We start from the raw sequence: 57,034 nt of genomic DNA, 5'->3' as shown, positions 1-57,034 counted from the left end.
ACCAACCTGAATGTCATCGATGCCTGCAGGCGATCCCGCCTGTCGAGGAGTAGCTGTTCATGAGCGAGCACCGTCGCAAGCCGCCGCAGTCGCCGTCCGGCGGCCGTGCAGCCGCCCGGCGCGGGGCACAGCAGCCGACGCCCCCTCCGTCCGGCGGCCGCCCCTCCGGCGGGCCACCGGCCGGTTCCCGTAGCGGAAACCCGAGCGGTGGACTGCCGACGGGTGGGTCCACGGGAGGGGCTCCGGGTGGTCCCCCGGCCGGCGCCTCCCGCGACGAGCAGCCGTACCAGGGCCGTGCGGCGGCTCGCCGGGCGGCCCAGGGCCGGGGGGGCGGCAACGGCGGCGGACGGCGCAGGAACGGCGGCGGTGGCGCGGGCGGTCCCGGCGGACCGGAAGGACCCGGCGGGCGCGGACCCGCGGGCCGCGGCGGCGGTGGCCGCCGACCGGGCAAGAAGCGCTTCATCGACTACCCGCGCTTCGGCAAGGAGGGCTGGCGCCGCTGGATGCCGTCATGGCGGCAGGTGACGGCCATGTGCGTCGGCTTCCTCGGCACGCTGGTCGGGGCCGTCGGCATCGCGTACGCCATGGTGAGCGTGCCGGACGTCAACCTCGCGGCCAAGGCGCAGAACAACGTCTACTACTGGGCCGACGGCAGCCAGATGATCGCCACCGGTGGTGAGGTCAACCGCCAGATCATCAAGATCGACGAGATCCCGAAGGGCATGCAGAACGCCGTCATCTCGGCGGAGAACAAGACCTTCGAGACCGACAAGGGCGTCGACCCGATGGGTATCGCCCGCGCCTTCTACAACATGGCCAAGGGCGGCGAGACGCAGGGCGGCTCGACCATCACCCAGCAGTACGTGAAGAACACCCGCCTCGACCAGCAGCAGACGTTCACCCGCAAGTTCAAGGAACTCTTCATCTCCATAAAGGTCGGCGCGACCATGAAGAAGTCCGACATCATGGCGGGTTACCTGAACACCTCGTACTACGGCCGCGGCGCGTACGGCATCCAGGCGGCGGCCCGTACGTACTACGGCGTCGACGCGATCAAGCTCAACCCGAGCCAGTGCGCCTTCCTGGCGGCGCTGCTGAAGGGCCCCACGTACTTCGACCCGGCGGGCGCGCAGGACATCGACAAGACGGCCACGCCGGAGAGCAACACCAAGAGGTCCACGGAGCGCTGGGGCTGGATCCTCGACCAGGAGGTCAAGGACGGCAGGCTGTCGGCGACCGAGCGCGCGAAGTACGCCAAGTACCCCATGCCGCTGCCGGTCAAGAAGAACGCGCAGATGGCGGGCCAGATCGGCTACATGGTCGACCTCGCCAAGAGCTATCTGATCAACAACAACATCCTCACCAAGGACCAGCTCACCCAGGGCGGCTACCAGATCCACACCACCTTCAAGAAGGACAAGGTGACGGATATGGAGAACGCGATCAAGAAGGTGCGGTCGGCGAACATCAAGCCGGGCGGCACCCACAAGAACTCCAAGGGTGAGGACGCGGACAAGTTCGTCCAGTTCGGCGGGGCCTCGGTGAACCCGTCGGACGGCGCGATCGTGGCCATCTACGGCGGCACGGACGCCACCCGGCACTTCACCAACAACGCCGACGAGACCGGCGCGCAGATCGGATCGACCTTCAAGCCGTTCGTGCTGGCGGCGGCGATGACCGTCGGTGCGCGCGATCCCCACGGGCCCGAGGAGCAGGGGCCCGACCAGCGCAAGATCGTCTCGCCGGACAGCGTGTTCAGCGGCAAGGACAACCAGATCATCACGAACTACGACGGGACGGTCTGGAAGGACAACAAGGGCGACCCCTGGAAGCAGCCCAACGACGACGGCGACAACTTCCCGCGGGTCACCCTCAGGGATGCCCTCGACAGGTCGCTCAACTCCCCCTACGTCCAGCTCGGCATGGACGTGGGCAACGACAAGGTGCGGGCCGCGGCGATCTCCGCCGGTCTGGTCCCCAGCCTCGTCAACGGTCTGAACAACATCGGCAACAGCCCGACATACTCGATCGGTACCTCGTCACCCAGCGCGATCCGGATGGCCTCCGCGTACTCGACCTTCGACAACAACGGGCGGCAGAACGACCCGTACTCGGTCGACAGCGTCGTGCACGAGGGCGGCGTGATGTGGAAGCACAAGGTCAAGACGAAGGTCGCCTTCGACCCCAACGTCGCCAACACCATCACCGGCATGCTGACTGACGTGGTCAAGAAGGGAACCGGTACCCCGGCTCAGCTCGACGACGGGCGGATCGCGGCGGGCAAGACCGGTACCACCGACAACAACGTCTCGGCCTGGTTCGACGGCTTCACCCCGCAGCTGTCGACCTCGATCGTCATGTTCCGGCGTGACGACGTGGTGCACCTCGACAAGTCGGGCAAGCAGATCGTCAACCAGTTCCTGCCGATGTACGGGACCGGCGGCAAGCCGACGATCCACGGTAATTCCTTCCCCGCGCAGATCTGGCACGACTACATGACGGCCGCGCTGGCGGGTACGCCGAAGCTGGACTTCCAGGAGCCGACGCAGAAGGTCGGCGACACGGTCTACGGCAACGTGCCGAGCCCGACGCCCACGCCGAGCATGACCACGCCGCCGCCGACCACGCCGCCGGCCACCTCGCCGCCGCCGTCGACGCCGACGAACAGCCCCACCTCCACGCCGACCCCGACGGACACCCCGACCAAGCACTGCTTCCCGTGGGACCCGACCTGCAACACGCAGTCGCCCACCCCGACGGACACCCCGACGACGGGTCCGCCGGGCGGCGGGAAGCCGACGAAGAATCCCAACGGCAACTGAGCGTCCCAGCGACGCTCCACCGAGGACGCCCCGGACGTATAGGACACGTCCGGGGCGTCCTGCGTACACGGACTCTCGCGCGGACAGGGACGTACGGCAGGATGTCGCCATGACGAGCGTGCGCGACCGCGAAGAGGACGACAGCCGAGAGCTTCCCGTGCGACCCGCCGACGAGGATCCGGTGGCCGCGGCCGGTAGCGAGATCCTGGGCGGGCCCGCCGGCCGGCGCGTCCGGTCCGGCGGTTACCGCTGGTGGAACCCGGTGCGGGTGATGGTCCTGCTCGTCATCGGGATGTTCGCGCTCGGGATGGCGCAGAAGGCGCCCTGCTACTCCGGCGGCTGGTTCAAGCCCGGCTCCCCGCAGTACATCCACGCCTGCTACTCCGACATCCCGCATCTGTACTCGCAGCGCGGCTTCGCCACCGACCTCGTCCCGTACTTCGACCGCATCCCCGACTCGGTCTCCGGCGGCTTCCACTACCTGGAGTACCCGGTCCTCACCGGTCTGTTCATGGAGGTCGCCTCCTGGCTGACCCCGCACAGCGGTGACATGCAGCACCGGGCGCAGATCTACTGGATGGTCAACTCTGCGCTGCTGATGATCTGCGCGGTCGTCCTGGTGGTGTGTGTCTCGCGCACCACGCGGCGGCGCCCCTGGGACGGGCTGTTCATCGCGCTCTCCCCCGCGCTGGCGCTCACCGCGACCATCAACTGGGACCTGTTCGCCGTCGCCCTGACCGCCGTCGGCATGCTGCTGTGGTCCCGCAGCCGCCCGCTGGCCGCCGGTGTGCTCATCGGGCTGGCCACCGCCGCCAAGCTCTATCCGGTCCTGCTGCTGCTCGCGCTGTTCATCCTGTGCCTGCGGGCGGGCAGGCTACGGGCCTACGCGGCCACCCTGGGCGGCGCCGTGGGCGCCTGGCTGGTGGTGAACCTGCCGGTGATGCTGGGCGCCCCGCACGGCTGGGCGCAGTTCTACACCTTCAGCCGCACCCGGGGTGTCGACTACGGCTCGCTGTGGCTGATCATCATGCAGCGCTCCGGCAACCCGCTGACCGGGGTGAGCGCGTACGTGGCCGCCCTGATGCTGCTGCTGTGCGCGGCCGTCGCGGCGCTGGCCCTGTACGCACCGCGCCGCCCGCGCTTCGCCCAGATCGCCTTCCTGCTGGTGGCGGCGCTGGTGGTCAGCAACAAGGTGTACTCCCCGCAGTACGTGCTGTGGCTGCTGCCGCTGGCGGTGCTGGCCCGGCCGCGCTGGCGCGACCTGCTGATCTGGCAGAGCGCCGAGGTGCTGTACTTCGTGGGCATCTGGATGCAGCTCGCCTACGTCACCGGTGGCAACAAGCACCACGGCCTGTCCGCCGACGGCTACCACCTGGCCATCGCCGTGCACCTGCTCGGCACCCTCTACCTGTGCGGTGTGGTGGTCCGCGACATCCTGCTGCCCGAGCACGACGTGCTGCGCCGCGACGGCGCCGACGACCCGTCGGGCGGGGTGCTCGACGGCGCCGAGGACGTCTTCGTGCTCGGCGACGTCCACCACGAGCCGCGGCACGCGGCGCCCTTCACGGGGCAGCGGGTGGAGTGGGGCACGGCGCCGCTCGACGGCGCCGAGACCCAGGAGTAGCTACTGCGCGTGGCGGTCCACGACCCGGTCGAACTGGGTCGTGGTGTGCCGCAGATGGGCCACCAGCTCGTCACCGACCGCGGGCGGCGCCACATCGCCGGGCAGATACAGGATCGACACCTGCATGTGCGGCGGCTCGGCGAACCAGCGCTGCTTCCCGGCCCACACGAAAGGGGACAGGTTGCGGTTGACGGTGGCCAGTCCCGCGCGGGCGACGCCCTTGGCGCGCGGCATCAGGCCGTGCAGCGCCTTGGGGGCCTCCAGGCCGACGCCGTGCGAGGTGCCGCCCGCCACGACCACCAGATGGCCGTCGGCGGCCGCCTTCTCCTGCCGGTAGCCGTACCGCTCACCCTTGGCGATCCGGGTGACGTCCAGCACCGCGCCGCGGTACTCGGTGGCGTCGTGGTCGCCGAGCCACATCCGGGTGCCGATCCGCGCCCGGAACCGGGTCTGCGGGAACTGCTGCTGGAGCGCGGCCTGTTCGGTGGCCTTGAGGTGGCTGACGAACATGGTGTGCAGCGGCAGCCGGGCCGCCCGCAGCCGCTCCATCCACGCGAAGACCTCCTCCACCGCGTCGCTGCCGTCGGTGCGGTCCAGCGGCAGGTGGATGGCGAAGCCCTCCAGGCGGACGTCGTCTATCGCGGTGTGCAGCTTGACCAGGTCGTCCTCGGCGACGCCGTGCCGCCGCATGGTGCTCATCACCTCGATGACGACCCGCGCGCCGACCAGGCCGCGCACGCCCTCCACCGAGGACACCGAGCGGATCGCCCGGTCCGGCAGCGGCACAGGCTCCTCACCGAGCCGGTACGGGGTCAGCACCAGCAGGTCGCCGCTGAAGTAGTCCTTGATCCGGGCCGCTTCGTACGTCGTGCCGACGGCGAGCATGTCGGCGCCCAGCCGGGTCGCCTCGTCGGCGAGCCGCTCATGGCCGAAGCCGTAGCCGTTTCCCTTGCAGACGGGCACGATGCCCGGGAACTGGTCCACCACGGACTGCTGGTGGGCACGCCAGCGTGCCGTGTCGACGTACAGGGTGAGCGCCATGGCCGGGAGAGACCTTTCTCGTACCAGTCGGCCGTCAGCGGCGCGACATGTAGATGTCGAGTGCCTTGTGGAGCAGCTTGTTGAGCGGGAAGTCCCACTCGCCCAAGTATTCGGCAGCCTGGCCGCCCGTGCCCACCTTGAACTGGATAAGACCGAACAGGTGGTCGGTCTCGTCCAGCGAGTCGCTGATGCCGCGCAGGTCGTACACGCTGGCGCCCATCGCGTACGCGTCCCGGAGCATCCGCCACTGCATGGCGTTGGACGGCCGCACCTCGCGCTTGTGGTTGGCGGACGCGCCGTAGGAGTACCAGACGTGCCGTCCGACCGTCAGCATCGTGGCGGCGGCGACCGCCTCGCCCTCGTGCACGGCCAGGTAGAGCCGCATCCGGTTGGGGTCCTCGGCGTTGAGGGTGTTCCACATCCGCTGGAAGTACGACAGCGGGCGCGGCCGGAAGTGGTCGCGCTCGGCGGTGATCTCGTAGAGCTGCTGCCACAGGGGCAGGTCGTCGTAGCCGCCCTGGACCACCTCGACGCCGGCCTTCTCGGCCTTCTTGATGTTGCGCCGCCAGAGCTGGTTGAAGCCCTTGAGGATGTCGTCCAGCGAGCGGTTCTCCAGCGGGACCTGGTAGACGTACCGCGGCTGCACGTCACCGAAGCCCGCGCCGCCGTCCTCGCCCTGCTGCCAGCCCATGCGGCGCAGCTTGTCCGCGACCTCGAAGGCGCGCGGCTCGATGACGTCCGCCTCCACGTCGCGCAGCCGCTTGACGTCCGGGTCGGCGATGCCGGTCTTGATGGTGTTGGCTTCCCAGCGGCGGATGATCACCGGCGGGCCCATCTTCACGGTGAACGCGCCCTGCTGCTTGAGGTGGGCGAGCATCGGCTTGAGCCACTCGTCCAGGTTCGGCGCGTACCAGTTGATGACCGGGCCCTCGGGCAGGTACGCGAGGTACCGCTTGACCTTGGGGATCTGCCGGTACAGGACGAGTCCGGCGCCGACGAGCTGCCCGGTGGAGTCGTCGAACCAGCCGAGGTTCTCCGAACGCCATTCGTTCTTGACGTCTGCCCATGCCGGAACCTGGCAGTGGCTCGCCGCGGGCAGACTCCGGATGTAGGCCAGATGCTGCTCTCGGCTGATGGTCCTCAGGGTCAGGCTCATACGGGGCGCTCCCCATGCTCACGACTGCGGGCTTTTCTGGCCCGAAGCCTACTGCGCGAGGGGAGCCGCCCCGCCAGCCCTGTGGACAACCTGCGCAGACGCCCTACCAGAGCCCTCCGTACAGCCCACCGTGGGCCAGGCCGAGGTAGAAGCCGACCCCGGACATGCCGAGGCCGATGATGAGGGCGAAACGCTCCGCCGTGGTCACCGAGATGAACTGCCCGTACCCGCCGGTGAAGATCCCGACGAGGCCGGTCCAGGAGCTCAGCAGATGCAGGCTGTCGAACGCCGACGAGATGATCGCGATGAGCCCGAGTACGAAGGTCACCGTGGCCAGCGTGTTCTCCAGCGGATGGGGCTGGCCGTCGGTGTTGAAGGTGAGGTGGTGGGTTCGTTCCGCATGCTGTGCCATGTGGCACCTCCGTCACGGAGTAGTCGCGCACCGTAGTGCGCACGGCGGGGCCTACAACCCGATGTCTACAGATTGCGGGCATTACCGGGCGGATTTCAACCCGAGGGGCCTCGCCGGGTAGTCTGTACGGTCTGCACCGGTGTCTGCGCGTGGAAGAACCGGCAGGGTGGCCGATCCGGCCGGACTGTCAGTGGCCCGCGCTACCGTTGCGACGCAGATACAAACCCTCCTGCCACGGAAACGCCGTGGCCGCCTGAGTCCAAAGGAGGTGGGTTCCCCTATGCGTCACTACGAGCTCATGCTCATTCTCGACCCCGATCTTGAGGAGCGCGCTGTCTCCCCGCTGATCGAGTCCTTCCTGTCCGTCGTCCGCAACGGCGGCGGCAGTGTGGAGAAGGTCGACACCTGGGGCCGCCGTCGTCTCTCCTACGAGATCAACAAGAAGCCCGAGGGCATCTACTCGGTCGTCGACCTCAAGGCCACGCCCGAGGTCGTCAAGGAGCTCGACCGTCAGCTCAACCTGAACGAGTCGGTGCTCCGGACCAAGGTCCTCCGCCCGGAACTGCACTGAGCGCGTAAGCGCCCAGCGTCACCCGGGTTCCGAGTAGCAACAGCAGCCAGAAGCAGCCAGCAGCAGTCAGCACACCGCCGAGAGGTCATCCCATGGCAGGCGAGACCGTCATCACGGTTGTCGGCAATCTTGTCGACGACCCCGAGCTGCGCTTCACCCCGTCGGGTGCGGCGGTCGCGAAGTTCCGCGTCGCGTCCACTCCCCGCACCTTCGACCGGCAGACCAACGAGTGGAAGGACGGCGAGAGCCTGTTCCTCACCTGCTCGGTCTGGCGGCAGGCGGCCGAGAACGTCGCCGAGTCGCTCCAGCGCGGCATGCGCGTCATCGTGCAGGGCCGTCTGAAGCAGCGGTCGTACGAGGACCGTGAGGGCGTCAAGCGGACGGTCTACGAACTGGACGTCGAAGAAGTCGGCGCCAGCCTCAAGAGCGCGACGGCCAAGGTCACCAAGACCACTGGTGGCGGCCGTAGCGGTCAGCAGGGTGGTTACGGCGGCGGAGGCGGCCAGGCCGGCGGCGGCAACTGGGGCGGCGGCTCCGGTGGTGGCCAGGGCGGCGGCGGTGCTCCCGCTGACGACCCCTGGGCCACGAGCGCGCCTGCCGGCGGCCAGAGTGGTGGGGGCAACTGGGGCGGCGGCTCCGGTGGCTCCTCTTCCGGTGGCGGCTACTCGGACGAGCCGCCCTTCTAGGGCGGACTTCACACACTTCTTGATCGCATTAGGAGAATCACCATGGCGAAGCCGCCCCCGCGCAAGCCGAAGAAGAAGGTCTGCGCGTTCTGCAAGGACAAGACCGTGTACGTGGACTACAAGGACACGAACATGCTGCGGAAGTTCATTTCCGACCGTGGCAAGATCCGTGCCCGCCGCGTCACCGGCAACTGCACGCAGCACCAGCGTGACGTCGCCACGGCCGTGAAGAACAGCCGTGAGATGGCGCTGCTGCCCTACACGTCGACCGCTCGATAAGGAAGGGTGACCTAGCAATGTCGAAGATCATCCTTACCAACGAGGTCAGCGGCCTCGGTGCCGCCGGCGACGTCGTCGACGTCAAGCCGGGCTACGCCCGCAACTACCTCGTCCCCCGTGGCCTCGCGATCGCGTGGACCAAGGGCGGCGAGAAGGACGTCGAGCAGATCCGTCGTGCGCGTCGTATCCGCGAGATCCACTCGCTGGAAGACGCGAACGCGGTCAAGGCGCAGCTCCAGGGCGTCAAGGTCAAGCTGAGCACCCGCGCCGGTGACACCGGTCGTCTCTTCGGCTCGATCACCCCGGCGGACATCGCCGCGGCGATCAAGGCCGCGGGCGGCCCCGTCGTCGACAAGCGCCGTGTCGAGGTCGGTACGCCGATCAAGACGCTGGGCTCGCACAAGGTCTCGGTGCGCCTGCACTCCGAGGTCGAGGCTGTCCTCGACCTCGAGGTCGTGGCCGCGTAACGCGTTGTTCCACGTGGAACACCGCGGATCGCGCCGCACGCAGTACACGCAGTAAAGGAAGGGCCGGATTCCCCGCTACGGGGGTCCGGCCCTTCCTTCTGTTGGTGGTGCGGCCTGTTCCGTTGTGGAGCCTGGTCCCGCCGGGGATCTAGCGGGCCGCTCCCGTCACGACCCAGCGGCCCGAGCGGGCCCGGAGCCAGAGACCGGCGAGCCGGGCGAGCATCATCAGCGTCATCGCCCACCACAGCGCCGTCAGACCCCAGCCGAAGGCGGGCACGGCGAGCGCGGCCGGTGCGAAGACGGCCAGGGTCGCCAGCATCGACCAGGCGAGATACGGTCCGTCGCCCGCGCCCATCAGTACGCCGTCGAGCACGAAGACCACGCCGGAGATCGGCTGGGAGAGGGCCACGACGAGCAGTGCGGGCAGCAGCGCCCGGTGCACGGCCGGGTCGCTGCTGAACAGCCGCCCCACCAGGGGGGCGGCCAGCGCGAGCAGTATCCCCAGCCCGACGCCGCAGGCCACGCCCCACTCCACCATCCGCTGGCAGGCCGCCCGGGCGCCTTCCGGATCGTCGGCGCCCAGGTAGCGGCCGATGATGGCCTGCCCGGCGATGGCGATCGCGTCGAGCGCGAAGGCCAGCAGCGACCAGAGGGTCAGGGTGATCTGGTGGGCGGCGATCTCGGTGTCGCCGAGCCGGGCCGCGACCGCGGTGGCGATCAGCAGGATCGCCCGCAGGGTGAGGGTGCGCACCAGCAGTGGCGCTCCGGCCCGCGCGCAGGCCCGGATCCCGGCGGCGTCCGGTTTCAAGGCGGCCCACCAGTTGCCGCCCTGGTGCTTGCGGGCGCCGCGCACCACGACCCACAGATACACGGCGGCCATCGCGTTCTGCGCGATGACCGTGCCCCAGGCGGAGCCCGCGATACCGAGCCCGGCGCCGTAGACCAGCCCGGCGTTGAGCCCGGCGTTCGCCGTGAAGCCGCCGACGGCCACGTAGAGCGGTGTGCGGGTGTCCTGGAGGCCGCGCAGTACACCGGTCGCGGCCAGCACCATCAGCATCGCCGGGATGCCGAGCGCGCTGATCCGCAGATAGGTGGTGGCGTACGGGGCGGCCGTGTGGGAGGCGCCGAAGACGTCGACCAGGGCGGGCGCGCCGGGCAGCACCACGGCGATGACCAGTACGCCCAGCAGCAGGGCGAGCCAGATACCGTCCATGCCCTGGCGGATGGCGGCGGGCAGGTCCCCGGCGCCGACCCGGCGGGCCACGGCGGCGGTGGTCGCGTAGGCCAGGAAGACGAAGATGTTGACGGCGGTGGTGAGCAGCGCCGCCGCCACACCGAGCCCGGCGAGCTGCGCCGTGCCCAGGTGGCCGACGACAGCGCTGTCGGCCATCACGAAGAGCGGTTCGGCCACCAGGGCGCCGAACGCGGGCAGTGCGAGTGCGAGGATCTCCCGGTCGTGGCGTCTGCGGACGGACGCGCGCGGACCGGTGGTGCGCTGGCGCGCGGAGGGCTTCACGACCGGATTCACAGGCTTAGGGTAGCCGTCCACAAGTAAGAGTCATAGCCGTTAACTGCTCATTACTGGCAACTCCGCAGAGTGATCTCCTCCGCGTTGTTTGTGGCGATCTTGCGCCGACCGGGAAAGTTTTTCTCCTGCACAGGCTATGGATGGAGAAACGCCAGGTCAGATGGGTTGGGCTGGCGAGATTGGCTGCTTGTCCACAGAGCCGTCCCAAGGGTCGTACACAGGTTGGGGGCAGTTCTCCACAGGTATCCCGCCGCCGTCCACACCCCCTGTGGATAACAGGGTTGGTCCTGTCCGCCGGGGGCCATACCGTAGACCGTCCCCCGACCTACCGGAAGCGGTGTTGGGAGATTCATTGTCGGCGCCGTGCCGTAAGAAAGAGTGGCACGCAGCGGGGTCCGGTCGGACGGGAGGAGGTGGCGGGAATGAGCCAGCCCGAACCCGCGGACGACCACTGGGGGGAAGCACCTCCGGACGACCGTCCCGGCGACCGGCTGCCCGTCACCCGCTTCCGTAAGAAGAACGACCGCGACGGCGGTTCGGGCGACGGGGACGGCGCGGGACGCTGGTCCGAGGGCGGCGGCGGCTTCGAGCGCGTCCCCCCGCAGGACCTCGACGCCGAGCAGTCCGTACTCGGCGGCATGCTGCTCTCCAAGGACGCCATCGCCGACGTCGTGGAGGTGCTCAAGGGCGCCGACTTCTACCGCCCGGCGCACGAGACGATCTACGCGGCGATCCTCGACCTCTACGCCCGCGGCGAGCCTGCCGACCCCATCACCACCGCCGCCGAACTCACCAAGCGCGGCGAGATCGCCCGCGTCGGCGGCGCCCCCTACCTCCACACCCTCGTCAACGCCGTGCCCACCGCGGCCAACGCCGAGTACTACGCCGAGATCGTCCACGAACGCGCCGTCCTGCGCCGCCTCGTGGAGGCCGGCACCCGCATCACCCAGATGGGATACGCGGCCGACGGCGACGTCGACGAGATCGTCAACAACGCCCAGGCCGAGATCTACGCCGTCACCGAGCAGCGCACCTCGGAGGACTACCTCCCCCTCGGCGACATCATGGAGGGCGCCCTCGACGAGATCGAGGCCATCGGCTCCCGCAGCGGCCAGATGTCCGGCGTCCCCACCGGCTTCACCGACCTCGACTCCCTCACCAACGGCCTGCACCCCGGCCAGATGATCGTCATCGCGGCCCGTCCCGCCATGGGCAAGTCGACGCTCGCCCTGGACTTCGCCCGCGCCTGCTCGATCGCGCACCAGATGCCCAGCGTCATCTTCTCCCTCGAAATGGGGCGCAACGAGATCGCGATGCGCCTGCTGTCCGCGGAGGCGCGCGTCGCGCTGCACCACATGCGGTCCGGGACCATGACCGACGACGACTGGACGAAGGTCGCCCGGCGCATGTCGGACGTCACCGAGGCACCGCTCTACATCGACGACTCACCGAACCTGTCGATGATGGAGATCCGCGCCAAGTGCCGCCGCCTCAAACAGCGCAACGACCTGCGCCTGGTCGTCATCGACTACCTCCAGCTGATGCAGTCCGGCGGCTCCCGCCGCCCCGAGAGCCGCCAGCAGGAGGTCTCGGACATGTCCCGTAACCTCAAGCTCCTCGCCAAGGAGCTGGAAGTCCCCGTCATCGCCCTCTCCCAGCTCAACCGTGGCCCCGAGCAGCGCACCGACAAGAAGCCGATGGTCTCCGACCTCCGCGAGTCCGGCTCCATCGAGCAGGACGCCGACATGGTGATCCTGCTCCACCGCGAGGACGCCTACGAAAAGGAATCCCCCCGCGCGGGCGAGGCCGACCTCATCGTCGCCAAGCACCGCAACGGCCCCACCGCCACCATCACCGTCGCCTTCCAGGGCCACTACTCCCGCTTCGTGGACATGGCACAGACCTGAGCGGTGGGTGGCGGGAGCTGGGCCCTTCCTGATCAGCGGGGCTCCAGTGGGTCGGGTCGGCTGAGCAGCTCCGCGAGCGGGGTGCCCGTTCGGGCGGCGGCGATGCGGCGGGCGCGGAGCTGGGCGCGGGTTCGGGGGCGGAATTTGGGCTGTCGTGCGCAACCGCAGGGCTCGAAGCCGTCGTAGCGCAGCCCGGCGTTGAGCACGACTGTGACGACCGACCACGCCTTTCGATTGCTGCGGCGGGGCGGCGCGAAGTCGTGGCCGGCGCACAGCAGCGGTCCCGAGCAGCGCGGGCATGCGTGGCCGCCCTCGCGAGGATGCCGCTTGAAGCTGATCCGGCACGAGACGCACGCGTAGTGCAGCTTGTAGTGGACGAAGGCGTAGGTGCACACGGGCCGACCGTACCGACGGCGCCTGGTCACCGACCACCGGATTCCGCGTCAGGAGCCCGGCTTGTTCCCCTGTGGTGGGCCTTGTTCGGTCCGCCAGCGAGCCCGGACCACCCCGTCGCTGTCGGGCATGACAGCGGTGAACAGCGGCACGCGTTCGTCGGCGTATGCCGGAAGAAGCGCTGCCGCACCCGCGGCGGACATGCGGGCCGTCAGCTCCGGGAAGTCGTCCTCATCGGCTACGGCGCTGTGGATCCGGCCGTCCTGGTCCTGCCAGACCCCTTCGACGAGGCCCTCGGTCGGCAGAGCCCTGAGGACTCCATCGACGTCCGCCGACAGATCTGGCCATACGTACAGGCGTGCGCGGGGGCCGATCCCGGCGCGCACCGTGGCGACGGAATCGGGCGTGAGGCGGTGCCATCGTGAAGCGCCTTCGACGTATTGCTCCTCCAGGAGCCCGGCGCTGCCTGCGGCGACTGCCCGGTGGAGAGCGGCCCAGAAGTCCTCGTCGCCAGGTCGCTGGACACCTTCGTCGTCGGTCTCCATCTCGTAGGGAGAGGAGTCGACGCGCTCCGGGAACAGCCCGAGGGCGCGGGTTCGGGCCAGTGCCTCGTCGCAGGGCCGGTCGCTGCCGATGTAGAGGTACTGGTCCCACCCCACGTGGACGGCGAAGGTGACCTCCACCTCCACCTCCAGCCGGCACCAGGCCCCGTTGTCGCGCAGCATGGCGCGTACCAACTCCAGCCCGACGTCGAGCGGCACCTCCGCCCCGTCGTGGAATCCGGCTGGGCCACCGGGGAAGAGTCCGTCCAGCCCGAAGCCGTCCACTGGGGGCTCCAGGCCGAAGTGCGCGAGAGAGGGCAGCTGTGGTTCCCGTACGGTCAGGTGGCCGACGCCGGTGGCCCCGGCGAAGGCCGCCACCGACCGCAGGTAGGCCGCCTCGACCTCGCCATGGTCGCTGAGTGTGTCCGCGGTGCCCTGGTAGCGCCCGTATGCGTCACGGTCGGCGGGGTCGTATTTGGTGACGCGGTAGACGTAGGGGAGCTGCACGGCCCCATCATCCAGTGCGCTCCCGCCACCTCGCGAGGAAACGTCGCGCGAGGACGTACCCGACAGCGGGGAGCGGGCGCCGGACCGGCTCTGGGGTTGGCGGATTCGTACGGTGAGGGGTGCGGTGGGGGTGCCGGGCGGGGGGCTGTGGGGGGAATGGGGGACGATGGGGGGATGACTGACAACGTGTTCTTCGACATCAGCATCGACGGCAAGCCCGCTGGGCGGATCGTCTTCAAGCTTTACGACGCCGACGTGCCGCAGACGGCGCGGAACTTCCGGGAGCTGGCCACCGGGCAGAACGGCTATGGGTACGCGGGGTCGTCCTTCCACCGGGTGATCCCGGAGTTCATGCTGCAGGGCGGCGACTTCACCGCCGGTAACGGCACGGGCGGCAAGAGCATCTACGGCGCCACGTTCGCCGACGAGGCCTTCGTGGCCAAGCACGACCGGCCGTTCCTGCTCTCGATGGCGAACCGCGGCCCGAACACCAATGGCTCGCAGTTCTTCGTCACCACGGTGAAGACGCCCTGGCTGGACGGCAAGCACGTGGTCTTCGGCGAGGTCGTCGAGGGCTCGGAGCTGGTGAAGCAGATCGAGGGCCTCGGCACGTCGTCGGGCGCGCCCCGCGGTGAGATCACCATCGCCGCGTCCGGGACCGTCGCGTAGCGCCTCCCGTCAGGACGTCCCGTCCTCGGCCCCCTGCCTGCTGAACATCGAGCGGGCGGGGGGCCGCCGCCTTACCAGGCCGTCCGCTTTACCCGGCCGTCCGGCCGGCCCCACGCCGGGTGAACGCGCGGACGGTCTCGCCGAGGGTCGCCACCGCGGCGGTGATGTCGGTCGGGGTGCGCGCCGCGTAGCCGAGGACCAGGCCGGGCGGGGCGGGGCGCTGGGCGTGCCAGGACAGGGGGTGCGCCTTGACGCCCCGGGCGAGGGCCGCGGCGGCGAGGAGGGTGTCGGGGAAGGCCGCCGCGTCGAAGGTGATCGTCAGATGGAGGCCCGCGGCGGCGCCGTGCAGGGTGGCGCCCGGCAGGTGGTCCTTGATCGCGGCGGCCATGGCGTCGCGGCGCCGCCGGTGGCGGGTACGCAGCAGGCGCAACTGGCGTTCGAGGTCGCCCGACTCCATCAGATGGGCCAGGACGAGCTGGGGCAGTACGGCGTTGCCGAGGTCGGCGAGGCGCTTGGCGGCGACCAGGGCGTCGCGGTACGGCGGTGGGGCGAGTACCCAGCCGATCCGCAGGGCGGGGGCGAGGAGTTTGGAGACGCTGCCCGCGTAGCAGACGTGCCCGGGGAGCATCGCGCGCAGGGCGGGGACGGGCGGCCGGTCGTAGCGGTGCTCGGCGTCGTAGTCGTCCTCGATGACCAGCCCACCGCTCTCGGTGGCCCAGCGCATCAGCTCGCGGCGCCGCACACCGCCGAGCACCACGCCCATCGGGAACTGGTGCGCCGGGGTGAGCAGTACGGCGGCGGCGCCGGTGGCCCGGAGCGCGTCGACGCTGACGCCCTCCGCGTCGACCGGGACCGGCGGGGTGTCCAGTCCCTGCGCGGCCAGGTGCTGGCGGGCGCCGAGCGCCCCGGGGTCCTCCACCGCCACCCGGGGGATCCCCGCGTCGCGCAGCACCCGGCCGAGCAGGGTCAGCGTCTGGGCGGTGCCGGAGACGATCAGCACCTCGTCCGGGTCGGCCCTGACCCCGCGGTTACGGGCCAGCCAGTCGGCGATCGCGCGGCGCAGCACGGGTGCGCCCCGCGGGTCGCCGTAACCGAACTCCGCCGACGGCAGCGACCCGAGCACGGCGCGTTCGGCACGCAGCCAGGCCGCCCGCGGGAAGGCGGTGAGATCCGGCAGGCCGGGCGTCAGATCGAACCGGGCGGGCAGCGCCCGCAGCGCGTCAAAGAGGTTCGCCTCCGGCGGTGTGGCGAAGCGGTCCGCCCCGGGCGCGGGGACGGCGACCGGCGGTTGCGGGCTCCCGGACGAGTCCCCGGGCGCGGGGACGGAGCGACCGGCGTCGGCCGCGGGGACGCCGACCGGCGGGTACGGGCCCGCGCAAGAGTCCCCGGGCGGGACCCCGGACCTGTCCATGGGCCGGTCCACGGACGGGCTCCCGGGCGTGTCCACCCACGGGACCCCAGATTGGGGCGGCGGGGCTGCGACCACGGTTGTGCCGTTGCGGCGGTGGCCCGCCGTGTGGCCGTCTTCGGTCAGGCGCTGGTACGCCTCGGTGACCACGCCGCGGGAGACGCCGAGTTCGGCGGCCAGCACCCGGCTCGCGGGGAGTTTGCTGCCCACGGGCAGCCGTCCGTCGGCGATGGCCAGCCGCAGCTGGCGGGCGAGCCAGTCGGCGCGGCCGCCGTTCGGCGCCTGGCGGATGTCGAGTTGCAGGAAGTCGGACGACCCGGAGGCTGCCGCTGAGGGCGTATTGGACCTCTCCGATACACCCTCTTTGGATCTGTCCACCAGGCCATAGTGGCAGCACGCTGGTTCGCATGGACACCACCACGCAGGTCACCAGGAACGACCACCGCTACGTACACGGCTACTCAGCGCGCGAGGCCCGCCGCCTCGGCGACCAGGCGGACACGCTCGCGGCGCTGCTGCACGCGGGCACGGCCTACCCCGCGGGCAGCCGCGTCCTGGAGATCGGCTGTGGCGTCGGCGCCCAGACGGTGCACCTGGCCAGAGCGAGCCCGGGAGCGCGGATCGTCGCCGTCGACCGCTCGGCCGACTCGCTGGCCCAGGCCCGCGCCCGGGTCGCGGCCGAAGCGCCGACGGCGGACCAGGCGAACACGGCGGACACGGCCGTCGTCGTCGAGTGGCATGTCGCCGACCTGTTCGCTCTGCCGTTCGCCGAGGCGGAGTTCGACCATGTCTTCGTCTGCTTCGTGCTGGAGCACCTGCCCGATCCGGTGCGTGCCCTGGCCGTACTGCGGCGGGTGCTGCGGCCCGGCGGGACGATCACCGTCATCGAGGGCGACCACGGATCGGCGTTCTTCCACCCGGCGGGGGCGTACGCCCAGGCGGTGATCGACTGCCAGATCCGGCTGCAGGCCGCCGCGGGCGGCAACGCGCTGATCGGCAGGCAGCTCGCCCCGCTGCTGGCCGACGGCGGATACGAGGGCGTCGTGGTCCGCTCGCGTACGGTCTGGGCCGACAGCAGCAGGCCCGCGCTGGTGGAGGGGTTCACCCGCGACACCTTCATCGCCATGGTCGAGGCCGTCCGGGACGAGGCACTGGCCGCCGGTCTCGTCACCGCGGCCGACTGGGAGCGCGGGATCGCCGAACTGCGGCGCACCGCACGGGAGGACGGGGCCTTCCACTACACCTTCTTCAAGGCGGTCGCGGTGCGCGGGGAAGGACGGCCCGGCGGACGCCGGAAGGAGCCCGCCGGGTAGCCCCGAGGAGTACGCCCCCAGGCCAATACCCAGGTGAGGGCGGTCGGCCTACGATCAGTGGGTGGACACCACCCCGCGCCCGACGGACTCCGCGAAGGGACGCTCCGAGCGCCCCGGACCGCCGCCGCGGGAGCTGACGGTCGGCGCCCGGGTGGCCCCTTGGGTGTGCGGGGCCGCCGGGTTGGCGTTGCTCGCGCTGACGGGCAGATCACTGCTGGTGTTCCGGATGGGGCGCGGCATGGTCAGTCCACCGGCGTTGCTTCTGCTGGTGATCGTCATCGTGTGCGCCCTGCGAATGCTGCGCAGGCGGCCGCTGGCCGCTTTGGCGATGATGCTGGCCGCCGCGTTCGCCGCCGGGTGCGCGGCGCGGACCCCGGTGATCCCGCTGCTGGTGTTCCTGGCGATCGACATCGCCATCACCCGTATCGCGGCACGTGGTTCGCGCCGCACCTCGATTCTCGCCGTATCGATGGCACTCGGAGTGCTGGGCGCCTACGCGCTCGCGTGGGCGCTGTTCCAGCCGCAGCGGTACGACCTGCCGGTCGAGACGGCCATCGCGCTGACCGCGGTCATCGCCTGGCTGGTCGGCGACTCCATGGGGCAGCGGCGGGCACACGCGCAGGCGCTCAGCGCCCAGGCCACCGTGCAGGCGGTCACGGCGGAACGGCTGCGGATCGCCCGTGAGTTGCACGACATGGTCGCGCACAGCATCGGCATCATCGCGATCCAGGCGGGGGTGGGCAGCCGGGTGATCGACACCCAGCCCGCGGAGGCGCGCAACGCGCTGTCGGCCATCGAGGCCACCAGCAGGGAGACCCTCTCGGGGCTGCGGCGGATGCTGGGCGCGCTCCGGCAGGCGGACCCGGTGGCCGACGCGGACCCGGAAGCGGAAGCAACCGCCGAGCGGGGCGACGCCGCTCCGGGCCTCGCGGACGTCGAGCGGCTGGTGGCCAGGACCGGTGACGCGGGCGTACGGGTCGAGGTGCGGTGGCGGGGGGACCGCTCCCCGCTGCCACCGGACATCGACCTGTCCGCCTTCCGCATCATCCAGGAGGCCGTCACCAACGTGGTGCGGCACGCGGGCACCCCGTACTGCCAGGTGTCCGTCGACCGTGGGAAAGAGGAGCTGTCCATCGAGATCACCGACGACGGGAACGGACACGGCGAGAGCCGCCCCGTCCCGTCTCCCGGATACGGCATCTCCGGCATGCGTGAGCGCGTCGGGCTGCTGCACGGCGAGTTCAGCGCGGGTCCGCGGCCCGGCGGCGGCTTCCGTGTCGCGGCCCGGCTGCCGGTGCCGGAGGGGGTCCGATGACCGAGCCACTGGCCCCCGCGGCCGATCCGCCCGGCACTCCCACGACCGTCCGCGTCGCGCTCGCCGACGACCAGCCGCTGGTACGGGCCGGGCTGCGGGTGCTGATCGCCGACACCCCCGATCTGGAGGTCGTCGGCGAGGCCGGTACGGGCGCGCAGGCGGTCCAACTGGTCAGGGACCAACGGCCCGACGTCGTGGTGATGGACATCCGGATGCCGGGGATGGACGGCATCGAGGCCACCCGGATGATCACCGCGGGTCCCGAGGAGACCCGGGTCCTGGTGCTGACCACCTTTGACGACGACGACTACGTGTACGCGGCGCTGCGGGCGGGAGCGAGCGGGTTCCTGGTCAAGGACATGGCGCTGGAGGACATCCTGGCCGGGATACGGGTGGTCGCCGCCGGGGACGCGCTCATCGCGCCGAGCGTCACCCGCCGGCTGATCGAGGAGTTCGCCGGGCGGCCGGAACCCGAGCCCCCCACCACGCCACGCCGTACGGCCGACGGCGTCACCGAACGCGAGCGCGAGGTGCTGACCCTCGTGGGCCGCGGCCTGTCCAACACCGAGATCGCCGCGGAGCTGTCGATCAGCGTGGCCACCGCGAAGGCGCATGTGGCGCGGCTGTTCACCAAGCTCGACGCCCGCGACCGGGTGCATCTGGTGATCATCGCCTACGAGACGGGTCTGGTGCCGCCGCCCCGTTGAGGTCCGCGCCTCGCGCTATCGCTCCAGGGCGCGTTCGATACCGGTACGCACGAACGTCCGTGCCAGCCGGGCCCGTTCGACCCGCCAGAGCGGGTCGAACCGCCGTCGGGCGGCGCCGGGGCGGCCGTACCGGCGGTCGCGGATGTCGTGGACGACCGACGGCGGGGCGTCGAGTTCGGCCGTCAGCAGGTCGAGTGCCTCGCCTTTGGTGATGAGGCGTCCGTCCCGGAGGGTGACGGTGGCGCGGGCGACGGTGACCAGGCCGAGGTCCACCCAGACGTCGCGGAGCCAGTCGAGGCGCCGGGCGGCGGCCGGGTACCAGAAGCCGCGCAGTTCGGTGCGGATGAAGTCCGCGAGTTCCTCGTCGGTGACCGCGGGCAGCAGTTCGGCGGGCGGTGGACCGTACAGGCAGCGTCCGCCGAGGGCCAGTTCGCGGCGGCTGACCTCGGTCACGGTCCGGGCGAAGAGCTTCTGGTGGGCCCAGGTCACATGGCGGTGGCCGGTCTCCGGCAGGGTGGCGGTGGCGATGTAGGAGCAGTGCAGCTTGGCGGAGAGCGGATCGTCCCTGGTCAGCGCCCGGTGCAGGGTGCGCAGCCGGTCGCGCTGGGCGTCGGTGATGTCCTCGGCGACGACGGCGATCAGGTCCAGGTCGCTGCGGCCGGGCTGGAAGTCGCCGAGCGCCAGGGAGCCGTGCGCCCACAGGGCGACCAGCGGCAGCGCGTCGCGGACGTCGCCGACGAAGCGTTCCAGGAGGGCTTCGACGGCGGCGTCCTTCCCGGACTCGCCCTGGCGGTCGGGGTTTCCCGCGTCCTCGTCGTGAGCCATGACCGCGACTATCGCACGGCTGGTGGCGGGGCGGCAGGGCGTCTCAGGCCACGACGCGGCCGCGCAGGATGATGCGGGCGGGCCGGGACAGCACGGACGGGTCGAGGGTCGGGTCGCTGTCGTAGGCGACGAGGTCGGCGGGGCCGCCGTCGACCAGGCCGGGCAGGCCCAGCCAGGAGCGGGCCGACCAGGAGGCGGCGCCGAGCGCGGCCTCGGCGGGCAGTCCCGCCTTGAGCAGCCAGCCGATCTCGGACGCCACCGTGCCGGTGGGGAAGCTGTCGGTGCCCGCGAGGAGGGTGACGCCCGCTTCGTGCGCGGCGGCCACGTTGGGCAGCATGCCGTCCCACCCGGCCAGCCACCAGTCGCGGCGCGCGCTCGGCTCTTCCGCGCGCCTGCGGTCGGCGCCGGCCCCGAAGACGCTGAGGGTGGGGACGTACGCGGTGCCCTGGGCCGCCATCCGGTCGATGAGGCCGGGGTCGAGATGCATGCCGTGTTCCAGGCTGTCCGCCCCGGCCAGTACGGCGTTGCGGCAGCCGTCGCCGGTCTGGCAGTGCACGGCGACCCGTCCGCCGTCCGCGTGCACCGCCGCGACCACGGCGGTCAGCAACTCCAGGGGTACCGCGGGCTCGTCGGGCCGCCAGTCGCCGATCACCTTGCACCAGCCGGAGGACGCCCGTGCCTCCTCGACGGCCGCGGCCACCAGGTCCGCCTCGCTGACGTCCCGCCCGAAGCCGGGGAAGAAGCGGCCGGGGGTGGCCAGCCAGCGCCCGGCGGAACGGACCCGCGGCAGGTCCTCGGCCGCGTCCACCCAGTCGGGTATCCGGGCGGCGGAGCCGGGCGTGCGCACCAGCAGGACGCCCGCGTCCCGGTGGCCGAGCAGGTGCTTGCGCAGCATCTCGTCGCTGAAGGGCTGGTCCGTGCTCTCCGTGCCCGGGTGGGTGTGCGCGTCGACGAGGCCCGGCAGCAGCCAGCCGCCGTCCACCACGAGATCCGCTCCCGGCACCGGATCGGCCCGCAGCCTGTCCCCGTCGATCGCGAAGGTCCGCTCGACCCGCTCCGGCAGCACCACGCCCCGCACCTGGATCACCACAGGTGACCGCCTCCCTCGTCGCCGCGTCCCGCCACCGTATCGACCCGGTGGACCGTACGGATCAAGGCCGGGGAAAGGTCCGACGGGGAAAGGTCAGGCCGGGGAAAGGCCCAGCCGGAAGAGCGTCCGGCCCGGGAAAGCCGCGCGCCCCCGGCGGCCGTCGGACGGTTGCCGGGGGCGCTGGTGCGGGGACGGCCTACGTCGCGGTCCAGACGAAGGTCGCGGAACCGGTGTCGCCCACCGTGTTCCTGGCGGTGACCGTCACCGTGTAGGTGCCGGCCGAGGTGGCGGCGCCGGTGAACCGGCCCGCCCGGCTGAGGGAGATGCCCGGCGGCAGTCCCGTCGCGGTGTAGGTGGTGCCGGAGGCGGCGGCCGGGTCGAAGGCCCAGCCGACCGTGGCGTGCAGCGGGCTGCTCATGCCGTGCGGGTTCGGCACGTTGAGCGGTGCGGCCGTGGCGGCCGGTCCTGCGGCGGTCTCCTTGTCGGTGAGGGCGGCGGCGAGCGCGCCGTTGACCTGGGTCGGGACATTGAGGGTGCCGGTCAGCGGGAGGTTGCGCGAGGAGTCGCCGACCAGGATCTGGTAGTTGCCCGCCGCGGTCGTCCAGCCGTTGGAGGCAGTGTTCCAGTAGGCCAGGTCGTGCGTCGAGACCGTGAAGGTGACGGTCTGCGACTGACCCGGGTTGAGGGTGACGCGCTGGTAGCCGCGCAGTTGGTGCACCGGCTCGCCCGTGGACGCGGGGTCGCCGACATAGAGCTGCGCGACGTCGGTGCCCGCTCGTGACCCGGTGTTGGTCACCGTCGCGTGGACGGTGGCGTTACCGCCGGACAGCGCGCCGACCTGGAGGTTGCTGTAGCCGAAGCTCGTGTACGACAGCCCGTACCCGAAGGGGAAGAGCGGCGCGATGTTCTGTGCGTCGTACCAGCGGTAGCCGACCTTGAGGCCCTCGCTGTACTGCACCGTGCCGTTGGTGCCGGGCCACTGCGCCGGGGTGTTGGCGGGCACGTCGGCCAGGCTCTTCGGGAAGGTGACCGGCAGCTTGCCCGACGGGTTGACGTCGCCGAAGATCAGCGCCGCCATCGCCGTACCGATCTGCTGGCCGGAGTAGAAGCCCTCGAAGACGCCCGCGACCTGGTTCAGCCACGGCATGTTGATCGCCGAGTTGTTGTTGAGCACCACGATGGTGTGCGGGTTCGCCGCCGCCACCTGGGCGATCATGTCGTTCTGACTGGTCGTGCTGCCACCGTTGTTGGGCAGGTCGAGCGTGGTGGTGTCGTGCTCCTCGTTGCCGTAGTTGTCGCTGGCGAAGACGATCGCGACATCGGAGCTGCGGGCCAGTGAGACCGCCGACGGCAGATTGGTCGCGTCGTTGTACTGGACGGTGGTGCCGGTGCCCGCGACACGGTTCTGGATACCGGTGATCGGCCAGACCGTGCCGGAACTCGTCACCGTGGCGCTGCCGCCGCCGATGGACTGCACTCCCGCGCCGCCGTCCCAGCCGATCACCGCGATCGAGTGGGTGGTGGACGTGGACAGCGGCAGGATGCCGTTGTTCTTCAGCAGTACGGTGCCCTCCTCGGCGCCCTGGAGCGCCACGGCCACATGCGCCGGGGTGGTGACGACGGCGTCCCGTGAACCGGTGTGGGGCTTGTCGAACAGGCCGAAGGCGAACATCTGGGTGAGCAGCCTGCTCACCATGGTGTCCAGGGTGGCCTGCGAGACCGTGCCGTTGGCGACCGCCTGGGCGAGGAAGTCGGCGTAGAAATACCCGTTGGGCATCTCCACGGTCAGCCCCGCGTTGGCCGACTCGACCGTCGAGTGGGTACCGCCCCAGTCGCTGGTGACGAAGCCGCCGAAGTTGGCCTGCTGGTAGAGACCGACGTTGAGCAGCGCCGGGTTCTGGCAGGCGGGGATCGTGTTGACGATGCTGTAGGCGCACATCACGGCCGCCGGGGAGCTCTTCTGGATCGCCGTCTGGAACCCGGGCAGGTACATCTCCTGCAGCGTCCGGTTGTCGATGGTGACCGAGCCCGCCGGGTTCTCGATGTTGTAGACGGCCGCGTGCTTGGCCTCCGCCATCACGCCCTGGCTCTGGATGCCGGTGATGTCGGCGGCGGCCATCTGGCCGCTGAGATACGGATCCTCGCTGAAGGACTCGAACGACCGCCCCCAGCGCGGGTCGCGGACGATGTTCAGCGTCGGGCCGAGCGCCACCGCGACGCCCTTGCCCGCGAACTCCGCGCCGATCGCGGCGCCGTACTGCTGCTCCAGCGCGTTGTCGAAGGTCGCGGCGGACGCGTTGCCCGACGGCATCTGGGTCACACCGCCGAGCCCGTCACCGACGCCCGCCGGACCGTCGTGCAGCCCGACATCGGGGATGCACAGCGACGGGATGCCGGTGATGTTGCCGATGTACGGGGACGCGTTGTTGTTGCCGTGCAGGATGGAGACCTTCTGCGCCAGCGTCATCTGGGCCATGAGCTGCTGGACCCGGGTGGCGACCGGCGCGGTGGAACCGACCCACGGGCAGTCGCCGTTGCCGCCGCCGGGCGGCGGGGTGGTGGTGCCGCCGGGAGTCAGGACGGTGAACTCCCAGAGCGAGTAGCCCCATTGGGTGGCGCGCTGGGTGCCGTACAGCCGAACGTAGCGGCCGGTCGCGTTGAAGGTCAGATTCTCGGTGCCGCCGGTCCCGCTCGTCGTGGAGTACGCGTTGTTCCACGTGGAACCGTCGTCCGAGACCTGGATCTGGTACGCCTTGCCGTACGCGGCCTCCCAGATGAGCTGCGCGCCGCAGAGGGTCTGCGAGGAGCCGAGGTCGACCTGGAGCCACTGGGGGTCGGAGGCCGCGCTCGACCAGCGGGTGCCCGCGTTGCCGTCGAAGGCGGCCGAGGCGGGGGTGCCCGCGTTCTCGGTGGAGGACGCGGTGGCGGGCTTGTTGAGGGCGGCGGTGTTGGTGGCGCAGGTGGTGGGGGGTGGGGTGCCGGAGCCGCCGTAGACCTGGAACTCCCAGAGCGAGTAGCCCCATTGGGTGGCGCGCTGGGTGCCGTACATCCGTACATAACGGCCGGTGCCGGTGACGCTCAGCGTCTGGGTGCCGCCGGTGCCGGTGGTGGTCGAGTAGATGTCGTTCCAGGTGCTCGCGTTGTCCGAGACCTGGATCTTGAAGGCTTTGCCGTACGCCGTCTCCCAGTTGAGGACGACCTGGCTGATGGTCTGGCTGGAGCCCAGGTCGACCTGGAGCCACTGCGGATCGGCGGCCTGGCTGGACCAGCGGGTGCCGGTGTCGCCGTCGACGGCCGCGTTCGCGGTGAAGGCGTCCTGGACGGACGAGGCGGTCGCCGGTTTGCCCTGCGAGAGCAGCACCGGCGAGGCGGCGTGGGAGGAGGTCGGTACCAGCGACAGATACGCCGAGGCGATCAGTATCAGGGCCATGAGCAGCACCGCTTGCGGTGACCGCTCGATACGGAAACGTTTACGGCGTGCTGAGAGCCCTAGTGGGGTGAGGCTCATGTGTGCTCCTACGAGTCGGATGTGCGACTTGCGCCGACCCCGGTCTCTCTGCCGGGGCCGGCGCTGGTGCGTACGGAATTGGCTCGCTGTCTGAGAGCGCTCTCTGACCGACGTGATGTCTACGCCCGGGGAAAACGGCTGTCAAGATTTCGCGCAGCCGTGACCGAACGACACCGCTTTCTTCATCGCGGCCCCGCCCCGGGCGGCGTCTGACATGGCGCCAGGCGCGCGGAATCGGCATGACTTTCCGGTCGCATGGCCGCAGGATGACGTCAGGTCCGACGGACCGCCGGCGATACCGGCAATGCCCGTAATGTCAGTGACGTCAGAGAGGCGTACGACGAGTGACAGTTGAGGCCGTGACCGCGCAGGTGTCCGGAAACGCCCAGGGCGATGAGGGCGACGCACTCCTCCCCGCCACCCGCCGCGCGCTGCTGCACCGGGTCGCCGTGGAGCAGTCCAGGGGGCGCGCGCCCTCCACGGTGGGAGCGGTGGTGCGCGAGGGGCGGTTGGTGTGGAGCGGCGCCCGCAGCATGATCGAGGGGCACGCGCCGGACACCGACACGCAGTACCGGATCGGCTCGCTCACCAAGACCTTCGCCGCCGTGCTGGTGATGCGGCTGCGGGACGAGGGGCTGCTGGAGCTGGGCGACCGCCTGGACCAGCACCTGCCGGACGCGGACCTGGGCGCGGGTGCCGGGGCGGGCGCGGCGGACGGGGTGGGGGCCGTGACGATCCGCCAACTGCTCGCGCACACCTCCGGACTGGCCTCCGAGACGCCGGGCCCCTGGTGGGAGCGGACACCCGGCGGTCTCCGCCCCGAGCTGGCAGACGTGCTCGGCGACGCCCCGTACAAGCATCCGGGCGGGAGCCGCCACCACTACTCCAACCCCGGCTTCGCCCTGCTCGGCGCGCTGGTGGAGAAGGTGCGCGGGATGCCGTGGGGTGAGGCGCTGCGCGCCGAGGTGCTCGATCCGCTGGGGATGCCGCGGACGTCCCTGCACCCGCAGTCCCCGCACGCCGGGGGCTTCGCGGTGCACCCGTGGGCGGATGTGATGCAGCCGGAGGTCGTCCAGGACACCGGGCGGATGGCGCCCGCGGGCCAACTCTGGTCGACCGCCGGGGACCTGGCGCGCTGGGCGGCGTTCCTGGCGGCCGGGCACGAGCGGGTGCTCGGCGCGGCGAGCGTGGCGGAGATGCGCACCCCGGCCGCGCCGCCGGACGACACCGATCCGGAGGGCGGCTACGGCCTCGGCCTGCAGCTCCTGCGCCGCGGCGGCCGTTCGCTGGCCGGTCACACCGGCTCGATGCCCGGTTTCCTGGCCGCTATCTGGGTGAGCGTGGAGGACGGCGTCGGCGCGATCGCGCTGGCCAACTGCACCTCGGGGCCCGCGATCAGCACGCTGGCGGCCGATCTGCTGGCCCTCACCGCGGACTCCGAACCCGGACTTCCGGCGCCCTGGCGCCCGGCCGACCGGCTGGACCGCGACCTGCTCGCACTGGCCGGACCCTGGTACTGGGGCACCACCCCGTACGCCCTGCGGGTGCGCGACACCGGCGAGGTGTCGCTCGGCAGACTGACCGGCCCAGGTGGTCGCGCCTCGCGCTTCCGCGCCGAGCCGGACGGCACCTGGACCGGTCTTGAGGGGTACTACGCGGGCGAGACGCTGCGCGCGGTCCGCCGTGCGGACGGCAGCGTCAGCCATCTCGACCTGGGCTCCTTCGTCTTCACACGCGAGCCGTACGATCCCGCTGCCCCGGTACCCGGCGGCCTCGACCCGCAGGGATGGCCGGGGCGCTGACGCCGGGGCGCGGGGCGGCGGAGTCGCCCTGGGTGCCGTGGTCGGGGGCCGCCGTCGTGGGTGTGCCGCCGTCCGCGACCGCGGCGGTGGCCCTGCGCGTGTCTGGCCTGCCGCTGTCCTCGGTCGCGGTCGCGGTCGTGGGCACACCCGCCCCGTCCGCGACCTGCGTGCCGCCGTCCTTCGGCTGTCGCGGCCGCCGGTCGCGCAGCAGGACGGCGGCCAGCGCCGTGGCGGCGGCGAGCAGGGCCGCGGCGACCAGGAAGGCGAGGTGGTAACCGCTGGTCAGGGCGGCGGGCAGGCGTTGGCCCGCGGCGAGCCGGTGGTCGGTGCGGGCACTGGCCAGGGCGGCGAGTACGGCCAGGCCGAGTGCGCCGCCGATCTGCTGGGCGGTGTTGAAGACGCCGGAGATCAGCCCGGAGTCGGCCGGGGTGGCGTCGGACATGCCCAGCGTCATCAGCGACGGCATGGCCAGGCCGAAGGCGACACCGAAGACCAGGGTCGCGGGCAGCACGTCGACCGCGTAGGAGGCGTGCGCCGAGGGCGCCCTGGCCAGCAGCAGGAAGCCGCCCGCGAAGAGCGCGAGGCTGGGCAGCAGCACCGCCCGCTGTCCGAAGCGCGCGCCGAGCCGGGCGGACAGCACCAGCGACATCACGCCGATGACGACGCCGGTCGGCGCGATCGCCAGCCCGATCCGCAGCGGGTCGTAGCCGAGCACCCGCTGCAGGTAGAGCGTGGTGAGGAACTGGAAGCCGAAGCCGCCCGCGACCATCACCGCCAGCACCAGGTTGGCGCCGCTGACCATCCGGGAGCGGAACAGCCGCAGCGGCATCAGCGGCTGGGCCGCCCTGGTCTGCCGGAACAGGAAGGCGGCCAGCAGGACGGCGGACAGTGCCGCGAACCCGGCGGTGTGGGCGGACGCCCAGCCGTGGTCGGTGGTGCCGACGATGGCGTAGACGCCTAGCATCAGCGCGGCGGTGACCAGCACCGCGCCGGGGACGTCCGCGCTGCCGCCGCCTGACCGCGCCGAGGCCCCGGCGGCCCCAGCGGCCCCAGCGGCCCCGGCGGCCCTCGCGGGCCGGTCGTCGGGGAGCAGCCGCAGGCTGAGGACGGCCGCGGCGGCGCCGATGGGGAGGTTGACGAAGAAGATCCAGTGCCAGTTGAGGGCCTGGGTCAGGATGCCGCCCGCGACCAGGCCGAGCACACCGCCCGCGGACTGCACGAAGCTGTAGACGCCCAACGCCCGTGCCCGGCCCGAGGAGTCGGGGTAGAGCGCGATGACCATGCCGAGGCTGACGGCGGAGACCATCGCACCGGCCGCGCCCTGGACGAAGCGGGCGGCGATCAGCAGCCCCGCCGAGTCCGCGAAGCCGCACAGGAGCGAGGCGACGGTGAACGCGATCAGCCCGGTGACCAGGACGCGGCGGCGCCCGAGCAGATCGCCGAGCCGGCCGGAGAGCAGCAGCAGACCGGCGAAGGCGATCAGGTAGGCGTTGACCACCCAGGCCAGGGTGGACTGGGAGAAGCCCAGGTCACCCTGGATGGACGGCAGTGCGACGGTGACGATCGTGCCGTCCAGGATGATCATCAGGGTGCCCGCGCTGAGGACGGCGAGGGCCGCGCCGCGCGAGCCGGTGCGCCGGCCGGGGCGGCCCTGCGGGGAACGGGGTGCGAAGAGTGCGCGCAATGGCATGACAGTCGCCTCCTGGCGGATGGGGTGCCAAGAGAGACCGTAGCAGATGGTTTCGTTGCAGACTATCTTTTACGGTCCTACGCGTCTGAGCTGCGCCGAAGCGCGCGGCCCCGCCCGCTCACTTCCTCGACTGCCGCGGGCGGCGCACCCCCTGCGAGCCGTCGCTGACCTCGGCGGGGGTGGCGAGATGGCCGGTGGCCAGCCGGTTCAGGGCGGCGACGAACGCGTCGCGCTCCTGCTCGGGCAGTGCGCCGAGCACGTCGCCGTGCACGCGGTTGACGATGGCCTGCCCCGCGGCAACCACCTCCTTGCCCGCCGGTGTGACCTTGATGATCCGGGCCCGGCGGTCGGTCGCGGACGGCACGCGTTCGGCCAGCCCCGCTCGCTCCAGATGGTCCACGGTGACCACCATCGTGGTCTTGTCCAGGTCGGACAGCTCCGCGAGCTGCGCCTGTGTCCGCTCGGCCTGCAGCGCGTGCGCCAGCACGCAGTGGGCGCGCGGCGTCATGTCGATCTCCGCCAATGCGGCCGACATCTGGGTGGTCAGCACATGGGCGGTGTGCTGCAGCAGGAACGACACATCGGTGGTCATGGGTCGAGACTAACAAAAAGGTCTACTACGGGATTGTTCGGCGACGGACCTATCTGCCGAAAATCCGTGGTCACGGTGAGTGTTCCACGTGAAACACTCGCGCAGGTGGCCGAGGGGCGGCCGGTGACAACGGGTGAGGGAGCATCGCGGTGGGGCGTCTGCACATCTTCGACATGGACGGGACGCTGCTGCGCGGTTCGTCGGCAGGGATCCAGATCGCCCGTGAGATGGGGCTGGTGGCCGAGTTCCAGGAGCTGGAAGCGGCGCTGCTGCGCGGGGTGATCGACCCGGTCGGCTACGCGGAACGCGCGTACGCGATGTGGTCCACGCTCACCGAGCACCAGGTGACGGCCGCCTTCGACGGTTCGCCCTGGCTCACCGGCATCCGTGAGGTCTGGGCCGACATCACGGCCCGCGGGGAGCACTGCGCGGTCATCTCGCTCTCGCCCAGCTTCTTCGTGACCCGGCTGCGCGCCTGGGGCGTCCACCAGGCCCGCGCCTCGGTCTTCCCCGAGGTCCCCTTCACCTCCGAGGCCCGGCTCGACCCCGCCGGGATACTGGTCCCCGAGTCCAAGGTGAGCATCGCCGACGAGCTGTGCGCGCTCTACGGTGTCGGCCGGGCCGACTGCGTCGCGTACGGGGACTCGCTCTCCGACACCGCGCTGTTCGCAGCGGTCCCCGTCTCGGTCGCGGTGAACGGCGACTCCCACGTCAGCGGCCTGGCCACCCACGCGTACGCGGGCGGTGACCTGCGCGAGGCGTACGCCCTGGTCGCCGGGGACTGACCGCGCACGACCCGCGACACAATGTGAGCCGATCGATCCTACGCGCATCGGTTTCCCCGTTTACGGTGCTTCCGGCTATTCGTCCCGCCCGTCTTTCCCTCATGGCACGCTCACTCAGCACTACGCGCGAGCGCACAAGGGATCGACGGGAACGACGACCGGGAGTTCGGGGCCACGTGATCATGGATGCCAAGACCACCGCCTCTGCCAGCACTTCTGCGAGCGCCGCCTCGCCGCCCTCCGCCACACCCCCGCCCGAGGCGTCCAAACCCTCGCCTGAGGCGCCCCCCTCCGCGTCTCAGGCGTTCACTTCCCCGCTGGCCGCCGCTCCCACGGCGGCGCCGCCCTCCCCGGACGCGTATCTGATCAGCCGCACGCTGGAGGAGATCACCCCGGTCGCGGACCGGGCCACCTCGTACTTCTACGCGCTGCTCTTCATCCGCCACCCCGAACTGCGCGAGCTGTTCCCGGCGGCGATGGACGCCCAGCGCGACCGCATACTCAAGGCCCTGCTCACGGCCGCCGACCATATCGACGACCCGGCGGCGCTCACCACCTTCCTGTCGCATCTGGGCCGCGGGCACCGCAAGTACGGCACCCGCTCCGAGCACTACCCGGCCGTCGGCGAGGCACTGCTCGGCTCGCTCGCCCGGTACGCCTCCGCCGTGTGGACCCCGCAGACCGAGGCGGCCTGGGTGCGGGCGTACACCGCGATCTCGCAGATCATGATCGACGCCGCCGCGGCCGACGAGCAGCACGCGCCGCCCTGGTGGCAGGGCGAGATCGTCGGCCTCGACCACCGCACCTCGGACGTGGCGATCGTCACCGTACGGCCCGACCAGGCGTATCCCTTTCTCGCCGGGCAGTACGCGAGCGTCGAGACCCCGTGGTGGCCGCGGGTGTGGCGGCACTACTCTCTCGCCTCGGCGCCGCGCGACGACGGGCTGCTCACCTTCCATGTGCGGGCCGTCCCCGCGGGCTGGGTGAGCAACGCGCTGGTCAACCACGCCCGGCCCGGGGACGTGATCCGGCTCGGGCCGCCCGCCGGGTCCATGGTCGTGGACCACACCACCGACGACGGCCTGCTCTGCCTGGGCGGCGGCACCGGTATCGCCCCCATCAAGGCGCTGGTCGAGGACGTGGCCCGGTACGGCCGGCACCGCGCGGTCGAGGTCTTCTACGGCGCCCGGCACACCCATGACCTCTACGAGCTCGACACCATGCTGCGGATGCAGCGCGCCCACTCCTGGCTGTCGGTGCGCACGGTCGTCTCCGACACCCCCAGGGACGCGCTGACCGGGCCGCTGCCGGACGCCGTAAGGGAGTTCGGGCCGTGGGAGGCGTTCGACGCGTATCTGTCGGGGCCGCCCGGCATGGTCCGCAGCGGCGTGGACACCCTGGTGCGGATCGGGATGCCGACCCACCGGATCCGGCACGACCTGGCGCAGGAGCTCGCCCCGACGGATTAGGGCCGCCGAGGCCCCCTGGGAGCGCCGCGGCCGTCAGCCCAGGTCGGAGCCGAGCAGCCCGAGCACGCCCTCGATGTTCGCGTCCAGGTAGTGCCGCAGGGTCAGCGGCACGATGCCGACCGAGGCGATGCCCATCCTGCTGAACGGCACGCGCACCACCTCGTACTCGCCGCAGGGCTCGTCGATCTCGGGCCCGTGCCGCCGGTCCAGGTCGATCGACTCCAGCCGGCACACGAAGAAGTACTGGATCTTCACGCCGTGCGAGCCGTCGTCCGCGATGTGCTCGGTGGTGTCCACGAAGGCCGGGACCACGTCCGAGACCTTCGCGCCCAGCTCCTCGTCGACCTCGCGGTGCATCGCCGCGACGATGCTCGCGTCGTCGTCCTCGACACCGCCGCCGGGGGTGATCCAGTACGGGGCGAGGCCGGGCTTGGTGCGCTTGATCAGGATGAGACGGTCACCGTCGAGCACGAGGGCGCGAGCGGTGCGCTTGACCACCGGCCGGGTGGTGGGGCTGTCATGCGTGTCCGGGGGCATGCCAGAGATCTGCCGCACGGCGGGGGGCGGCAAACTTGCCCGCCCCCGCGAATCCGCCCCGACCGGCCAGGTCACACCGCCTCCGCCGCCTCGTCCAGCGCACTCAGCACATCGGCCACGATGTCCTCCGCGTCCTCGATGCCCACCGAGAAGCGGATGAAGCCGTCCGGCACGGCGTCGCCGCCCCAGCGGGCCCGGCGCTCCGCCGTGCACTGCACACTGCCGAAACTGGTGGCCTCCGACGTCAGGCGCAGCGCCGCCAGGAAGCGTTCGGCGTGCGCCTTGCCGGGCAGCGTGAAGGACACCACACTCCCGAAGCGGCGCATCTGCGCGGACGCCACCTCGTGCGCGGGGTCGCCCGGCAGCCCGGGGTGCCGTACGTCCGTCACCTCGGGGCGCTTGAGCAGTTCGCCCGCCAGCGCCAGGGCGTTGGCCGCCTGCCGGTCCACCCGCAGCGACAGGGTGGCCAGCGACCGGTGCGCCAGCCATGCCTCCATCGGGCCGGGGATGGCGCCCACCGTCTTGCGCCACTGCTTCACCCCGGCGGCCAGCGCGGCGTCGCGCGTGGTGACGTAGCCGAGCAGCAGATCGCCGTGGCCGCTGAGCGCCTTGGTGCCGCTGGCCAGCGAGAAGTCCGCGCCGAGCGCCAGCGGGCGCTGGCCCAGCGGGGTCGCCAGGGTGTTGTCGACCGCGACCAGCGCGCCCGCCGCGTGCGCGGCGTCGGCCAGCCGCCGGATGTCGCACACGTCGAGGCCCGGGTTGGACGGCGTCTCCAGCCACAGCAGCCGTACGCCCTCCAGCGCCGCGAGCTGCGCGTCGCCCGCGGTCGGTGCCAGCCGTACCGTCACGCCGTACGACTCCAGCCGCTCCTGGAGCGAGCGGGTCGCCTGGTAGCTGTCGGACGGCAGCAGCACGGTGTCACCGGCCCGCACCTGCGACAGCAGCACCGCCGAGACGGCGGCCATGCCAGAGGCGAAGGCGAGCGTGGTGGCCGCCGGGTCGCCGGGGCACTCCAGCTCGGAGATCGCCTCCTCCAGCCGGTGCCAGGTCGGGTTCTCGTCCCGCCCGTAGGTGTAGGGCCCGGTGGCCTCACCGGGCAGGTGGTAGTGCGAGACGAAGACCGGCCCCGGCAGCGACGGCTCGTACGCCGTCGCCGGGGGCCGCCCGGCGTGCACGCTGCGGGTGCTGTCGCCGGTGGAGCGGGTGGAACCCGTGGAGCCTGTGGTGCCGGTGGAGCCTGCCGTGCTGTTGGAGCCGTGCGCGCTGCCGGGGGAGCCGCCCGTCACTTGTCGTCCGGGAGGATGACGTGCAGCGCCCAGGACACGATGCTGATGATCAGGCCGCCGACGACCGCCGTCCAGAAGCCGTGGACATGGAAGTTGAGGCTGAGTTTGTCGGCCAGCCACGAGGTGAGGAGCAGCATCAGGGCGTTCACGACGAGCGTGATCAGCCCGAGGGTGAGGATGAACAGCGGGAAGGACAGGACCTTCACGATCGGCTTGACGAGCCAGTTCACGACGCCGAAGACGAGCGCGACGAGGATCAGGGTGAGCGTCTTGTGCCAGGTGCTGTCCCCGGTGAGCGTGATGTCCTTTATGAGCCAGATGGCCACACCGAGGGCACCGGCGTTGGCCAGGGTCTTGACGATGAAGTTCTTCATGGTGTGATCGTCGCAGAACTCATCCACCAGGCAAGAGACCGGACAAGGGAGAACTGATGAAGGTGTTCCGGCTGGACGACCTCGACGCGGAACGGGCCGCCAACGAGGGTGCCTATCTGCGTTTCCTGCGCGAAAGCACCATGTCGGCCGGCCTCTACGCGCTCAAGGCCGGGGAGACGGACCCGCAGCAGCCGCACGCCCAGGACGAGATCTACCTCGTGGTGAGTGGCCGCGCCTCGATCACCGTGGGGGAGGAGACGACCACGGTCGCCCGCGGCAGCGTCGTCTGGGTACCGGCCGGGACCCCGCACCGCTTCCACCACATCACCGAGGACCTCAGGGTCATGGTGGTCTTCTCACCCCCGGAACCCTAAGGGTGCGTTCAGGGTCGCATCCGGTGCCCGGGGCCTCCGCACGGCGCACCTGTGGCCCTACAGTCGAAGTATCGACGGAACGCCGTACACGGGAACGAAGGAGAGTTCGGACGCCATGGAGAATCTGCTGAAGGGCCTGCCCTGGTGGGTCAAGTGGATCGGTATCCCGGTCATCGCGCTGGTCGTCTTCAGCAGCCTGATCGGCATGATCGTGGGCCTGCTGTTCAAGGCGCTGGTGTTCGTCGCGCTGGTCGGCGGACTGATCTACGTCGTGAAGCGCGTCACATCCTCGTCCGACTCGGGTTCGCGGCGCGACTGGTGACGCGGGCGGGCCGCGCGCCCGCCGCCTCCCACGTCCGACCGCCGGCTACCTGCCGTGGCGGCGACGCCCCCGGGTGCCGCCGCCGGCCGCCGCCCCGACCGCGTTCCCGGGGTGGCGGTCGGCGCTCACCACGAGCGCCGCCAGCGCCGTCGTCAGCGGCACCGACGCCACCAGGCCGATGCTGCCGACCAGGGTCCGTACGATCTCCTCCGCCACCAGCTCGCTGCTCGCCACCCGCAGCACACCGCTGTGCGCGATCGAGAAGAGCAGCAGCAGCGGCAGCGCGGCGCCCGCGTACGCCATCACCAAGGTGTTGACCACCGACGCGATGTGGTCGCGGCCGATCCGCATGCCCGCTCCGTACAGCTTGCGCCAACTGGCGCCCGGGTCGGCGTCCTTGAGCTCCCACACCGCCGAGGTCTGGGTGACCGTCACGTCGTCGAGCACGCCGAGCGAGCCGATGATGACGCCCGCCAGCAGCACGCCCTTGATCTGGATGTCCGGGTAGAGGGTGTGGATCAGCCCGGTCTCGTCCGAGGTGTTGCCGGTCAGATGCGCCCAGGAGATGAAGACCGAGCCCAGCAGGCCGATCAGGAACAGCGAGCACAGGGTGCCGATCACGGCCACCGACGTACGGGCGTTGACCCCGTGGCACATGTAGAGCGCGATCAGCATGATCGCGCTGCCGCCGACCACCGCCACCAGCAGCGGATCGTCGCCGTGCAGGATCGCCGGGAGGATGAACAGCGTCAGGATCGCGAACGACACCGCCAGCGCGATCAGTGCCATCAGCCCGCGCATCCGCCCCACCACGATCACCGCGAGCGCGAAGATCCCGGCGAGCAGCGCCAGCGGGAACCCGCGGTCCACATCGGTCACCGAATACCGCAGGCCCTGGGGCGCGTCGGGCGCGTACGCCAGCACCACGCCCTCGCCGACGGTGTAGCGGCGGGTCTGGTCCGGCTGCACGATCTCGGTGAACGTCTTGCCCTTGTCGGGCCCCGACGCGATCTCGATGGTGGCCTTCTGGCAGTCGTCGCGGGTCCGGCCGCCGGCCGCCGAAGTGGACGGCGCCGCGCCCGCCGCCTTGCACGACACCTCCACGAGCCGGGTGACCTTGCCCTGCCGGGTCTGCTGGTCGAAGCCCACCCCGGACCGCGCGTGGCCGGGCGCACCGCCCGGCCACAGCAGCACGAGACCCGCAAGCACCGCGACCGCGAACGGCACCAGCACCGCGGCGATCACCTTGCGCAGATGCTTCGAGACCGGTGGCACCGGGCCGTGGGCATGGCTGTGCCCGTGGGTGTGCCCATGCGACTGTCCGTGCCCAGGCACGGGGGCGGGCGCGGGCCCGGTCGCCTGCGCGTGGGTCGGCGGCCGGTACGGCGCCTGGCCGGGGACGGGGTGCTGACCATGAGGTTCGGGTGCCACCGGCCGATCATCGCAAGGGCCACTGGTGTGTGTCGCGGGTCAACCGCTACCGTGGGGCCACCTTTGCAAACGCGGGAGCTCGGAGCACCGGGCTGAGAGGGCGCTGGATCGCTGACGCGACAGCTGCGCCGACCGCTGAACCTGTTACCGGGTAATGCCGGCGTAGGGAGTGGGTCTCATGACCATGCAGGATGCACGCACGCCTGGAATCGGCGACGGCGACAGTGACGCCGCCGCCGTCCGCGACATCGGCTGGCACAAGTCGTACGTCATCGGGTCACGGCCGGACCTGCGGGTCCCGGTCCGGCAGGTGCACCTCACCAACGGCCGCGACGTGACGCTGTACGACACCTCCGGCCCGTACACCGATCCGTCCGTGGACACCGACGTCCGGCGCGGGCTCGCCCCCGTCCGGGAGAACTGGATCATCGCCCGCGGCGACACCGAGGAGTACCCCGGCCGCCCGGTCCGCCCCGAGGACGACGGCCTCAAGCACACCTCGCCGCGCGGCGGGCTGCGCAACCTCGACGCCGTCTTCCCCGGCCGCCCCCGGCTCCCCCGCCGCGGCCGCCCCGGAGCGCCCGTCACCCAACTCGCGTACGCCCGGCGCGGCGAGATCACCCCGGAGATGGAGTACGTCGCGCTGCGCGAGAACGTCTCCCCCGAGGTCGTCCGCGACGAGATCGCCGCGGGGCGCGCGGTGCTGCCCGCCAACGTCAACCACCCGGAGATCGAGCCGATGATCATCGGCAAGCGATTCCTGGTGAAGGTCAACGCGAACATCGGCAACTCCGCGGTCACCTCCTCCATCGAGGAGGAGGTCGAGAAGATGACCTGGGCCACCCGCTGGGGCGCCGACACGGTCATGGACCTCTCCACCGGCCGCAACATCCACACCACCCGCGAGTGGGTGCTGCGCAACTCCCCCGTCCCGATCGGCACCGTCCCGCTCTACCAGGCCCTGGAGAAGGTCGACGGCCGCGCCGAGGAACTGACCTGGGACATCTACAAGGACACGATCATCGAGCAGGCCGAGCAGGGCGTCGACTACATGACGGTCCACGCCGGCGTGCTCCTGCGCTACGTGCCGCTCACCGCCCGCCGCAAGACCGGCATCGTCTCCCGCGGCGGCTCGATCATGGCCGCCTGGTGCCTGGCCCACCACCGCGAGAACTTCCTCTACGAGAACTTCGAGGAGCTCTGCTCCATCCTCGCCTCGTACGACGTCACGTACTCCCTGGGCGACGGCCTGCGCCCCGGCTCCATCGCGGACGCCAACGACGAGGCGCAGTTCGCCGAACTGCGCACCCTCGGCGAGCTGAACACCATCGCCAAGCGGCACCACGTCCAGACCATGATCGAGGGCCCGGGCCACGTCCCGATGCACAAGATCAAGGAGAACATCGACCTCCAGCAGGAGATCTGCGAAGAGGCCCCCTTCTACACGCTGGGCCCGCTCACCACCGACGTCGCCCCCGCCTACGACCACATCACCTCCGGCATCGGCGCCGCCATGATCGCCTGGTGGGGCACCGCGATGCTCTGCTACGTCACCCCCAAGGAACACCTCGGCCTCCCCGACCGCGACGACGTCAAGACCGGCGTGATCACCTACAAGATCGCCGCCCACGCCGCCGACCTCGCCAAGGGCCACCCCGGCGCCCAGGACTGGGACGACGCCCTCTCCGACGCCCGCTTCGAATTCCGCTGGGAAGACCAGTTCAACCTCGCCCTCGACCCCGACACCGCCCGCTCCTTCCACGACGAGACCCTCCCCGCCGAACCCGCCAAGACGGCCCACTTCTGCTCGATGTGCGGGCCGAAGTTCTGCTCGATGAAGATCTCCCACGACATCCGCCGCGACCACGGCGGCACCCAGGACGAGATCGAGTCCGGCATGGCCGAGAAGTCCCGCGAGTTCGCCGCCGCGGGCAACCGTGTGTACCTGCCGCTGGCGGACTGACCGGGCGACCGGGCGGCTTCCGCGTCATGGGAGCTGCCCGGGCCCGCGCGCTGTTCATGCCGCGGTGGTGGTGCGGAATATGGGCCAGCAGACCTCGGTGTGCCAGTGGGTGGGGTCGGGGGTGTGGTGGGGGCCGGTGAGGTAGTACTCGCGGAGGGGGCCGGTGACGGCGAGGGCGTGGCGGGCGACGTAGGTGGCGAGGGTGCCGTAGGCGCGGTCGATTTCGGTGGGGGGTCCGTGGTGGTGGATCACGGCGAGTTCGGCCGGGGGGACGTGGAAGGGCTCGACGCGGCCGAGGGGGCGGACGGGGCCGTCGGTGGGGACGAAGACGGTGGCCCGGCCGCGGTGGTGGGTGAACAGTTCGTCCGCGTACACGCCGCCCGCGTGGCCCGTCTCCCGTAGTCCCTGGCCGGCGAGGGTCGCGAAGAGCTCGCCGAGGGCGCCCTGGAACCAGGTCGCGGCGTCCTGGGCTTCGACCGTCGCCGTGATGGCCGCGGCCGGGACCGCGGCGACGCTGCGCAGTTCGATCGCGGGGGCGTCCCCGGGCGCGGGCGGCGTCAGCAGGTCCTGGAGTGCCGCGACCGCCCGCTGGGTGCGGCCGAGTTCGTGGTTCAGCCGGTCCAGGTGGGCGCTGATGTGCCGGTTGCGGGTGGCCACGTCGGAGGCGGCCAGGACGGTCCTGATCTCTTCCAGCGGCATCCCGAGGTCCCGGAAGCGGCGTACGACCTGGGCCGTGGGGATCTGCTCGGGCGAGTAGCGCCGGTACCCGGTGTGCGGGTCGACGTCGACCGGTTCCAGCAGCCGGATCTCGTGGTAGTGCCGCAGGGTCTTGACGGTCATGTGGGTGGCGCGGGAGAAGTCGCCGATCGACAGATAGCTCGTCACCCGTCGATTGTGCGGTCTCCCCCCACGGGAGAGTCCGGGGAGACCTGGTGCCTTGACCCTCCCGCGACGGCCGCCCCGAGCGTGGTGCCCGCGGCCGGATCCCGGCCGCCGATCGCACACCCACCAGCACACCCACCAAGGGAGTTGGCCCACCATGCAGCACATCACCACCGACGTCGACCGGACCGTACGCCGCTACGTGGCCGTCTGGAGCGAGCCGGACGCCGCCGCCCGCCGAAGCGCCGTCGCCGAGTTGTGGACGCCGGACGGCGTCGAGTTCGTCGAGGGCGCCCGCTTCCGCGGACACGACGGCCTCATGGACCGCGTCTCGGAGGCGTACACGCTGTTCGTCGCCTCCGGCGACTACCACGTCACCCACGACGGCCATGTCACCGTCCACGGCGACGACATGGTCGTGCTCACCCTCCAGCTGACATACGCCAAGGGCCCAAGGACCGGCGAAGTGGCCTGGGCCGCACGGGCCTTCCTCGTTCTGGACGGCGACGGCCGTATCGCGCGGGACTACCACCTGACCGTCCAGCCGCTGCCGCAGGCGTAGCGCCGGAACCGCCCCAATGGTCTGGGCCACTCGCCGTATGCTCAGGGGCTCGACGGGATGGGGTGGCCCAGGGGGAGGGGTGGGGGGAGATGGCGGCGCGGGGCGGGCGGGATGTGGAGGCTGCTCTCGCTGTGTACACCGTCGTCGCCGAAGGGGGCCGGCTCGGGGTGGCGGAAGTGGGGCTGGCGGCCGGGCTCGACGGGGGGCGGGGCGAGGCGGGGCTGCGGACGCTGCGGGAGTTGGGCTTGGTGCGGGTCGTGGGCGGGCGGGTGGAGGCCGTCGACCCGGACGCGGCGCTCGCCGCGGCGATGGACACGTATCTGTCGGACGCCGCCGCCCATCTGGAGAGCGCCCGGGAGTGGCGGGACACGACGCAGGCGCTGCTGACGGTGTTCCGGCCCGCGGCGGCGGGGCTGCGCGAGCACGTGGTGGTCGAGGAGTACGAGGACCCGGAGAGCCGGGCCGGGGCGCTGGCGGATCTGGAGGCCACTACGCGGGACACCTCCGACGCGCTGCACCCGGGGGCGATGCCGGAGGACATGGGCGTGCTGGTCCGGGCGCTGGAGATGGACGCGGTGCTGGTGCGGCGCGGTGTACGGCTCCGCGCGCTGTACCGGCAGGCGCTGCTCCAGGTGCCGCGGTACAACAAGTACCTGCACGACCTGTCGGACGCGGGCGTCGATGTGCGCGTCATCGACCACGGGGCCCACGACCTGCTGGTCTACGACCGGCACACCGTCGTACTGCCCGGTGTGCCCAGCCGGCGGGCGACGTCGATGACGCTGGTGCGCGGCGCGGTGCTGGTGCGGTCGTACGCGGCGCTGTTCGAGGACTACTGGCTGCGCGGGAAGCCGCTGGACGTCGCCGGTGCGGGCGTGCGGTCGGGGGAGCTCGAACTGAGCGACCAGGAGCGGGCGATCATCCGGCTGATGGCACTGGGGCTGAGCGACGACAGGATCGCCAGGACGCTGGGCATCGCCCGGCGTACGGTACAGCGGGTGATGAGCAAGCTCATGGAACGGCTGCAGGTGTCCACCCGCTTCGAGGTCGGCATCCGGCTGGCGCGGTCGATCGACATGACCGACCTCTAGGGCGGGTTCCGACCGCCGGACCGACCGCCGGACCGCCTGCCGGACGGGCGGCCCCACCGGCGGCGGACCGCAGGCCCGGTCCGGCCGCGGCGTGCCGCCGTCCCTTCGGCCCCATCCGTCCCGCGGGCGGCTGTCGCAGTTGAGACACGTCCCTAACTGGACACGGAGCCGTTGCCCGGCGGTCCGCCGTGTCCGCGGCCGAGCTGAACATCGGATGAATCCGCAGGTCAGCGCGGTGCGCGGCGAGTCGGACGAGCGTGCGAAGACCCGCCCCCAGAGGCAAGCGGAATCGCGTACGCGCAGGTCAGGGCGGTACTGCGGGTTGGTTGACAGTCCCGCGGCCCACGGCACACGATCGAAGGGTAAACGCCCCGTCGCCGTAGGTGAGTTGACGCGTCGGGACACCTTCGGGGGAGAAGCGAGGGGACCGCAGTTGGACGACGAGCCGCCACTGATCCAGGAGTTCCTTCGCCAGGCCCGCAAGGGGTACACCGGGCTGCCCGAGCCGATCACCGGGCATACCGGTCACCGGCCTTCCGGGCTGAGCCAGTTCGCGGTGGCCGAGCGGCTGGGCATCTCGACCCGGCTGTACCAGGACTGGGAGGCCGCCTGCCGGCCGATCCCCGTACAGCGGCTCGACGGACTCGCGGAGGCGCTCGGGCTGGACTCGCGGCGGCGTGACGAGCTGTGGTTCATCGTGACCGGCGGCTATCCGCCGCGCGGGCCGAGCCGTCCCGACCCCGACGCGGTGAGCGGCTGGACGTCGTATCTGCACGCGCTGCCGCTGCCCGCGCTGGCGGTCGACGGCACCTGGCGGGTGCTGGAGTGCAACGACGCCTGGCGGCAGCTCTTCGAGCCGGTGGGCCAGACACCGCCCGCCAACCTGCTGCGCTTCGTGCTGTTCTCGCCGTACGCCCGCCGGTTGTGCGGGGAGTGGAAGACCGGCTGGGCGACGGCGTTCCTGCGCCAGCTCCGGCTGGAGGCGCAGACGACCGCGGACAAGGAACTGCGCGGCATCATCTCCGAGGTGCGGCTGAACCCCGAACTGACCCGGCTGTGGCGGGCGGCGAACGAGTCCACCCGGGTGGCGCTGCACCACGACGGCCAGGTGTGCCTGCTGCGGCCGCCGACGGCTGGCAGCGTGACGAGCGGGAGCGTGGCGGCCGGGACTATGGCGGCCGGGAGTGTGGCGAGCGGCAGCGTACGGGTACGGATGCTGGTCTCGTCCCCTGCACACGACCCGCGGCGGCGTCTGCTGACGTTCCTGCCGGACCAGGAGGACGCCTGGGGCAGCGACACCGTCCACCTCGTACCGCACGCGGCGGCCTGAGACCGCGGGCCGGGTCACCACCGGAACCCCACCGCAATCCCGGCGCGACCCCACCAGAAACGCTCGAACCCCCGCGCGCGACCTACTGCGGTTCGTTCTCCGGGCCCCCGAAGTCCGGGCTGCTGAAGTCGGGGCTGCTGTAGCGCGGGCCCGAGTAGCGCGGCGGAGTCTGCGGAGTGTGGTCGGGCGACGGGCTGCTGAAGTCCGGGCGGGAGTAGCCGAGCCGGGGCATCCGCGGCGCGGCCGCCGGGTCAGAGGGCCGGGCGCCGGGGGGACGGCCGTCGCCCGCGGCCGGGTCGTGGCCGGTGGTGGGGGCGAGAGCGGCGTTGGCCGCGGCCTCTTCGAGGAAGGGCAGCAGCCCGCGTTCGAGCAGCGCCTGGTGCCAGATCTCGCGGGCCTGGGCGACCTCCGGCGGCATCGCGTCGGGCGAGTCGTGGATCGCGGCGGAGCCGTCCCGCAGCGCGGTCAGCATCAGCCCGATCGCGCCGAGCAGGATCGACGCGGCGGTGACGGCGGCGAACAGCCAGCCCGCGGTGCGCAGCGGCGACGCGATGGCGGGCACGGGTGTCATCGCGCGCAGGGAGTAGCCGATGAGCAGGAAGATCACCGCCGCGGCGCCCGCCAGCAGCGGGGTGAGGACGGCGATGACCGCCGCCAGGCCCGCGCCGCTGCCCGCGCCGTCCGCGACACCCATCGCCGCGTAGCCGAACGTGCGGTTGTCGCGGGCCCGCGCCGACTCGCGCGCGGCCTCCCGGGTCGCCTCGCGGACCTTGCGGTACGCCTCGTACTCGACGGCGGCGCGCGCGCCGATGAGTTCGGCGGCGCCCAGCGCCTTCGTACGCAACTGCTCGCTGTTCAACGGGTGGTGCAACGAAGGCAGGGGACCGTCGCCGCCCGCGGCTCTGCTGCCGGCGCGGTCCCCGGGCTCACCTCGGCCCAGCCCGAGGATGCCGCCGTCGCCCCGGTCGAGGCCCCCCTCGCGGTCCTGGCGGTCCAGCCGTTCCTGGCGCTCTTCGAGGACGATGCGCAGGGCTTCGTCGACGATGTGGTCGAAGTCCGGCCGGTCTTCGTTGAGCAGGTGTGGAGCGCTGTTCATGTGCGTCCCCCGATGCTCCGACTCTCCGAGCGCGAGCACGGGTTCCGGGAGTGGAACCGGCTCGGCCGGTCGAGTACGCGGAGAGCGGTGTGCCTACGGATACAGCCGATGGTAGAGCGGGGAGGCGAGACCGTGACAGGGCGCAACCAGGAAATCTGAGGGCTACCCAACCAGCGGGAGTTGGGCAACGAGCAAAGTGCCGTCCATGGTTACGCCACCGTCCATTGCCACTGCCAAGTTCTCGGCGTAGACCATCGGGCCGTTGACGCTGTGTGGCCGTTCCTCGCCGTCCGCCGGGTACTCGCCGCCGACCTCGCCCAGCAGATACGGAATCGGGCTGTGGCCGTGCACGACCCGCTTGCCGCCGTAGGTGCCGAGCAGTTCACGGGCGGCCTCGGCGCCGCCGTCGCCGCGGAAGGCGAAGCGCTTGGTGAGCTTGCGGAACAGGTCCCAGCACTCGTCGGCGTCACCGCGCTGGAGCACGCCGGTGACCGCGTCGTTCATCTCCTCGACGCTGCTGCCGTAGTCCAGGTACGCCGTGGTGTCGGAGTGCATCAGCAGATGGCCGTCGGTGACATGGGCCGCGTCCAGCCGGGACATCCAGGTGAGGTGCCGGTCCTCCAGCCGTTCCATGTCGGAGGGCTGGCCGCCGTTGAGCCGCCAGGCCGCCAGGAAGGAGGCGGTGCCGCCGGTGGAGTTGACGGGGGTGTCGCCGAAGCGGTGGGCGCCGAGCAGCAGCAGCTCGTGGTTGCCCATGAGCGCGCGGCAGTAGCCGCCCGCGGCGGCGGCCTCCGCGGAGAGCTGCATGACCAGCTCGATCACGCCGATGCCGTCGGGCCCGCGGTCGGTGAAGTCGCCGAGGAACCACAGCCGGGCGCTGCCCGCGGACCAGTGGCCCTCCTCGTTGACCAGGCCGTTCGCGCGCAGCGCGGCGAGCAGCTCGTCGAGGTAGCCGTGGACGTCGCCGACCACGTAGAGCGGTCCCGGCCGGTCGCCGGCGCCCTCGATGTCCACGTCGGTGATCACCGGCAGGTCGCGGGCGGTGGGTGTGTAGTCCACCGGGACCAGCGGGGCGTCGGGCTGCGTCGGCTCGTAGCCGACCGCCGTGTCGTGCGCTTCGTGGCCCGCGGGTACGTCGTATCCGAGCGGTGTCTCGTACGTGAGCGCATGGCCGAAACCGGATGTCGTGTCTCTGCCGGGATCAGCGCCGGGGCCGTACGCGGACGTCTCGGGACGCCAGCCCTCCGAAGTCCCGGGCTCGGGTCCCAGACCTGCCCCCTGAGTCATCGACCCCTCCACGATCGCGCCGCCATCCGCCCATCATAGGAATGACGCTGTGGCGTTGTGACATACCCAGGCACCTGGTTTTCGCAGGGAACAGACAAAACACCCTTTAGTCCCCCGCTAGTCGGTCATCCGTTCCCGATCTTGTTCCCGAACGTGTTCCCGACCTTGTCCCGGTGCTTGTTCCGGAGCCTGTTCCGGACCGGTTCCCGATCTCCCGCCGACGGCGTCGGCGTTACCCGTGCGCCGGACCCCTCGGATGGCTGACGGTGGTCCGGTGCGCGCGGCGCTGCGAGGAGGTGCGGACGATCAGCTCGGTCGGCATCACCTGCTGGACCGGGTGCGGGGAGCCGACGCCCTCGATGGCGTCGATGAGCAACTGCACCACCGCCGTGCCGATCCGCCGCGGTTTGAGCGACAGTGTGGTGATCGGCGGCTCGGTGCTGGCGTAGACGGTGCTCTCGCTGCAGCAGACCAGCAGCAGGTCGTCGGGGACCCGTAATCCGTAGCGGCGGGCGGCGGCGAGCAGGTCGGTGCCGTTGGGGTCGAAGAGGCCGTACACGGCGTCGGGGCGGTCCGGCCGGGCGAGTAAGCGGTCGGCGGCGACGGCGCCGGCCCGCGGGTCGTGCGCGGGGTACGCCTCGTAGACCGGTTCCTGCCCGACGCGCTCGCACCATTCCAGGTAGGCGGTGGTGGACAGCCGGGTGTACGTGTCGGTGGTGGTGCCGGTGAGCAGGCCGATCCGGCGGGCTCCGGCGGCGGCGAGGTGGTCGAGGATGCCGAGGACGGCGGCCTCGTGGTCGTTGTCCACCCAGGCGTGCACGGGCAGGCTGCCGGCCGGGCGGCCGTCGCTGACCACCGGCACGCCCTGGCGGACGAGTTCGGTGACGACCGGGTCCTGGTCGGACGGGTCGATGACGACGGTGCCGTCCAGCGCCACGTTCCCCCACACGTCGTGGCGGGAGGAGGCGGGCAGGATCACCAGGGCGTAGCCGCGGGCGAGCGCGGCGGAGGTGGCGGCTCTGGCCATCTCGGCGAAGTAGGCGAACTCGGTGAAGGTGAACGGTTCTTCGCCGTATGTCGTCACCGTCAGGCCGATCAGGCCCGATCTGCCGGTGCGCAGTGTGCGGGCGGCGGCGGACGGGCGGTAGCCCAGCCGGTCGGCGACCTCGCGGACATGGCGGCGGGTGGCGTCGGGCAGTCGGCCCTTGCCGTTGAGCGCGTCGGAGACAGTCGTGATCGAGACTCCGGCGGCGGCGGCGACGTCCCTGATGCCTGCCCGCTCCAGCCGGCGTCCGATGGGCCGGCTCGCCTGGTGATTCCCTGCTGCTGTCATGGCTTGCCGATATTAGGGCGGTGCTGGTCCGCTCGGCGCCTGCCCGCTCGGCCCCTCAGCAGATAGGTTTCTGCAAGATCGAAACTGGTATGCAATGTGGAATATGCAGGCGGCAGACGGCGGCGGTAGCGCGATCCCGCCTCGGCGGTACGGATCGTCCGGCCATTGGTCCAGTGCGGGAAGTCCGGGCAACTCACTCCTACGGGGGATGCGCGCCACGGCGCGCGCCACCGGAGCGCGGTGTGGCGTACAGCACCTCCCCAGCGCTTCGCGCCCCTCGTAGGGTGTGGCCATGACCCCCAAGCTGCGCGCGGAACTGGACGGCATCCCCACGTACAAGCCCGGGCGACCCCCGGCGGCGGACGAGGGCGTGCCCGCCTTCAAGCTGTCCTCCAACGAGAACCCGTACCCTCCGCTGCCCGGTGTGCTGGAAGCGGCCACCGCCGCTGCGGCGTCCTTCAACCGTTACCCCGACATGGCCTGCTCGGCACTGGTCGCCGAACTCGCGGCGCGTTTCGACGTGCCGGAGGCGCATCTGGCGACCGGCACCGGCTCCGTCGGCGTGGCGCAGCAGCTGCTGCAGTCGACGTCGGGCCCCGGCGACGAGGTGATCTACGCCTGGCGGTCCTTCGAGGCGTATCCGATCATCACCCGGATCAGTGGCGCCACTCCGGTGCAGGTGCCGCTGGACGCGGACGAGGTGCACGACCTTGACGCGATGGCGGACGCGGTCACCGACCGCACGCGGCTGATCTTCGTCTGCAACCCGAACAACCCGACCGGCACCGTGGTCCGCCGGGCCGCGCTGGAGCGGTTCCTGGACCGGGTGCCGTCGGACGTGCTGGTGGTGCTGGACGAGGCGTACCGCGAGTTCAACACCGACGCGGACGTGCCCGACGGCATCGACCTCTACCGCGACCGGCCCAATGTGGCGGTGCTGCGGACGTTCTCCAAGGCGTACGGCCTGGCCGGGCTGCGGGTGGGCTTCGCGGTGGCGCACGAGCCGGTGGCGGCGGCGCTGCGCAAGACGGCGGTGCCCTTCGGCGTCAGCCAGCTGGCCCAGGACGCGGCGGTCGCCAGCCTGCGCGCCGAGCCCGCGCTGCTGGAGCGGGTGTCGGGGCTGGTCGCCGAGCGCGCCCGGGTGGCCGAGGCGCTGACCGCCCAGGGCTGGACGGTACCGACCACGCAGGCCAACTTCGTCTGGCTGCGGCTGGGGGAGCGCACCCTCGACTTCGCCGCCGCGTGCGAGCAGGCGGGTGCGACGGTCCGGCCGTTCGCCGGCGAGGGCGTACGGATCACCATCGGTGAGATCGAGGCCAACGATCTGCTGCTGCGTACGGCCGAAGCCTTCCGCAAGGAGCTGTGACCCGCCCCACAAGGCCCTTTTCGGCAGCCGTCGCACCGGCTCCCACCTGCGCTTTCGCCCCCTGTCACCCCCCGGTGGCAGGGGGCGAACTGGTGTGCGCGATACTTAGCTTGTGAATGCGTTCACTTTCACAAGCGCACCCCAAAAGGAGACGTAGCCATGCATCTCGCCATGGGAACTCTCGACGTCGCCCGGTGGCAGTTCGGTGTCACCACCGTCTACCACTTCCTCTTCGTGCCCCTCACGATCTCGCTCTCCGCGCTGACCGCGGGCCTCCAGACCGCGTGGGTGCGCACCGGTCATGACAAGTACCTCAGGGCCACCAAGTTCTGGGGCAAGCTCTTCCTGATCAACATCGCCATGGGCGTGGTGACGGGCATCGTCCAGGAGTTCCAGTTCGGCATGAACTGGTCGGCGTACTCGCGCTTCGTCGGCGACATCTTCGGCGCCCCGCTCGCCTTCGAGGCGCTGATCGCGTTCTTCTTCGAGTCCACCTTCGTCGGCCTGTGGATCTTCGGCTGGGACAAGCTGCCGAAGAAGATCCACCTCGCCTGCATCTGGATGGTCTCGCTCGGCACGATCCTGTCCGCGTACTTCATCCTGGCCGCCAACTCGTGGATGCAGCACCCGGTCGGCTACCGCTACAACCCGACGACGAAGCGGGCCGAGCTGACCGACTTCTGGGCGGTGCTCACCCAGAACACCGCGCTGGCCCAGTTCTTCCACACCATGTCCGCCGCCTTCCTCACCGGCGCCGCGTTCATGATCGGCATCGCCGCCTACCACCTGGCCCGCAAGCGGCACATCGCCGTGATGCGCTCCTCGCTGCGGCTGGCCCTGGTGGTGGCGGTCGTCGCCGGGGCGCTCACCGCGATCAGCGGCGACACCCTCGGCAAGGTGATGTTCAAGCAGCAACCGATGAAGATGGCCGCCGCCGAGGCGCTGTGGGACGGCCAGAAGGGCGCGCCCTTCTCGGTCTTCGCGGTCGGCGACGTCAACAAGGGCCACAACCGGGTCGCGATAGACGTGCCCAACCTGCTGTCCTTCCTGGCCACCGACGACTTCACCAGCTACGTCGGCGGCATCAACGACGTCAACAAGGCGGAGCAGGCGAAGTACGGCCCCGGCGACTACCGGCCCAACATCGCCGTCGCCTACTGGGGCTTCCGCTGGATGATCGGCTTCGGCGTGGTGTCCATCGGCGTCGGCGCGGCGGGGCTGTGGCTGACCCGGCGCAGGTTCTGGCTCGCACCCGAGCACCGCACCGGCGAGGACGAGGTGCCACGCCTGATGCTCACCAGGAGTACGGGGCTGGGGCCACGGCTGTCCCGGGCGTACTGGTGGGTCGCGCTGTGGACCATGCTCTTCCCGCTGCTCGCCAACTCCTGGGGCTGGATCTTCACCGAGACCGGCCGCCAGCCGTGGGTCGTCTACGGCGTCCTGCGCACCCGCGACGCCGTCTCCCCCACCGTCTCCACCGGTGAGGTCCTCACCTCGCTCATCGTCTTCACCGCGCTGTACGCGGCGCTGGCCGTCATCGAGGTGCGGCTGCTGCTGAAGTACGCCAAGGCCGGTCCGCCGGAGCTGACCGACGCCGACCGCCGCTCCCCCACCCGGATCGGCGGCGGGCACGGCGACGGCGAGGACGCCGACCGTCCGATGGCCTTCTCGTACTGAGCCGGCGAAGAGCGACGAGAGCAAGGAGACAAGACGATGCATCTGCACGACATCTGGTTCGTCCTCATCGCCGTCCTGTGGACCGGGTACTTCTTCCTGGAGGGGTTCGACTTCGGGATCGGCGTCCTCACCAAGCTGCTGGCCCGCGACCGCGCGGAGAAGCGCGTCCTGATCAACACCATCGGCCCGGTCTGGGACGGCAACGAGGTGTGGCTGCTCACCGCGGGCGGCGCCACCTTCGCCGCCTTCCCCGACTGGTACGCCACCCTCTTCTCCGGCTTCTACCTGCCGCTGCTGGCCATCCTGGTCTGCCTGATCGTGCGCGGTGTCGCCTTCGAGTACCGCGCCAAGCGGCCCGAGGAGCGGTGGCAGCGCAACTGGGAGCACGCCATCTTCTGGACGTCGGTGCTTCCCGCGCTGCTGTGGGGTGTGGCCTTCGCCAACATCGTGCACGGCGTCAAGATCGACGCGAACAAGGACTACGTCGGTTCGGTCGGGGACCTCCTCAACGGCTACGCGCTGCTGGGCGGCCTGGTCACGCTGACGCTGTTCACCTTCCACGGCGCGGTGTTCGCCTCCCTCAAGACGCTCGGCGACATCCGGGACCGGGCACGTGCCTTCGCCACCCGGGCCGGGGTGCTGGCCGCCGTCCTGGCGCTGGCCTTCCTGATCTGGACCCAGGCCGACAGCGGCAACGGCCGCAGCCTGGTCGCGCTGGTCGTGGCGGTGGCCGCGCTGGTCGCGGCGCTGACCGCCAACCTGGCCGGGCGCGAGGGCTGGTCCTTCGCCTTCTCCGGGGTGACCATCGCGGCCACGGTGGCGATGTTCTTCCTGACGCTGTTCCCCAACGTGATGCCGTCCTCGCTGGACTCGGCCTGGAACCTGACCGTCACCAACGCCTCGGCCACCCCGTACACGCTGCGGATCATGACGTGGTGCGCGGGCGTCGCCACGCCGCTCGTGCTGCTCTACCAGGGCTGGACGTACTGGGTGTTCCGCAAGCGGATCGGTACCCAGCACATCGCCGACGCGGCGCACTAGGACGACTGCTCGCCAGAGGGGAATGTTTCACGTGAAACCGGTCGATCCGCGTCTGCTGCGGTACGCGCGCACCACTCGTGTCTTCCTCGCCGGCTCGGTGCTGCTGGGGCTGGCCGGGGCGGGACTGATCGTCGCTCAGGCGGCGCTGATCGCCGATGTGGTGGTCGGCGGCTTCCAGCGCGGCTACGGGGCCGGTGAGCTGCGCGGCACCCTGCTGTGGCTGGCGGGCGTCGCCGTGGGGCGGGCGCTGGTCGGCTGGCTGACCGAGCTGTGCGCGCACCGGGCGGGGGCCGCGGTGAAGTCGCAGCTCCGCGGGCGGCTGCTGGAGCGGGCCACGGCGCTGGGGCCCTCGTGGCTCTCCACCCGGCGCAGCGGCGAACTGACCACGCTCGCCACCCGCGGGGTCGACGCGCTCGACGACTACTTCGCGCGCTATCTGCCGCAGCTCGGCCTCGCGGTGGTCGTACCGGCGGTGGTGCTCGCCCGGATCCTGGCCGCCGACTGGATCTCGGCGCTCACCATCGCGCTGACCCTGCCGCTGATCCCGCTGTTCATGGTGCTGGTCGGGTGGGCCACCCGGGAGCGGATGGACCGGCAGTGGCGGATGCTGGCCCGGCTGTCCGGGCACTTCCTCGACGTGGTCGCCGGGCTGCCGACCCTGAAGGTCTTCGGCCGCGCCAAGGTCCAGGCCGACAACATCCGGGCCATCACCGCCGACTACCGGCGGGCCACCCTGAAGACGCTGCGGATCGCGTTCCTGTCGTCCTTCGTCCTGGAACTGCTGGCCACCATCTCGGTGGCGCTGGTCGCGGTCGGTATCGGCATGCGGCTCGTGCACGGTGAGCTGTCGCTGCGGACCGGGCTGCTGGTCCTGGTGCTGGCGCCCGAGGCGTATCTGCCGCTGCGGCAGGTGGGGGCGCAGTACCACGCGGCGGCCGAGGGGCTGGCCGCCGCCGAGCAGGTCTTCGAGGTGCTGGAGACCGCGCCCGCGGTGGAACCGGGGCGGCTGCCCGCGCCCGATCTGCGGACCGCGACGATCACCGTGGAGGGCCTGGTCGTCCGCGAGGACGGGGTGCTGGCGGCGACGACGCTCACCCTCGTGCCGGGGGAGACGGTCGCCGTGACCGGGCCCAGCGGCGTCGGCAAGACGACGCTGCTGCACGCCCTGCTCGGTTTCGCACGGCCCGCGGAGGGCCGCATCCTGGTCGACGGCACCGACCTGTCCGCGATCGACCCGGAGAGCTGGCACCGGCAGATCGCCTGGGTGCCGCAGCGCCCGCACCTCTTCGCCGGGACGATCGCGGACAACGTCCGCCTGGCCCGCCCCGACGCCGACGACGCCGCCGTCCTGGCCGCTCTCGCCGACGCGGGCGCCCTCGACTTCGCCTCCCCCGACGCCCTCATCGGCGAGGACGGCGCGGGGCTGTCCGCGGGCCAGCGCCAACGCGTCGCCCTGGCCCGCGCCTTCCTCACCGACCGCCCGCTCCTCCTCCTGGACGAACCCACCGCCCACCTCGACGCCACCACCGAGTCCACCCTGACCCCCACCCTCACCCACCTCACCCACCCCCGCACCACCCTCCTGATAGCCCACCGCCCAGCGCTGCTGCCTCTGGCAGACCGGGTGGTGGCCCTGACCCGGGGGGAGGATCCGGCTGCGGTCGTACGTGAAGCGCTACGGGACGAAGCGGCCCCCGTCGAGCCCGTCGTCACGCAGACCCGGCCGACTTCCTCGGCCGTCCCGACCAGCTCGGTCGTGCCTCGTGTGGGTGGGGTCGGGTTTTGGGGGCGGATGGGGGGTGGGGTGGGGCTTGGGGGGATGGCGTTGCTGTGTGCGGTCGGGCTCATGGGGACGTCCGGGTGGCTGATCAGCCGTGCTTCGCAGCAGCCGCCCGTGCTGTATCTGATGGTGGCCGTCACCGCGACCCGGGCCTTCGGGATTGGGCGGGCGGTGTTCCGTTACGCCGAGCGGCTCGTGACGCATGACGCGGTGTTCCGCGCGCTGGCCGAGGTACGGGTCGCCGTGTACCGGCGGCTGGAGCGGCTGGCGCCCGCCGGGGTGCGCGGCAGCGGGCGCGGGGATCTGCTGTCGCGGCTGGTCGCCGATGTGGACGCCGTCCAGGACTACTACCTGCGGTGGCTGCTGCCCGCGGTGACCGCGGGCCTGGTCGTCGTGGTGTCCGCCGCCTTCACCGGCTGGCTGCTGCCCGCCGCCGGACTGATCCTCGCGGCGGGCCTGCTCGCCGCGGGAGTGGCCGTACCCGCGCTGTCGGCCGCCGTCGCCCGGCGGACGCAGGCGCGGCTCGCCCCGGCCCGCGGCGAGCTGTCCGCCCGGGTGCTCGGCCTGTTCACCGGCACCGCCGAGCTGACCGTCGCCGGCGCGCTGCCCGCCCGCCGCGCGGACGCCGCCCGCGCGGACCGCGCCCTCACCCGGATCGCCGCCCGGTCGGCCGCCGCCACCGCGCTCGGTGCCGGACTGTCCGCGCTGATCAGCGGTCTGACGGTGACGGCGTGCGCGTATGCGGGCGTCACCGCGGTCGCCGCCCACCACCTGGACGGCGTGCTGCTGGCGGTCCTCGTACTGACCCCGCTGGCGGCGTTCGAGGCCGTCGCCGGGATGCCGCAGGCGGCGCAGCAGCGGCAGCGCAGCCGCAGGGCCGCCCAGCGGGTGCGCGAGGTGCTGGACGCGCCACTGCCGGTCCGCGAGCCCGAGCAGCCCGCCACCCCGCCCGCCTCGCCGTTCCCGCTGGTCGTACGGGGTCTGACGGCCCGGCACCCCGGGCAGCGGCGGCCCGCGCTCGACGGCGTGGACCTGACCCTCACCGCGGGGCGGCGGATCGCGGTCGTCGGCGCCTCGGGCGCGGGCAAGACCACCCTGGCGCACGTGCTGCTGCGGTTCCTGGATGCCGAGTCCGGCACGTACACACTGGCCGGGCAGGACGCCGCCTCGCTCGACGGCGATGACGTACGCCGCCTGGCCGGGCTGTGCGCGCAGGACGCGCACGTCTTCGACAGCACCGTCCGGGAGAACCTCCGGCTGGCCAGGACGGACGCCACTGACGCGGAACTGCTCGACGCGCTGGCCGCGGCCCGGCTCGACATCGACCTGGACACACCGGTCGGCGAACACGGCGCCCGCCTCTCCGGCGGCATGCGCCAGCGCCTCGCCCTGGCCCGCGCGCTGCTCGCCCGCTTCCCCGTGCTGGTCCTGGACGAGCCCGCGGAACACCTCGACCTGGCCACGGCCGACGCCCTGACCGCCGACCTGCTCGCCGCCACCCGAGGCCGTACGACCCTGCTGATCACCCACCGGCTGGCCGGACTCGCGGCGCCCGGCGCGGTCGACGAGATCCTCGTCCTGGACGGCGGCCGGATCGTACAGCGCGGCACGTACGAGCAGCTCGCCGCCACCGACGGGCCGTTCCTGAGCACCCTGGAGCGGGAGCGCCACGCGGACGCCGCCGCGCGCACCCCGGAGACGGCCGCGGTCGCCGCCTGACTTTCCGGTCCATACCGGACGAAATAGGCTCGCGGGTATGGCAGACAACGAAGCCGCGGGAACCTCCGGCACACCGGCCACCCCCAGCTTCCAGAGCCTGGCCTCGCAGATCACCGTGCGACTGCCCGAGGTGCTGGAGGCGGTCGTCTCCGTGGGCACCGGCATCGAGCTGCGCTCCACCCTGCGCCGCATCGTGGAGACCGCCGCGGAACTGGCCGGAGCACGCTACGCCGCCCTCGGCGTCCTGGACGCCTACGGCACCGGGCTGTCCGACTTCATCACCTACGGCATGGAGGAGGCGGCGGCCGGCGAGTTGGGCGCGCTGCCCGACGGCCGCTCCGGCCTGCTCGGCGAACTCGTCCGCAACCCCGTACCGCTGCGGCTCTCCCACCTCGGCCAGGACGCCCGGGCGTCGGGCATGCCCGACGGCCACCCCCCGATGCACTGCTTCCTCGGCGTCCCGATCCGCGTCCACTCCGAGGTCTTCGGCAACCTCTACCTCACCGAGAAACGGGGCGCCGACGAGTTCACCGAAGAGGACACCCGCATGCTGACCATCCTGGCCATGGAGGCCGGGATCGCGATCGGAAACGCCCGGCTGTACGAGGCCACCCGGCAGCGCGAGCAGTGGATCAGCGGCGCCGCGGCCGTCACCACCGCCTTGCTGACCGGCGACGGCTCGGTGGACGCCCTCGCCGTGGTCGCCCAGAGCGCCCGCAAGCTCGCCGGGGCCGCCGCCGCCCTGATCTTCCAGCCCCTCGACGACGGCGACCTCAAGGTCGTCGCCGTCTCCGCCGCTGACCCCGCGGACATGGCCGACACCGTCGTGAACCGGCACAACCGGCTCGCTGTGCGGCTGCTGCGCGGCGAACCGGTCTTCGTCGAGGACGCCGCGACCGACCCCCGGCTGAGCGCACCGCTGGCCCGGCGGTTCGGCCCCTGCATGCTGCTGCCGCTGCGCAGCCACGACCGGGTGATCGGCGTCCTGGCGCTGCCGCGCGAGCAGGGCGGACGGCAGTTCAGCGACAGCGAGCGCTTCCTGGCCACGCAGTTCGCCGCGCAGGCGGCGGTCGCGGTGGTGCTGGCCGATGCGCAGCGCGACCGGGAACGCCTGGCGGTCTACCGCGACCGCGACCGTATCGCCCGTGACCTGCACGACCTCGTCATCCAGCGGCTCTTCGCCACCGGGCTGATGCTGGAGAGCGCCGGGCGGCGCTCGCACACCACGGAGGTCACCGACGGCATCGGCCACGCCGTGGAGGAGCTGGACGCCACCATCCAGGAGGTGCGGACCGCGATCTACGCCCTCCAGCACGTACCCGACGACGTCCCCTCGGGCCTGCGGGCGCGCGCCCTGCGCGAGATCGGCACTGCCGCCGTACCGCTGGGCTTCCAGCCGTCCGTCCGCTTCGTCGGCGCGGTGGACTCGCTGGTCGGCGAGCGGACCACGAAGAACCTGGTGGCCGCCCTGCGCGAGACGCTCTCCAACGCCCACCGGCACGCCCACGCCTCGCGGATCGACATCGTCATCGACGCCACCGCCACGCTCCCGGACGGCACCGGCGGCGTCCGGCTGACCGTCACCGACGACGGTGGCGGCATCCCCGCCGGCACCCCCCGCAGCGGCCTGCGCAACCTCGCCCGCCGCGCCCAGTCCCTCGGCGGTTCGAGCAGCTACGGTCCCGGGCCCGACGGCACCGGCACGACGGTGGCCTGGGAGGCGCCGCTGCGGTCCGAGTAGCGCGGGCGGCGACGGGCCGGGTGCGGGACCCGCGCCCCGCGACCCGCGGCCCGCGGTCAGTTGCTGCGGGCCGCCAGGATCCGCTCGATCACGCGGGCCACGCCATCGTCCTGGTTGGCCGCCGTACGGTACGCGGTGGCCGCCAGCACCCGCGGGTGGGCGTTGGCGACAGCGTAGGACGTACCCGCCCAGTCGAGCATCGCCAGATCGTTCGGCATGTCCCCGAAAGCGACGACCTCGGCCGCGGTCACGCCACGCTCCGCGCAGCAACGGGCCAGCGTGGTGGCCTTGCTGACCCCGATGCCGCTGACCTCCAGGAGCGCGTAATCGCTCGACCGGGTGATCTCGCCGTGCTGTCCCGCCACGGAGAGGGCAGTGGCCAGGAACTCGTCGGGGTCGATGGACGGGTGTTTCGCCAGCATCTTCAGCAGCGGCTGCCCGTCGCCGTCGGCCAGGAGTTCCTTGATGGGGGCCTGCCCCGCGCCGCTGTCCGGTTCCACCGGCGGATATCCGGTCTCCCGGCGGAAACCGCCGGTCCGCTCGACCGCGAAGGAGGTGCCCGGTATGGCCGCGCGCAGTGCCTCGGCGACCGCGAGCGCGTCGTCCTCGGGGAGCGGGAACGCCTCGATGAGCTGGTTTCTGTGCAGGTCGTAGACCGCGGCGCCGTTGGCCACGATGGCCATGCCGTGCCCCGCGAGCAGTTCCGCGACCACGCCCATCCACCGGGCGGGCCGCCCGGTGACGAAGAAGACCTCGATCCCCGCGGCTTCGGCGTCGGCCAGCGCGGCGATCGTGCGCGCCGACACTGTCTTGTCGTCACGCAGCAGCGTGCCGTCCAGGTCGGTGGCGATCAGCCGTGGCGAGGGGGCTGCGAATGGGGCGTCCGGAGAAAGAGGATGCCCGCTGGGCTCGATGGCTGAGGTCACTACCCCATCTTTGCGCATCATTGCCCCGCCCACACAAAAGTGCGGATACCCGCTCAGCCGAGCCGGATCGTGCCGGTCGGGGAGAAGTCCTGGGAGTGCGGTGGTTCAGGTGTTGTGGTGGTGCGTGTGGTGCGGTGATTCGGGTCGTTCGGTGGATCACGTGGTGCGGTGGATCACGTGGTGCGGTGGATCAGGTTCAGCGGAGGGTCATGTGAAGCGGAGGTTCTGCTGAGCGCTTGACGTGGTCAGCCGGTGGCCGCGTCGGCCAGTGCGCGGTCGGGCGCGGGCGGGGCGTCGGTGACGAGGCCGTCTCCCGTCGCACTGCGGGCGGTGGGTGAGGCGCCGTGTGCCTCGGCCCTGATCCGCTGCTTCATCGTCGGCGGCAGCGACCGCCCACTGCGCTCGTACACCGGCTCGAAGCGCCGTTGTGCCGGGATGCTGACGCGGTGACCGGCGGGCACGGTGCGCTCGGTGCGCTCCGCCGGAGCCGGGGTGACCGCCTCGGCCGGGATCGCGGCGCGGGCCGGGGTGGCGAATCCGAGTGCCGCGAGGCACTTCAGCAGTACGGCGACGAAGGCGCCCCAGAACGTGGTGACTTTCGCGGTGGCCATGATCGAGCCTCTCGATTCCTCGTGCGGAAATCTGACTACTCAGATCATGGGGAAGCCAGCACAGATTTGTCGGAGCCGCACCTCGGATTCGCGGATATACAGACAAACGCCACTCGTCCGGCCCAACGAGGCGCCCCGGCACCGTACTTTTCCCCGCCTCACCCGGCTTCTGCCGGGTCTACGTGTCTACGGGTCCACCGGGCCCGGGTCTACCGGCCCGTGTTCGCCAGCCCCGTCCGCAGGTCGTCGACGCTCATGACGGGGTGGAAGTACACCTCGGCGTCGTTGGCGAAGAACGGCTCGGCGATGCCGGGCATCTGGGAGGAGTCCTGCATGTCGAAGACGAGCATGCAGGTGCGCTTGCCGTCGACGGCCGTGAAGTAGGCGGCCTCGCACTTCAGGTACTCGAGCATGCCCTCCATGTCCTTGAGCAGGGTTCCGTCGGCGTACGCCTGGTTCGCCTTCTCGGTGTTCATGTGGGCGGTCAGCAGCATCCTCATGGCGACGCACCTTTCCCGCGGACCGCGCCCGACGCCCTGACAGCGCGCGGGAAAGGCCCGGCCGCGCTCCTTTCAAGCGTCGCGCCGGGCCCAGACGCCCGCAACCGGTGCCCGTACCGGTGCCGGTGCCGTGTGCTTACGCCGGAGGGTTGGTGGCGACCACCGCGAAGGCCGCGCCCCACGGGTCGAGCACGACCGCCATCCGTCCGACCTTGTCCATGTCGAACGGCGGCGCCATCACCGAGCCGCCCGCGCGGACCAGCGCGTCGACGACGCTGTCGACGTCGTCCACGGCGAAGTTCACCAGCCAGTGCGGCGGGACGCCCGCGGGGAGGTTCTCCATCCCCTGCATTCCGCCGATCGGGCGGCCCTTGACGTTGAAGCCCGTGAACTCCGGCATCTCCGGCAGCGGAGCCGCCTCGAGGCCGAGCGCCGCGTCGTAGAAGACACCCGCCGCCTTCGGGTCCGGGGTGCTGAGCTGGTTCCACACCAGGGAGCCGTGCTCGTTCACGATCTCGGCGCCGCCGAAGTCCTTCTTCTGCCACACCCCGAACACCGCGCCCTGCGGGTCCGCGGCGATCAGCATCCGCCCGAACGTCCCCACGTCCATCGCCGGGGCCATCACCGTCCCGCCGCTCGCGGTGATCGCCTGCTGCGTCGCGTCGGCGTCCGCGGTGGCGAAGTAGCTGGTCCACGC

Annotated in this window: 49 protein-coding genes and 1 riboswitch (1 of these 50 running past the window's edge); of the genes, 25 read left to right on the top strand and 24 right to left on the bottom strand. The window is 71.5% G+C overall.

Annotated elements, in window-relative coordinates; translation table 11 throughout:
• Positions 1-59: 59 nt before the first annotated feature.
• Both AB0M29_RS03080 and AB0M29_RS03075 read left to right on the top strand, forming a co-directional pair.
• A complete protein-coding gene (locus AB0M29_RS03080; RefSeq protein ID WP_365378038.1) occupies positions 60-2,822 on the top strand; it encodes a transglycosylase domain-containing protein in 2,763 nt (920 codons plus the stop codon).
• Positions 2,823-2,931: 109 nt separating this feature from the next.
• Positions 2,932-4,446, top strand: coding sequence for a glycosyltransferase 87 family protein (locus AB0M29_RS03075; RefSeq protein ID WP_365378035.1), 1,515 nt, complete (start codon positions 2,932-2,934; stop codon positions 4,444-4,446).
• Here AB0M29_RS03075 and AB0M29_RS03070 read toward each other — a convergent pair whose 3' ends face one another.
• The 3 genes from AB0M29_RS03070 to AB0M29_RS03060 form a co-directional block, all read right to left on the bottom strand.
• The gene (locus AB0M29_RS03070) at positions 4,447-5,487 is read right to left on the bottom strand and encodes an alanine racemase (RefSeq protein ID WP_365378033.1); all 1,041 of its coding nucleotides are present in this window, start codon (positions 5,485-5,487) and stop codon (positions 4,447-4,449) included. It lies immediately after the preceding gene.
• A 34-nt stretch (positions 5,488-5,521) separates the two neighbouring features.
• Positions 5,522-6,643 (bottom strand): peptidoglycan bridge formation glycyltransferase FemA/FemB family protein, encoded by a 1,122-nt coding sequence (locus AB0M29_RS03065; protein ID WP_365378031.1) that lies wholly within the window; start codon positions 6,641-6,643, stop codon positions 5,522-5,524.
• A gap of 103 nt (positions 6,644-6,746) precedes the next feature.
• Entirely contained in the window at positions 6,747-7,055 is a 309-nt protein-coding gene (locus AB0M29_RS03060; RefSeq protein WP_365378028.1) for a hypothetical protein, read from the bottom strand.
• Between the two features lie 280 nt (positions 7,056-7,335).
• Here AB0M29_RS03060 and rpsF point away from each other — a divergent pair, with 280 nt between their 5' ends.
• From rpsF to rplI, 4 genes are all read left to right on the top strand, one after another.
• Positions 7,336-7,626 carry a 30S ribosomal protein S6 gene (gene rpsF / locus AB0M29_RS03055; protein ID WP_251489267.1) on the top strand — a complete coding sequence of 97 codons (291 nt, stop codon included), beginning with the start codon at positions 7,336-7,338 and terminating at the stop codon, positions 7,624-7,626.
• Between the two features lie 92 nt (positions 7,627-7,718).
• The gene (locus tag AB0M29_RS03050) at positions 7,719-8,312 is read left to right on the top strand and encodes a single-stranded DNA-binding protein (protein WP_365378025.1); all 594 of its coding nucleotides are present in this window, start codon (positions 7,719-7,721) and stop codon (positions 8,310-8,312) included.
• A gap of 42 nt (positions 8,313-8,354) precedes the next feature.
• Positions 8,355-8,591 (top strand): 30S ribosomal protein S18, encoded by a 237-nt coding sequence (gene rpsR / locus AB0M29_RS03045; protein ID WP_031512678.1) that lies wholly within the window; start codon positions 8,355-8,357, stop codon positions 8,589-8,591.
• 17 nt (positions 8,592-8,608) lie between these two features.
• Positions 8,609-9,058 (top strand): 50S ribosomal protein L9, encoded by a 450-nt coding sequence (gene rplI / locus AB0M29_RS03040; protein ID WP_365378021.1) that lies wholly within the window; start codon positions 8,609-8,611, stop codon positions 9,056-9,058.
• Between the two features lie 148 nt (positions 9,059-9,206).
• On the opposite strand, the gene AB0M29_RS03035 is transcribed toward rplI, so the two are convergent.
• Entirely contained in the window at positions 9,207-10,574 is a 1,368-nt protein-coding gene (locus tag AB0M29_RS03035) for an MATE family efflux transporter (RefSeq protein ID WP_365378586.1), read from the bottom strand.
• A gap of 434 nt (positions 10,575-11,008) precedes the next feature.
• Here AB0M29_RS03035 and dnaB point away from each other — a divergent pair, with 434 nt between their 5' ends.
• Positions 11,009-12,493 carry a replicative DNA helicase gene (gene dnaB, locus AB0M29_RS03030; RefSeq protein ID WP_365378019.1) on the top strand — a complete coding sequence of 495 codons (1,485 nt, stop codon included), beginning with the start codon at positions 11,009-11,011 and terminating at the stop codon, positions 12,491-12,493.
• 32 nt (positions 12,494-12,525) lie between these two features.
• Here dnaB and AB0M29_RS03025 read toward each other — a convergent pair whose 3' ends face one another.
• Both AB0M29_RS03025 and AB0M29_RS03020 read right to left on the bottom strand, forming a co-directional pair.
• Positions 12,526-12,888: a hypothetical protein gene (locus tag AB0M29_RS03025; protein WP_365378017.1), complete on the bottom strand. Its 363-nt coding sequence runs from the start codon at positions 12,886-12,888 to the stop codon at positions 12,526-12,528.
• A 48-nt stretch (positions 12,889-12,936) separates the two neighbouring features.
• A complete protein-coding gene (locus AB0M29_RS03020) occupies positions 12,937-13,935 on the bottom strand; it encodes an RNA-binding protein (RefSeq protein ID WP_365378014.1) in 999 nt (332 codons plus the stop codon).
• A 174-nt stretch (positions 13,936-14,109) separates the two neighbouring features.
• Here AB0M29_RS03020 and AB0M29_RS03015 point away from each other — a divergent pair, with 174 nt between their 5' ends.
• Positions 14,110-14,604 (top strand): peptidylprolyl isomerase, encoded by a 495-nt coding sequence (locus AB0M29_RS03015; RefSeq protein WP_365378012.1) that lies wholly within the window; start codon positions 14,110-14,112, stop codon positions 14,602-14,604.
• Positions 14,605-14,692: 88 nt separating this feature from the next.
• On the opposite strand, the gene AB0M29_RS03010 is transcribed toward AB0M29_RS03015, so the two are convergent.
• Complete coding sequence (locus tag AB0M29_RS03010) at positions 14,693-16,315, bottom strand: PLP-dependent aminotransferase family protein (protein ID WP_365378583.1); 1,623 nt, start codon at positions 16,313-16,315, stop codon at positions 14,693-14,695.
• Positions 16,316-16,419: 104 nt separating this feature from the next.
• On the opposite strand from AB0M29_RS03010, the gene AB0M29_RS03005 reads away from it, so the two are divergent.
• From AB0M29_RS03005 to AB0M29_RS02995, 3 genes are all read left to right on the top strand, one after another.
• Positions 16,420-17,325, top strand: coding sequence for a methyltransferase domain-containing protein (locus AB0M29_RS03005; RefSeq protein WP_365378009.1), 906 nt, complete (start codon positions 16,420-16,422; stop codon positions 17,323-17,325).
• 61 nt (positions 17,326-17,386) lie between these two features.
• Positions 17,387-18,640 carry a sensor histidine kinase gene (locus AB0M29_RS03000; RefSeq protein WP_365378006.1) on the top strand — a complete coding sequence of 418 codons (1,254 nt, stop codon included), beginning with the start codon at positions 17,387-17,389 and terminating at the stop codon, positions 18,638-18,640.
• Positions 18,637-19,347 (top strand): response regulator transcription factor, encoded by a 711-nt coding sequence (locus tag AB0M29_RS02995; RefSeq protein ID WP_365378004.1) that lies wholly within the window; start codon positions 18,637-18,639, stop codon positions 19,345-19,347. Before AB0M29_RS03000 ends, AB0M29_RS02995 begins: the two co-directional genes overlap by 4 nt.
• Before the next feature lie 15 nt (positions 19,348-19,362).
• Here the strand turns inward: AB0M29_RS02995 and AB0M29_RS02990 are convergent, their stop codons facing one another.
• The 3 genes from AB0M29_RS02990 to AB0M29_RS02980 form a co-directional block, all read right to left on the bottom strand.
• Complete coding sequence (locus AB0M29_RS02990) at positions 19,363-20,172, bottom strand: nucleotidyltransferase domain-containing protein (RefSeq protein WP_365378001.1); 810 nt, start codon at positions 20,170-20,172, stop codon at positions 19,363-19,365.
• A 43-nt stretch (positions 20,173-20,215) separates the two neighbouring features.
• The gene (locus AB0M29_RS02985) at positions 20,216-21,262 is read right to left on the bottom strand and encodes an amidohydrolase family protein (protein ID WP_365377998.1); all 1,047 of its coding nucleotides are present in this window, start codon (positions 21,260-21,262) and stop codon (positions 20,216-20,218) included.
• 196 nt (positions 21,263-21,458) lie between these two features.
• Positions 21,459-24,692: a discoidin domain-containing protein gene (locus tag AB0M29_RS02980; protein ID WP_365377996.1), complete on the bottom strand. Its 3,234-nt coding sequence runs from the start codon at positions 24,690-24,692 to the stop codon at positions 21,459-21,461.
• Positions 24,693-25,129: 437 nt separating this feature from the next.
• On the opposite strand from AB0M29_RS02980, the gene AB0M29_RS02975 reads away from it, so the two are divergent.
• Complete coding sequence (locus AB0M29_RS02975) at positions 25,130-26,572, top strand: serine hydrolase domain-containing protein (RefSeq protein WP_365377994.1); 1,443 nt, start codon at positions 25,130-25,132, stop codon at positions 26,570-26,572.
• Here AB0M29_RS02975 and AB0M29_RS02970 read toward each other — a convergent pair.
• Complete coding sequence (locus AB0M29_RS02970) at positions 26,499-28,262, bottom strand: DHA2 family efflux MFS transporter permease subunit (protein ID WP_365377991.1); 1,764 nt, start codon at positions 28,260-28,262, stop codon at positions 26,499-26,501. The genes AB0M29_RS02975 and AB0M29_RS02970 overlap by 74 nt on opposite strands.
• 118 nt (positions 28,263-28,380) lie before the next feature.
• Positions 28,381-28,854: a MarR family winged helix-turn-helix transcriptional regulator gene (locus AB0M29_RS02965; protein ID WP_365377989.1), complete on the bottom strand. Its 474-nt coding sequence runs from the start codon at positions 28,852-28,854 to the stop codon at positions 28,381-28,383.
• A gap of 149 nt (positions 28,855-29,003) precedes the next feature.
• Between AB0M29_RS02965 and AB0M29_RS02960 the strand changes: the two genes are divergently transcribed.
• Together AB0M29_RS02960 and AB0M29_RS02955 are read left to right on the top strand one after the other, a co-directional pair.
• Complete coding sequence (locus AB0M29_RS02960; RefSeq protein ID WP_365377987.1) at positions 29,004-29,639, top strand: HAD-IB family phosphatase; 636 nt, start codon at positions 29,004-29,006, stop codon at positions 29,637-29,639.
• Between the two features lie 182 nt (positions 29,640-29,821).
• Complete coding sequence (locus AB0M29_RS02955) at positions 29,822-31,108, top strand: globin domain-containing protein (RefSeq protein WP_365378580.1); 1,287 nt, start codon at positions 29,822-29,824, stop codon at positions 31,106-31,108.
• Positions 31,109-31,141: 33 nt separating this feature from the next.
• On the opposite strand, the gene AB0M29_RS02950 is transcribed toward AB0M29_RS02955, so the two are convergent.
• The 3 genes from AB0M29_RS02950 to AB0M29_RS02940 all read right to left on the bottom strand — a co-directional run bounded on the left by AB0M29_RS02950 (position 31,142) and on the right by AB0M29_RS02940 (position 33,305).
• Positions 31,142-31,645 (bottom strand): NUDIX hydrolase, encoded by a 504-nt coding sequence (locus AB0M29_RS02950; protein ID WP_365377985.1) that lies wholly within the window; start codon positions 31,643-31,645, stop codon positions 31,142-31,144.
• Positions 31,646-31,716: 71 nt separating this feature from the next.
• A complete protein-coding gene (locus AB0M29_RS02945) occupies positions 31,717-32,931 on the bottom strand; it encodes a cystathionine gamma-lyase (RefSeq protein ID WP_365377983.1) in 1,215 nt (404 codons plus the stop codon).
• A complete protein-coding gene (locus AB0M29_RS02940) occupies positions 32,928-33,305 on the bottom strand; it encodes a phage holin family protein (RefSeq protein ID WP_365377980.1) in 378 nt (125 codons plus the stop codon). Before AB0M29_RS02940 ends, AB0M29_RS02945 begins: the two co-directional genes overlap by 4 nt.
• A 56-nt stretch (positions 33,306-33,361) precedes the next feature.
• On the opposite strand from AB0M29_RS02940, the gene AB0M29_RS02935 reads away from it, so the two are divergent.
• Both AB0M29_RS02935 and AB0M29_RS02930 read left to right on the top strand, forming a co-directional pair.
• A complete protein-coding gene (locus tag AB0M29_RS02935; protein WP_365377978.1) occupies positions 33,362-33,679 on the top strand; it encodes a cupin domain-containing protein in 318 nt (105 codons plus the stop codon).
• A 115-nt stretch (positions 33,680-33,794) separates the two neighbouring features.
• Positions 33,795-34,001, top strand: a complete 207-nt coding sequence (locus AB0M29_RS02930; protein ID WP_365377976.1) for a DUF5326 family protein — start codon at positions 33,795-33,797, stop codon at positions 33,999-34,001.
• Positions 34,002-34,046: 45 nt separating this feature from the next.
• Here AB0M29_RS02930 and AB0M29_RS02925 read toward each other — a convergent pair whose 3' ends face one another.
• Positions 34,047-35,336 carry a YibE/F family protein gene (locus AB0M29_RS02925; RefSeq protein WP_365378577.1) on the bottom strand — a complete coding sequence of 430 codons (1,290 nt, stop codon included), beginning with the start codon at positions 35,334-35,336 and terminating at the stop codon, positions 34,047-34,049.
• Positions 35,337-35,493: 157 nt separating this feature from the next.
• Positions 35,494-35,618: riboswitch (TPP riboswitch) on the top strand.
• Between AB0M29_RS02925 and thiC the strand changes: the two genes are divergently transcribed.
• Positions 35,611-37,395, top strand: a complete 1,785-nt coding sequence (gene thiC / locus AB0M29_RS02920; RefSeq protein WP_365377974.1) for a phosphomethylpyrimidine synthase ThiC — start codon at positions 35,611-35,613, stop codon at positions 37,393-37,395. (Overlaps the previous riboswitch by 8 nt.)
• Positions 37,396-37,449: 54 nt before the next feature.
• Here thiC and AB0M29_RS02915 read toward each other — a convergent pair whose 3' ends face one another.
• Positions 37,450-38,280 (bottom strand): MerR family transcriptional regulator, encoded by an 831-nt coding sequence (locus tag AB0M29_RS02915; protein ID WP_365377972.1) that lies wholly within the window; start codon positions 38,278-38,280, stop codon positions 37,450-37,452.
• A gap of 154 nt (positions 38,281-38,434) precedes the next feature.
• Here AB0M29_RS02915 and AB0M29_RS02910 point away from each other — a divergent pair, with 154 nt between their 5' ends.
• The 3 genes from AB0M29_RS02910 to AB0M29_RS02900 all read left to right on the top strand — a co-directional run bounded on the left by AB0M29_RS02910 (position 38,435) and on the right by AB0M29_RS02900 (position 41,260).
• The gene (locus AB0M29_RS02910; RefSeq protein ID WP_365377970.1) at positions 38,435-38,839 is read left to right on the top strand and encodes a nuclear transport factor 2 family protein; all 405 of its coding nucleotides are present in this window, start codon (positions 38,435-38,437) and stop codon (positions 38,837-38,839) included.
• A gap of 89 nt (positions 38,840-38,928) precedes the next feature.
• A complete protein-coding gene (locus AB0M29_RS02905) occupies positions 38,929-39,930 on the top strand; it encodes a helix-turn-helix transcriptional regulator (RefSeq protein ID WP_365377968.1) in 1,002 nt (333 codons plus the stop codon).
• 433 nt (positions 39,931-40,363) lie between these two features.
• Entirely contained in the window at positions 40,364-41,260 is an 897-nt protein-coding gene (locus AB0M29_RS02900) for a helix-turn-helix domain-containing protein (RefSeq protein ID WP_365377965.1), read from the top strand.
• Between the two features lie 82 nt (positions 41,261-41,342).
• Here AB0M29_RS02900 and AB0M29_RS02895 read toward each other — a convergent pair whose 3' ends face one another.
• The 3 genes from AB0M29_RS02895 to AB0M29_RS02885 form a co-directional block, all read right to left on the bottom strand.
• Positions 41,343-42,356, bottom strand: a complete 1,014-nt coding sequence (locus AB0M29_RS02895; protein ID WP_365377962.1) for a hypothetical protein — start codon at positions 42,354-42,356, stop codon at positions 41,343-41,345.
• A 162-nt stretch (positions 42,357-42,518) separates the two neighbouring features.
• Entirely contained in the window at positions 42,519-43,643 is a 1,125-nt protein-coding gene (locus tag AB0M29_RS02890) for a metallophosphoesterase (RefSeq protein ID WP_365377959.1), read from the bottom strand.
• A 232-nt stretch (positions 43,644-43,875) separates the two neighbouring features.
• Positions 43,876-44,976, bottom strand: coding sequence for a LacI family DNA-binding transcriptional regulator (locus tag AB0M29_RS02885; RefSeq protein ID WP_365377956.1), 1,101 nt, complete (start codon positions 44,974-44,976; stop codon positions 43,876-43,878).
• A 292-nt stretch (positions 44,977-45,268) separates the two neighbouring features.
• Between AB0M29_RS02885 and hisC the strand changes: the two genes are divergently transcribed.
• The 5 genes from hisC to AB0M29_RS02860 all read left to right on the top strand — a co-directional run bounded on the left by hisC (position 45,269) and on the right by AB0M29_RS02860 (position 54,300).
• A complete protein-coding gene (gene hisC / locus AB0M29_RS02880; protein ID WP_365377954.1) occupies positions 45,269-46,342 on the top strand; it encodes a histidinol-phosphate transaminase in 1,074 nt (357 codons plus the stop codon).
• A 159-nt stretch (positions 46,343-46,501) separates the two neighbouring features.
• Positions 46,502-48,019, top strand: a complete 1,518-nt coding sequence (locus AB0M29_RS02875) for a cytochrome ubiquinol oxidase subunit I (RefSeq protein ID WP_365377951.1) — start codon at positions 46,502-46,504, stop codon at positions 48,017-48,019.
• A gap of 36 nt (positions 48,020-48,055) precedes the next feature.
• Complete coding sequence (gene cydB, locus AB0M29_RS02870) at positions 48,056-49,060, top strand: cytochrome d ubiquinol oxidase subunit II (protein ID WP_365377948.1); 1,005 nt, start codon at positions 48,056-48,058, stop codon at positions 49,058-49,060.
• A 22-nt stretch (positions 49,061-49,082) separates the two neighbouring features.
• Complete coding sequence (gene cydD, locus AB0M29_RS02865) at positions 49,083-52,559, top strand: thiol reductant ABC exporter subunit CydD (RefSeq protein WP_365377946.1); 3,477 nt, start codon at positions 49,083-49,085, stop codon at positions 52,557-52,559.
• A 37-nt stretch (positions 52,560-52,596) separates the two neighbouring features.
• On the top strand, positions 52,597-54,300 hold the full coding sequence (locus AB0M29_RS02860; RefSeq protein ID WP_365377944.1) for a GAF domain-containing protein: 1,704 nt from the start codon (positions 52,597-52,599) through the stop codon (positions 54,298-54,300).
• Between the two features lie 56 nt (positions 54,301-54,356).
• Here the strand turns inward: AB0M29_RS02860 and AB0M29_RS02855 are convergent, their stop codons facing one another.
• From AB0M29_RS02855 to AB0M29_RS02840, 4 genes are all read right to left on the bottom strand, one after another.
• Positions 54,357-55,226: an HAD-IIB family hydrolase gene (locus AB0M29_RS02855; RefSeq protein ID WP_365377942.1), complete on the bottom strand. Its 870-nt coding sequence runs from the start codon at positions 55,224-55,226 to the stop codon at positions 54,357-54,359.
• Between the two features lie 245 nt (positions 55,227-55,471).
• Positions 55,472-55,837, bottom strand: coding sequence for a DUF6344 domain-containing protein (locus AB0M29_RS02850; protein ID WP_365377940.1), 366 nt, complete (start codon positions 55,835-55,837; stop codon positions 55,472-55,474).
• Between the two features lie 209 nt (positions 55,838-56,046).
• Entirely contained in the window at positions 56,047-56,337 is a 291-nt protein-coding gene (locus tag AB0M29_RS02845; RefSeq protein WP_365377938.1) for a hypothetical protein, read from the bottom strand.
• A 136-nt stretch (positions 56,338-56,473) separates the two neighbouring features.
• Positions 56,474-57,034, bottom strand: partial view of a VOC family protein gene (locus AB0M29_RS02840; RefSeq protein WP_365377935.1) — the 3' portion only. It continues 225 nt past the right edge of the window; only the last 561 of its 786 coding nucleotides appear in the window; its start codon lies beyond the right edge, outside the window; the stop codon is at positions 56,474-56,476.

The sequence above is a fragment of the Streptomyces sp. NPDC051976 genome (assembly GCF_040680795.1).
Lineage (GTDB): Bacteria > Actinomycetota > Actinomycetes > Streptomycetales > Streptomycetaceae > Actinacidiphila.
The sequence above is the reverse complement of the archived record's forward strand: the minus strand, read 5'-3'. Positions and strand labels throughout refer to the sequence as shown.

Bases quoted from the DNA above. Each gene is read 5' to 3' on its own strand.
- AB0M29_RS03080 (WP_365378038.1), top strand. From the start codon at position 60: ATGAGCGAGCACCGTCGCAAGCCGCCGCAGTCGCCGTCCGGCGGCCGT.
- AB0M29_RS03075 (WP_365378035.1), top strand. From the start codon at position 2,932: ATGACGAGCGTGCGCGACCGCGAAGAGGACGACAGCCGAGAGCTTCCC.
- AB0M29_RS03070 (WP_365378033.1), bottom strand. From the start codon at position 5,487: ATGGCGCTCACCCTGTACGTCGACACGGCACGCTGGCGTGCCCACCAG.
- AB0M29_RS03065 (WP_365378031.1), bottom strand. From the start codon at position 6,643: ATGAGCCTGACCCTGAGGACCATCAGCCGAGAGCAGCATCTGGCCTAC.
- AB0M29_RS03060 (WP_365378028.1), bottom strand. From the start codon at position 7,055: ATGGCACAGCATGCGGAACGAACCCACCACCTCACCTTCAACACCGAC.
- rpsF (WP_251489267.1), top strand. From the start codon at position 7,336: ATGCGTCACTACGAGCTCATGCTCATTCTCGACCCCGATCTTGAGGAG.
- AB0M29_RS03050 (WP_365378025.1), top strand. From the start codon at position 7,719: ATGGCAGGCGAGACCGTCATCACGGTTGTCGGCAATCTTGTCGACGAC.
- rpsR (WP_031512678.1), top strand. From the start codon at position 8,355: ATGGCGAAGCCGCCCCCGCGCAAGCCGAAGAAGAAGGTCTGCGCGTTC.
- rplI (WP_365378021.1), top strand. From the start codon at position 8,609: ATGTCGAAGATCATCCTTACCAACGAGGTCAGCGGCCTCGGTGCCGCC.
- dnaB (WP_365378019.1), top strand. From the start codon at position 11,009: ATGAGCCAGCCCGAACCCGCGGACGACCACTGGGGGGAAGCACCTCCG.
- AB0M29_RS03015 (WP_365378012.1), top strand. From the start codon at position 14,110: ATGACTGACAACGTGTTCTTCGACATCAGCATCGACGGCAAGCCCGCT.
- AB0M29_RS03005 (WP_365378009.1), top strand. From the start codon at position 16,420: ATGGACACCACCACGCAGGTCACCAGGAACGACCACCGCTACGTACAC.
- AB0M29_RS02995 (WP_365378004.1), top strand. From the start codon at position 18,637: ATGACCGAGCCACTGGCCCCCGCGGCCGATCCGCCCGGCACTCCCACG.
- AB0M29_RS02990 (WP_365378001.1), bottom strand. From the start codon at position 20,172: ATGGCTCACGACGAGGACGCGGGAAACCCCGACCGCCAGGGCGAGTCC.
- AB0M29_RS02980 (WP_365377996.1), bottom strand. From the start codon at position 24,692: ATGGCCCTGATACTGATCGCCTCGGCGTATCTGTCGCTGGTACCGACC.
- AB0M29_RS02970 (WP_365377991.1), bottom strand. From the start codon at position 28,262: ATGCCATTGCGCGCACTCTTCGCACCCCGTTCCCCGCAGGGCCGCCCC.
- AB0M29_RS02965 (WP_365377989.1), bottom strand. From the start codon at position 28,854: ATGACCACCGATGTGTCGTTCCTGCTGCAGCACACCGCCCATGTGCTG.
- AB0M29_RS02955 (WP_365378580.1), top strand. From the start codon at position 29,822: ATGGATGCCAAGACCACCGCCTCTGCCAGCACTTCTGCGAGCGCCGCC.
- AB0M29_RS02950 (WP_365377985.1), bottom strand. From the start codon at position 31,645: ATGCCCCCGGACACGCATGACAGCCCCACCACCCGGCCGGTGGTCAAG.
- AB0M29_RS02940 (WP_365377980.1), bottom strand. From the start codon at position 33,305: ATGAAGAACTTCATCGTCAAGACCCTGGCCAACGCCGGTGCCCTCGGT.
- AB0M29_RS02935 (WP_365377978.1), top strand. From the start codon at position 33,362: ATGAAGGTGTTCCGGCTGGACGACCTCGACGCGGAACGGGCCGCCAAC.
- AB0M29_RS02930 (WP_365377976.1), top strand. From the start codon at position 33,795: ATGGAGAATCTGCTGAAGGGCCTGCCCTGGTGGGTCAAGTGGATCGGT.
- thiC (WP_365377974.1), top strand. From the start codon at position 35,611: ATGACCATGCAGGATGCACGCACGCCTGGAATCGGCGACGGCGACAGT.
- AB0M29_RS02910 (WP_365377970.1), top strand. From the start codon at position 38,435: ATGCAGCACATCACCACCGACGTCGACCGGACCGTACGCCGCTACGTG.
- AB0M29_RS02905 (WP_365377968.1), top strand. From the start codon at position 38,929: ATGGCGGCGCGGGGCGGGCGGGATGTGGAGGCTGCTCTCGCTGTGTAC.
- AB0M29_RS02895 (WP_365377962.1), bottom strand. From the start codon at position 42,356: ATGAACAGCGCTCCACACCTGCTCAACGAAGACCGGCCGGACTTCGAC.
- AB0M29_RS02890 (WP_365377959.1), bottom strand. From the start codon at position 43,643: ATGACTCAGGGGGCAGGTCTGGGACCCGAGCCCGGGACTTCGGAGGGC.
- AB0M29_RS02885 (WP_365377956.1), bottom strand. From the start codon at position 44,976: ATGACAGCAGCAGGGAATCACCAGGCGAGCCGGCCCATCGGACGCCGG.
- hisC (WP_365377954.1), top strand. From the start codon at position 45,269: ATGACCCCCAAGCTGCGCGCGGAACTGGACGGCATCCCCACGTACAAG.
- AB0M29_RS02875 (WP_365377951.1), top strand. From the start codon at position 46,502: ATGCATCTCGCCATGGGAACTCTCGACGTCGCCCGGTGGCAGTTCGGT.
- cydB (WP_365377948.1), top strand. From the start codon at position 48,056: ATGCATCTGCACGACATCTGGTTCGTCCTCATCGCCGTCCTGTGGACC.
- cydD (WP_365377946.1), top strand. From the start codon at position 49,083: ATGTTTCACGTGAAACCGGTCGATCCGCGTCTGCTGCGGTACGCGCGC.
- AB0M29_RS02860 (WP_365377944.1), top strand. From the start codon at position 52,597: ATGGCAGACAACGAAGCCGCGGGAACCTCCGGCACACCGGCCACCCCC.
- AB0M29_RS02850 (WP_365377940.1), bottom strand. From the start codon at position 55,837: ATGGCCACCGCGAAAGTCACCACGTTCTGGGGCGCCTTCGTCGCCGTA.
- AB0M29_RS02845 (WP_365377938.1), bottom strand. From the start codon at position 56,337: ATGAGGATGCTGCTGACCGCCCACATGAACACCGAGAAGGCGAACCAG.